Consider the following 57,671-nt stretch of genomic DNA (forward strand, 5'->3'; position numbering starts at 1 on the left):
CGAACAAAAACGCGGGTGAATCCGATAAAGGGAAAGATCGCGAGAAAGTGCAGCAATAGATAAAAATGCGTAAGGGCCTCTCCAAAATTGGAGGGGCCCTGTTTATTTCTATTTTATTTCGAAACCACGGATAACAAAGGCAAAAGAGGTATCACCCAAGGAAACCTGCGAATTTTGAGAGGAAATCCAGCGGGCAAAGGCTCCATAATAATGAGTACCTTTTTCCTGCGCTAACTGGAATGAACCTTCTCGCAAAGAGTTGAGGGTGAGGCAGTTTTGTTTGTACCATGACTTGGAGTAGGATTACAGCCGGATAATATCAGCATAGTTGAAAGAAATACCAATGTGGTCAATGTTCTTATCGTATTGAAGAATTTTATTTGCAAGAGAGGAATGTTGCTAGTGTTACTCTTGCGATGCATATTTACCATGTGATACATATTACCTTTACAGACATAGTAATATGTCTTATAGTATACACAGGACGGAAGAAAGTCGGTGAAACTCGTAGATGGATGTGCAAGTGATTAACAGTGATCTGATTCGGGGCAATATTGACCCCATCATTCTGAGTGTACTTATACCCGCAGATAACTATGGCTACAGCATTATTAAGGAGATCTATCGCAAGAGCGGAGAGCAGTTTGAATTGAAGGAACCTACGCTTTATTCCAGTTTGAAGAGGCTGGAGAAGAGTGGATATGTGGAGTCCTACTGGGGGGAAGAGACGCAGGGAGGACGACGCAAATATTACCGAATTACAACGCAAGGCCTCGAAGCCTATAGAGAGCAGGTTCATGCTTGGCAAGCAGCCAAGGCACTGATTGATTGCATGATTGTCACTGGAGAAAAAGGAGATGAAGACCTATGAGATTGGAAGCTCGCATCACTCGCCATGTGAATCGTTCGTTCGCTCACGCACAAGATACATTAGACAATCGAGAATTAAAAGAAGAGATTCACAGCAATCTCGCTGCGCGGATTGACGATTATATCTCGCAGGGTATGAGTGAAGAGAAGGCGTTCCAGACCGCCATTCAGCATATCGCTGGTATGGATGAAGTGATGAGTGACCATCGAAGGGTACAACGTGTTCCTTACTGGACAGCGTTGTTGCAGTCTGCTCTGATTTATAGCCTCATAGCCTGGATCATTACCATTCCAATGAGAGTGCTGATGCAAGGCTCCGCCATAAACAATCTGCTTATGATCGTGAGTCTCATTGTTGGTGGCATGTATGTATTGTATCTGTTGATCAACAAGACGAACGATTCTGCAACTTCCGTGAAAACCACGGTTATTCGAATCCCTGCCTTAGTGCAGTGGAATCGCAGAATATGGTGGTTGTGGGCGGTATTAATACTCGTACTATGGGGAACGCAGGCAGCGTTACGATTCGGAAGCAACATCTGGTTTAATCGACCCATTCAGGTGGATGGACCCTATCAGTTTGCTGTGATCGTCATTGCCTTTGCCATCCCATTACTGAGTGTTATTATTCCTTTGGTTGTGCATCGGGCGTATCGGATCGTTAGTAAGTATGAAGTGAGTGATGCGTTATGAGAATTAGAAACATATGGATTATAACACTTGTTGTGTTGGGCATCAGTGGCTTAGTGATTGTTGAAGGTTTCGTTAATCCGAAGATCGAGGCGAAACAGGCTCGGTACGAGGAAGAGCAGCAGAATCCGCTGACACATGATTTTGCCACTTTAGCCAAATATCGCAGTCCCTACATGGGTGATAACTCAAACCTTAGTCATCTGAATCAGGCTTTACCTTTACGTGAAAGATTGAATGGTTACCAACTGTATCCGGAGACCTTCACGGTCCAAGTGAATTATAGCTTGGATACGCGTGAGATGGATGCAGAGGAACTTGAGCGGATACTTGTATATAATGCGGTTTCGAACTTTGTTATGATCGATAATCTGGAGCAGATCGTCTACCAGTTTGAGAATACCAGCCATACCTTACGTCGTGAATCTGCCCAACAATGGACAGGTACGGAATTAAAGGAACTTCAGAACCCGGAGCTATGGAATTCGACTGTACGCGAGAAGCTGGTAGAACCGGCACAAGTGAAAGAGGCTTTTTCACAGATTGTTGACAATTAAACTGCATGAAATAGAAGGAAATAGGCAAGAGACTCGACTCTTCTCCCATGCTATGTTATTATAAATCTCTGATAACGTGGTAACGAACTAAAGCGTTTGGGTTTTGGTTATAGACATGGGGGGGTTCGAGAGATGAGAAAAAAAGCGATTCTACTATTATTCATTAGCATATGTGTATTGATTGTGGCTGGTTGTTCCAGTTCCGCAAGCAAAGACGATAACACGATTGTTGTAGGAATTGATGACAAGTTTGCTCCAATGGGTTTCCGGGACGAGCAAAATGAAATTGTTGGTTTTGATATTGATTACGCAAGAGCTGCAGCGGAGAAAATGGGTAAAGAAATCACATTCCAGCCGATCGACTGGTCTTCCAAAGAGTCAGAGCTGAACAGTGGCCGGATCGACATGATCTGGAACGGGTACACCATTACGGATGAGCGTAAAGAGAAAGTGCTCTTCACGAAGCCGTATCTGGAAAACAGTCAAGTAGCTATTACCTTGGCAGACTCGCCAATCACAAAGCTGGATGAACTTGATGGTAAAAATGTGGGATTGCAGGCGCTGTCCTCCGCGGCAGATGCACTGGCAGCAAGTCCTTTGAAGGATAAAGTGAAAGCTTCCGAATTTAAGGATAACGTGCTTGCACTAACGGATCTGAAGACAAAACGTCTGGATGCGGTCATCATTGATGAAGTGGTAGCGAGATACTACATGTCCAAAGAAGAGGGAACATTCAAACTGCTGGATGAATCTCTTGCACCGGAACAATATGGCATTGGTATCAAAAAAGGCAATGAAGAGCTTCTGAATCAGCTGCAAAAAGCGTTGGATGAGCTGAATGCAGACGGAACAGCTGCTAAAATCTCCACCCAATGGTTGGGTGAAGATAAGGTTCTGAAATAGGCAGGTTACACACCTGTTATATAGTTAGAAACAAAACGGACCCCGTATTCCATGCTGGAGCGATTTATGCCCCAGAGGAATGCGGGGTTAACAGATTAGAGGAGACAACACAATGAGTTGGGATTATTTATCGACCATTTTAAAACCTATGCTAGAGGGTGCACAGACCACCATTTTCATGTTCTTGCTAGCGATCGTGTTATCTGTACCGCTTGGATTTGCGGTCACGCTTGCGATGAGAAGCCAGATTAAACTGCTGGCGTGGATTGCCCATACGTATGTATATGTGATGCGAGGAACACCGCTACTGCTCCAAATTCTATTCTTCTGCTTCGGTTTACCGTTGCTTCCGGTGATTGGAGAGTATCTGGTGTTTGATCGTTTTGTTGCAGCGGGGATTGCGTTCATCCTGAACTATGCGGCGTACTTCGCTGAAATCTTCAGGGGCGGACTGCTTTCCATTGATAAAGGGCAACATGAGGCAGCGAAGGTACTGGGGTTAACAAAGTGGCAAACGATGACTAAAGTCATTATTCCTCAGATGATTCGTGTAGTATTGCCCGCAACGGCCAATGAATCCATTACGCTCATCAAGGATACGGCACTGCTCTATGCCGTAGCTGTACCTGAGCTGTTGTATTACGCCCAAGCGGCGGTAAATCGCGACTTACAGCTGACACCTTTCTTCGTGGCGGCGGTTATGTATCTGCTCATGACACTCGTACTCACCGTGCTGTTCAAGGCACTGGAGAAGCGGTTTTCATTTGAATAAATTAAATCTGATCAATCAAAGGACTGTCTGCATATGACACATATAATAGAAGTAAATCAGTTGAGAAAATCATTCGGTGCACTTGATGTACTGAAACAGGTATCTTTTAACGTGGAACCAGGCGAAGTAATTGCCGTCATCGGACCTTCGGGTTCGGGGAAAAGTACGATGCTGCGCAGCCTGATTCATCTGGAGGATATTTCGGGTGGAACGATTCGCATTCAGGATCAAACGTTGGTTGATAATGGCCGTTACGCGGGTGCCGCAGATATTCGCAAGATGACGGATCGTATGGGTATGGTGTTCCAGCATTTCAATTTGTTCCCGCATCTAACTGTACAAGATAATCTGGAACTTGCACCGAAAACTTTGAAAAAAGAAAGCTCCAGCGTCATTCGATATCGTAGTCTGGAATTACTCGGCAAAGTAGGGCTGTCGGACAAGGCCGATGTCTACCCTGGTAATCTGTCCGGTGGACAGAAACAGCGTGTAGCTATTGCCCGGGCACTGATGATGCAACCGGACATTCTCCTGTTTGATGAGCCGACGTCGGCACTCGATCCAGAGCTGACCGGGGAGGTACTACGCGTAATCAAACAACTTGCACAGGAAAACATGACGATGATGATTGTTACGCATGAGATGGGCTTCGCCCGTGACGTTGCGGATCGTGTATTTTTCATGGATAACGGCGAGATCGCAGAGGCAGGTCCGCCAGAGCAGATCTTTGGCAATCCAAAGCTTGCACGTACGCGGACGTTTTTGCAGCGGGTGGAAGTGGAAGGATAGAAGAAACTTCAAATCTAAGAAATGTGGAAAGAACGCAATCCTATAAGTAATAAGGGATTGCGTTCTTTTTTTGAAAAAATAGCTTATGTCCACAGGTATATGTTCCAGATAATCAATACCAGGGTCAACACGATATAAGTTACTACATTCCAACGTGTTCGAATTCGATAAGTGGTGTAACTCATGATTCCAAACAAAACAATGCTAAAACATAATACAGCTACATTATTTTGATAAAAAGCAATAAGTAGAAGCATCACAATCATAAGTATGTTCATTACTTTATCGATTTTCATCGTAGTGATCCCCCAAAGATATTCAGAAAAGTATTACGTCTATAATACTATCTATATGTTAGAGGTATTCTTGATTTATATCATCACACGGATAAATGGTTCTTAAATTCATATCCTTGAAGTACAATCTATAAGATTATGGATTTATATAGTAATTTATAATTAACACAATATGGATATTGTTTTTCCTAATAATCGATTATAATGAACATACTTAATAAACAGGGAGGATTTACCTTGGAACATCGCGAAAATGATGTAGATCGTTATTATAACGACACATTGCCACCACCGCCTTATGTAGTACCAAAGACCAATAGTAAGTCGATTGTATCACTAGTTTTGGGGATTCTGTCCGTCACGATTCCTTACGTGGGAATTTTAATCGGAATCGCCGCGATTATATTTGCATCTTTAGCCTTCAAAGAGATCAGAGTTCGCATGGAGCAGGGGAAAGGGTTAGCGATTGCTGGTCTAGTTTGTGGAATCATCGGTACAGCGATGTATGTATTACTTATTTTGCTCGTGCTATTGTTTAGTTTCGCTATCTCAAGTTCTGAAATTTACTCTACATACTAGAAATATGAAGTTAGCAAACTTAGATTTTATCTCAAACTAAAAAAGCAAAGGCGTACTTTAACTCACACCTCTTGTTATCTAGAAGAGGGTGGGGTTTAGGTACATGCCTTTGCTTTTTAATTTACGAATTTACAGGGGAAGTGCGACTTCACTGCTGACGTCTGCGTTCTCCGTGGTGCGATGCATCAGGAAATAAGTTAAGGTTCCTCCAAGCCCAATCACGGCGAATATGCACAGAATACCAATCTGATCCCAAGTTACACCGAACTGTCCACTTGAGATGACTGCTTTATAACCTGTTACCGAATAGGTCATAGGCAGCCATGGATTAAACACTTTCAGCCAATTTGGAATCAGTTCGAGCGGGAAGGTGCCTGCACTGGTGGTGAGCTGGAAGATCAGCATCAGAATGGCAAGGAAACGACCCGGATTCTCCAGCCAAGTCACCAGTGCCTGAATGATGTACATGAAGCTTAGACTGGTAACAAAGCTGAATAAGAGGAACAATGGAACGCTCTGAACATCCAGACCCAAGCCGTATAAGACCAGCCATGAAGCAAGCAGGGACTGCGCTGCACTCATGAGTGTGAAAGCCAGCGTTTTACTCACAAAACGATTCCAGCCACTTGCTTGGCTAACTGTGCTGCCACGTGTGGGTACAACCAGTGTGGCAATCAATGCGCCGACAAATAGCCCGAGTGACAGGAAGTATGGCGAGAATCCTGTACCGTAGTTAGGTACCTCATTATATTTATGTTCATCGACCTGAACAGGCTCTGCATACATGGTTACCAGCTCATCCGTCTTTTTCACACTGCCCGTCTGCTCAGCCGCTTCATTCAACTTGGTGGCAAGTTCACCAGAGCCATCTGTTAACTTAAGCGTACCTTCTTTTAATTGACCAGCACCGTTATCGAGCTTATGTGAGCCATCTGCAAGGGTTGAGATTCCATCAGTGAACTGGCTTACACCCGCAACCAGCTTGCCTGCACCAGCATCCAATTGACTTGAACCGTCCGCAAGTTTGGCTCCTCCAGCAGCTGCCTCAGATAATTTGGAATTGAACTGTTGTAAACCAGTCGCAAGCTTTTCTTGTCCGACGGATAATTGCGTGGCTCCTTGTACCAGTTGTTGTTCACCCTGTACCAACTGGCTGCTACCTTGATGCAGTTGTTGCTGTGCAGCGTACAGGTTTTGACTGCCTGCGACCAATTGCTGTCCGCCTTGATACAGCTGTTCGCTGCCCGTAGCTACGGCTTGGCTGGCTGCCAGGAGTTGCTGCACAGCAGGACTTGCGGCAAGTTCCGGACTCGCTTCAGCTAATTGGGCAAGACCTTGCGCAACCGCTTTGGCACCCTCGCTAACTTTGCCACTGCCCTCAACAGAACTTTGCAGCCCAGCAGTCAGCTTTGCACTACCTTCCTCGGAAGCTGTCAGTCCTGCATCCAGCTTGGCTGCACCTTCTTGAGCGGATTGAATTCCTGCCTGTAACTGTTTTCCACCCGCTTCAGCCTGGGTTGCTCCATCACCCAGCTTCGTGCCTGCTGCTGCCAATTGGGATAGCCCACTGGACAGGGCGCTTGCGCCAGTATGAAGATCACCTATGCCTTGGGCGAGAGTAGACGTACCTTCTTTTAACGGAACTACGCCCGTTTCCAGCTTGTCGGTGCCTGCCGCCAGTTTGGACAGGTTCTCTTTTAATGTAGCAGCACCCTCATCCAGCGTGATCGCACCAACATGAATCTGACCTGCTCCATCCCCGGCATCTGCCAAACCACCAGAGATTTTTTCGACCTGATCCAATAGCGTTTCAGTGTACGATTCTGTGGCTTTGGCAGCGACTTTGGAACGAATTTGTTTGACCGCCGTGCCGCCAATCTGACCCGCGAGGAAGTTGTATCCTTCATTGGGTTCATAGATCAGACCTGCCGGCTCGGGGTGCTCATCCATCAGGGTTGTTGCTTTGGTGGAAAAGTCCTCCGGAATCACAATTGTCATATAATACGTGTTGTCTTCCATACCTTGTTCTGCTTGTTCACGAGTCACGAATTGCCAATCGAAATCATCACTTTTCTTCAATTCATCGACCAGATTCTGACCGACCTCCAGTGATTTGTCGTTGTAGACTGCACCCTGATCCGTGTTGACCACGGCTACAGGTAACTCGTTCATTTTGCCATAGGGGTCCCAGAATGCGTTCAGGAACAGGCCACTATACAATACCGGAATGAACAGTACAACGAGAATCGGAATAAATACTTTTGGTTTCTTGAAGGCGGACTTCAGATCCTGCCCAAATACGTGGAATGATTTCATCATGTTCTCTCCCTATCCTTACGCTAATCCGTGTGTTCTATCTCTATTATGTGTTGAATCTAGTGGCATACCTATCTCTAGATGGGGGATAAGCCATTCTTGAGAAAGAGGCCCACAAAATCCTTGATCTGATCTTTGTGCAACGTAGGATGCGCTTTGTTCCAATCCGAGGTTAAGGTGACATACAGCTTCAGCAGGACAAAAGAATCCAACTTGGGATCATCCCTGCGAATCTGCTCTAGCTCCATGGCACGGCTCACTTGACGCTCCAAATATTCGAGAATGGCTGTCTCCACTTTTTGCAAACCTTCCTTGGCCTGCGGTGTACCGAACTCGTTAACCTCCTGAAAGAGTTTGATCAACAGCTCATGTTCCTCCCGATACTCCAGCAAAGAATCCATACTCATATGCACGTTATCCAGAAAGGAGTTCTCTTCCTTCACGGTCTGCTCCGTAATCTGTCTCATATCAGCAATGATCGAGCGCAGAATCTCGCTGAACAGTTCTTCTTTATTATCGAAAAAAGTATAGATCGTTCCCTTGCCCACATTGGCAAGTCTCGCAATCTGCTCCATCGTTGTGGCTTTGTAGCCAAACAAGGCAAAGGATTTCTCGGCAGAATCCATCACCTGTTGCCTTCGATCTATCGTTTTCATCGCATATACACCTCCTTATATGTTGAAAGGTAATGGGTAAGGTAACCCTATTTTTTTGACCAATTTACTATTATAGTCAGTTGGTCGTTAACAACTGTAGCACTTGAGCAGGGAAGGTGGATGTGATCTTTGTCATAATGTGGGCTGGGGGATGAAAACAATAAATGAGTAGAGGAAAGTACGGATGAGGAGTTACTATAATATGGAAAAGTGCTATATATATCAGTTATAGAGTTGAATAGCTATAATAGCAAAGGGTGGCGAAGAAACAGTAAATATTAAAATACAGCAAAGAATGAGGAGTACGTATGGAACACGTTTTATGGACGATCTATCTTGGATTGCTTGGCACAGCATCACTCTCGTATCTTATTAAAGGAAAGTATAAGTCTAAACTTAGCAAAATCGATTTTGTCGTATCCGTTATTACATGGATAGGGTTGCTAGGATATGTAACGGAAACAGCTATTTTAAATCCTTCTTTGTGGAAATTTATTACTGTGACAGCTCTGTTATGGGATGTATTATTCGCAATGCTTTTAAAGGATAACGAAGGGGAAGAGATTTTGGATGGATTACCAATTATGACGAGGAGAGTTTGGATGTTGATAACATTAGTTATCGCGATTGGACCTCTATACTATGGGCTGTTTAGATATGCTTTCTCTTAAGTGGAGAACTTCTTATATATTTTATTAATAATGTAACTTAATGGTACAATTCTGCGTCCAAACTTTCAGAGCCAGATTATATATTAGAGTGAGAGGAGGTCTACCTTGAAATATTTCTCCTACCTCCTGATGATGTGTCTTGTCCTAATGGGTTGTTCCGATTCATCATTGGAAAGCAACGATACAGTACCAGACCGAATTCAAAGAGAGGGACAGACGATGACGGCAACCAGACAATTGGGTGATTATGAACTCCGATTAAATGTCCAACAATTTGGTGATCACGACTTCACTTTTAAACCGGGGATAAGGTATAGGGGACAAGATGCCAACCACGAGATTTTCCATTCGAAACAGCTTTTCGATATTGATCTTCAAATGGATGGAAAGACGCTTCTCCCACCGAGGTCAAGTACCAGTGAAGAATTGGCAACCGAATTAAAGAAAGATAGCTGGTATTCAGAAGAAGTTGAAATAATCCTTACACCGGAGCAGGTTCAATATATATCGAATGGTGAGGCCGATCTTATTCTTAATGCTGGATTTCGATCCGAACAATCTGGCTACAATGACGAGAAAAAGATGATTATAAGTGGGGAAGACATACTGTTTAAACAAGTAGATGCTGATCAAAAGGAATAAAACACCTGATAACAACAAAAAACCAAGGCTTCGAGTTAGTCACTCATGAGCCTTGGTTTTTTACTGTGTCGTATTCTTGTTAGCTGTTTCGTATTAATTCTATTCTGCGCGTACTTTAAAGAATGAAATCAGTTCTTGAAGTTGCTCGGATACAACCGAGAGCTCATCGGAGGCACTCACAATGGCTGCCATGGAGGCTTCCTGCTCATCAATTGACTGCTCAATTTGTTTACTGCTGCTTGCTGCTTTGCTGACATTGGCAGACAGTTCATCGGCTGTGGCAGACATTTCTTGTGTGCTTGCTGAGATTTCTTCAGTAGAACTGGAGATATCCTGAATCTGGTTTGCAACTTTATTCGTAGCATTCAGAATATTCTCGAAGAATACACCAGTCTCTTGGGTAACTTCCAAGCCTTTGGTAACTTCCTTGGAACCCAACTGCATCGCTTCGGAAGACTGCATGATATCCCGTTGAATTTCTTCAATTAACTGTCGAATTTGCTTCGCTGATTCCTGCGATTGCTCTGCCAGGTTACGTACCTCACCTGCAACCACCGCAAAACCTCTTCCTTCTTCACCTGCGCGGGCTGCCTCGATTGAAGCGTTAAGTGCAAGCAAGTTGGTTTGTCCGGCAATTTCCGTAATCACGTTAACAATGTTGCTAATCTGGTTCGAGTTATTTTCCAAAGACTGAATCGAGTTTGACGTATTTTGCACCGCACCGGAGATCAGGCGCATCTGTTCAATAACTTGTTGCATCACCACATTACCTGTGCTGGAGCGCTGCTCCATGCTGAGTGCTTCATCTGCCACATCGGCTGAGCTGCTGGCGATCGTCTGCACTACCGTGGACATCTCTGTCATGGCACGTGCGTTCTCCACAGTGGCTTTGTCTTGTGACACCAGTCCAGTAGATATTTCTCGAATATTGGTGCTGATGGATTGAATGTTCACATTATTTTTCTCGGAAATGCCCAGTAGTTGTTTGGAAGATTCCGAGAGGTGATGCGAAGTATTCTGTACTTTATAGATGGTTGTATTGAATCGATGGATCATCGCATTGAACTTCTCGTTGATGATACCCAGATCATCTCGTCCGGTATCGATGGTTACGTCGAGATTACCCGTGCTGACTTCCTCGATCCCTTTCATCAGATTGCGGATCGGAAGCAACGTTCTTTTCAGCAAAATGAATTGCAACACCATGAACAGGATCAGGAAACCGATCAGGAACATCAAGCCGTACGTAAGCAGTTTGTTCAGGCCTTTTGGAACGGCACTTGCATCTACATCGAAGTAAAGAGCAGCGTACATCGAGCCATCTGCGTTATTAATCGGATAGATCAGAGTGGTCCAAGTTCCGTACTCATCCGTGTAGAAATCACTGAAGGCAGGCTTTCCGTCCTTTTTCATCTGTTCCAGCACTACGACGTTATTCTGAGGCAACGGGTACATGGCACCTGCGGGCAGGTTACCTTCCTCGAATGGTTCCAACAGGTTCGTTGGAATCGCGATGATGGACGTTCCGTTTCCTTCCTCAAGTTCTGAACCAAAAATGTACGCTTGCGCGATGTTTGGATAGAATTCATGGATGGAATCGAGATAAGTTTTCATTTCCAGCTGTACAGGACCGGAGTAGCTTTTTTCCTTAGCCGCTTCTGCTACTTTGGCAGTGTCGAGATCATCGTACCATTTCTGGGTGATGACGGTAGCCTGGTCGTGCAACTGTTCAACCAAGATATTTTTTTGCAATTGATACGCGGCAGTAATCAGAATTACACCGATCAACATGATGCTGCCGAATGAAATCACCAAATTTTTGATAAAGAAAGGCATGGTACTCCAGCGAAGCTTATTAAACAAGATGGTTCACTCCTTCTACGATTGTGACGAAGGACTTACCCTGGGTGTTGTACACGCTATGTAATTGTTGACTTAAAAACTGTGAAATCGTCCCTTAATATCCTGTCTGATCAAATTCTCTTTTGTTTCTAAAAGCTTTTCGTAATGGGTTTTGCTATTCACGTATATGAACTCCAGGTAAGTTCTACTCTTCAGATATATCGTTATATAGGCATATTAATATTAGATATTTGCAACAAAATAGGACTTATGAACCGGTTCCAAGGTTATAATTGCGCTTTTTTTCATTATATTTCTTGTATATCCATGAAAATTTCATAGTGATACATATCATTTTTTGATCGTGTTTAAGATTCACTAAAGGTTCGTCCCCTACCATGGTTACATAAGCCTCAGTTGCTTAACAGAGAAACCAAGAAGGAGGATTCATCATTTGAATATTTTATTACGAAAAGTTGCAGTAACGGCATTGTCCGTGACGATGGTAACGTCATCTTTTGGTCTGATTGCAAGTCCGAATGCGGCATTTGCAGCAGAAAGTACAGCGACAACCACGAGTGCAGGCGTGACGCAAGCTTATGAATCGTTGTTCCAGACGGATAACGTTATTGATGTGAATGTAACGATTGATGATGCAGACTGGAAGAGCATGCTCGAAAGTCCGTTGGATAAGGATTATAAGAATGTTAGTGTGGAAGTGGACGGCAACAAGCTGGACAATGTCGGTTTCTCCACCAAGGGCAATCTGACCCTGAAAGCTGTAGCCTCAATGGAAGATTCGGACCGTTACAGCTTCAGACTGAAGTTTGATAAATACGACAAAACACAAACCCTGCTTGGACTGGATAAAATGGTACTAAACAATAACTACGCCGATCCGTCGTATATGCGCGAAGTTCTTCATTATGAAGCACTGCGCAGCATTGGCATGGATGTACCAATGACGAACTATGTTAATTTGTATGTTAACGGCGAGCTGGTGGGTTTCTATACTGGCGTTGAAGCAGTAGATGATAGCTATCTGGAGCGCAACTACGGTGAGGATTACGAAGAAGGTGTCCTCTATGATACGGATGAGAAGAGTTATCTTCAATATGAAGAGGGCAGTGACTACAGTACAATCACCAAGGACTTGGGTACGGATAAGGACAAAGTCAAACTCAAAACCTTCATCCAAACGCTGAACGAGATGCCAGAAGGTGAAAAAGGTGATATTGAAAGTGTACTGGACGTGGATTCAGCGCTTCAATATATTGCAGGCAACATTGTTTTTGGCAACTATGACAGCTATAACGGCGACAAAGGACACAACTACATGCTCTACAGTGATGCCGCTGGCAAGTTCACCGTTGTTCCTTGGGACTTTAACATGTCCTTCAACGGGTACTCGGGTGGAGGTGGACGTGGCACAACAACCGGATCAACCACGACCAACACCAACGCAACGAACGTATCTGTGGACGAGCCGGTACTAGGCATTAACATGGAAAATGTACCGATGATTAACAACCTACTTGCTGTGCCAGAGTATAAGGAAAAATATTTGAGCTACGTCAATGAACTGACGGACTACATGGAAGGCATTCAGGATCGTATCACTGGCCTTGCCGATGAGATTCGTCCTTACGTAGAAGCAGATCCAACGAAATTTTATACGACAGAACAGTTTGAATCCAACATCGCTTATTCTGCAAATGCAGACGCGGCTGGTGGTATGGGCGGTACACCACCAGCAGGATTTGAAGCCATGACCCCACCCGAAGGCATGGAAGGAATGACTCCGCCTGAAGGTTTCGAAGGAATGACACCTCCAACTCAGCCGGGTGCCGCAACTGGAAACGGTACAACAGATGCAACAACGGGTAGAGATAATACCCAGACACGCCCTGGTGGTAACTTTGGCGGCGGTGGGGGCGGAGGCATGGGCTCCATGGCAGCCGGATCACTGACGACATTTGCAATGAACCGTCTTGCGAATCTGCAAGAGCAACTCGGACGTGAAGTAACGCCTTTGCCTGAGACTCCAGAAGAGACAGGTTCGAATACCTCATCCGGAACAACTGACAAAACCATTACCGTAACTCTCGATGGTAAATTGATCACATTCCCGGATCAGGACCCGCTGCAGCAAAGTGGCCGAGTGATGGTGCCTGTGAACGCAATCCTCGAAGCAATGGGTGCAGAAGTGACTTGGGACAAAACGGCGAAGACGGTAACAGCTGTTCTGGATGACCAGACCCTTGTGCTCAAGATCGGGAGCAGCACCGCAACCGTAAATGGAGATACACTCGAAATTGATGCACCAGCGATCATTCAAAACAGTCGCACACTTGTGCCTGTACGCTTCATCTCAGAAGGACTGGGACTTACCGTGGACTGGGATCAAACCGCTGCACAAGTAAGCCTTACATCCAAATAAGAAATATCTCCTGCAGATCAACGTTATTGTATGGGGAACGAGAAAAGGGATTCGATGGTCAGATCGAATCCCTTTTTGTTCTGCTTTTCAGGTTAGACGGAGCGAACATCCAGCAAAATCCGGCCTCGTCCATGTCTGGCCTCACTTTTGGCATGCGCTTGATTCGCTTCACTTAAAGGGAAGATAGAATCAATCTCTGAGCGGAGGGAACCGTTAGCGATTAGCTGAGCGATTGTGTACAGATCCTCTGATGTCGGGAATTTGGAATTAAACTTGGCTGTAACACCATACTGCGCTGCTTTTTCGGCAGAAGGCAGTTGAGTTAATGATACCAGTTTACCCCCAGGTTTCAGAACACCTCATGAACGATCTTCGATCTCTCCACCGACCGATTCAACAACCAGATCTACATTGCTTACCAGATCTTCAAACAAGGCTGTCTTGTAATCAATCACTTGATCAGCACCCAATGAAGCAACAAAATCAACATTGGCACCAGACGCGGTAGCAATAACATGAGCGCCTTTCCATTTTGCCAGTTGCACTGCGAATTGTCCGACACCGCCCGCAGCAGCGTGGATCAGAACGGTTTGCCCAGCTTCCAACTCACCTTCGGTGAACAGTGCTTTCCATGCCGCTTCAGCTCCGCCTTTAATGGTCGCAGCATCCTCAAAACTCAGGTTGTCTGGCATATGCACCAAATCCGTAGCAGGAGCCATACCATACTCGGCATAACTTCCGTTCACATTACCAAAAACGCGATCTCCCGGCTTGAAGGTATCGACGCCTTCTCCCACGGATTCCACGATGCCTGACATGGCCGTTCCGGGTGTATAAGGCAGCTCTTTGACAAACACGTCCTGCAACCAGCCGTTACGAATCTTCCAGTCCAGTGGAATGGCTCCAGCATACTGAATGCGTACCAGAACTTCGCCGGCAGCTGGCTGGGGCTTATGGACTTCCTGTTCGAACTGTAATGTATCGGGTCCTCCGTATTGATGAATCTGAATAGCTTTCATTTTAGATGTATGCATTGTGCACACGCTCCATTCGTTAAGCAAATTTAGGATAGGGATGAATCAATCTGTGCAGCAATTTTCTGTGAAAGAGATAACAGTAAGTTCTTTTCTTCCTCGGAGAGGCCAGCTGTGGTGATCTGCTCCACTTGGCGCCAGGCGTTATTCACTTGATCCTCCAGTGCGCGTCCGGCTTCTGTTAGGGATACAATGGTCACCCGTCCATCTGTTTTGGAACGACTCCGAGTAACGAGACCGGCATCTTCCAGACGGCGAACAGACTTGGCTACGGTTGAGTGATCCAGGCGAAGTGTGCGACCCAATGAGTTTTGGGATTGATGGTCTTGTGCATATAACTGCATCAGCATAATCTCTTGACCGGGAAAAAGCCCGGTATCCCGAATCAACTGCGCAGCAAGACCCTTGTGAGAGCGTGCCAGAGCAAAAATGCTAAAGCTGATGGGATACTGCGCTACTGCACTGAATTCCTCATTATTTAATTCCTGGAGATTATCAGGCTTTTTGAAATCATCTTTGGCTGTCATCATGTACCTCAACTTTCTTAATTGTGTTGTTGGCAACATAAATATAACACTTGAATATGTGGTTGGCAACATAAATTGAACTAAACACTTCTACATGAAACGTAGAGGACAGAAAGAACCTGAAGAAGCGGAACGTTCGCCTAAAAGCTTTCTGAGCAAGCTGCATCGGAAGCATATGTTATCCCCGGATCTACCCCTTTATAAAAGGAATCGAAAAATCTGGGGATAACAGCGATCGGAAGGTTGTTCTGTCATCTGTCATCGGAGTATCCAGGTATATATTCTTTAGTTCAACTTATACAGCTCCTCTAAATTTCCAGACAGCAGAACATTCTTACATGATTACGGATAATGCGTAAAATATTAGATTTTTAATTTTGATTACTGTGATAAAAGTCACTGAAATATTATAAATATTGTGATCACTCCTACCGATAAGACTATAGTGATATTCGAAACGGAATCGAAATTGGCTTGAATATCCCCACAATTACATAGGGAAAAGGGTGGCTCACACACATGCGAAGCATGAGCATCGGTACCAAAATCAGTTTGATCGTTATCAGTATATTTATCGTCTTCTCATCAGCCGTGGCGGTAAGTGTAATCCTGGAGATGAAGCAGGGGATCACGACATTTGCTACAGAGAAGGCAAAGCGAGATTTGGAGATGGCGAATAGTATCATTACATATAAGCATCCAGGAGATTGGGCCATTAAGAACGGACAATTATTCAAGGGAGATACCCCGCTGGAAGGCAATTTCGAACTGGTGGATGAGATTGGACAAGCGTCTGGGGACACAGTGACGATCTTCCGAGGTGACGAACGTGTTGCAACAAATGTCATGGTGGACGGAAAGCGTGCTGTCGGCACGAAGGTATCGGACGAGGTCGCCCAGACCGTTTTGCAGCAAGGGGAAAAATACTTCGGTGAAGCCGTGGTTGTGGGTCAGAAATATCAGACGGCCTATGAACCAATCAAGAACGCATCCGGAGAGATTATCGGAATTTTCTATGTTGGCGCTTCTCAATCGTTAATTGATGTGATTATCTCCTCGTTCCTCAAGACATTCCTGATCGTATTCCTGCTTGCAATGTTAGTCGCAATTACCCTGATCCTGCTGTACGTTCGCAGGGTGAGAGTAAGAATCGAACGGGTATCCGTAGCGATTAAACGTGCGGGTACGGGCGATTTCACACAGCCAGTTGTGGACAACGTCCAAGACGAGATTGGCATGCTGGGCATGGGATACAATGAGATGAGAAGTAATCTCCAGGTCATCATTCAAGGAGGACTTCAAGCTGCGGAGAAAGCAGAGCAATCGACTGGGCTGCTACTGAAGATTGCGGACCAAACGTCCAAAGAATCGGCGCAGATTGCATCCTCCGTTGAACAAGTCGCACAAGGAGCCGAGAGTCAGACAATTAGTACAGAAAAAAATCTGCAGGCCATGGAAGAAGTGGCGATAGCCGTACAACGCATGGCGGACAAGGCCTCCAGCATCTCGGACTCTGCTTTGTATTCACGCAAACAGGCTGAAACCGGAGGTGAAGCGGTGCAACTTACCGTTCAGCAGATGTCTACCATTGAATCTTCCGTTACCACAACGGATGAAGTCATTCGTATGCTGGAAGGGAAGTCGGCACAGATTAGCCAGATGGTTTCCGCCATTCATGAGATTGCAAATCAAACGAATCTGCTTGCCCTCAATGCATCCATTGAAGCAGCAAGAGCAGGGGAGCATGGCAGAGGATTTGCCGTTGTATCTACCGAGGTTCGTAAACTGGCTGAACAAGCCGGAGACTCTTCAGATCGTATTGAAGAACTGGTCGAAGCCATGGAACAAGATATGCAGCAATCGCTATCGGCCATGTCGAGAGTGAAGGACGAAGTACAGGAAGGACTGCGCTTGACCCGGGAAACGGAGCAAAACTTCAGCCTGATCCGGGATACAAACCTGCGTATGGCTACAGAGATTGAGGACATGGCTGCGACAAGTGAAGAGATGTCCGCAGGCGTGGAACAGATCGTGGCTTCTGTGCATGAGATCGCTCGTCATGCGCAAACGGCTAGTACCAATTCACAACAGGCTGCCGATTCTGTCCATGAACAGCTCAAGTCGGTAGAGCAGATCAAGGCATCTGCGGCTATTTTGTCTGATGTGTCCACAGAGCTGCAGACCTCACTTAGTCCGTTTAAGATTTAATATCTGTTACAATAGGGAAAAGGAGGGACTTCATATGGCCCCTGATAAAACAAAACTTTTCCCGAATGAGAATATCCGTACGGTATGTTACATTCAAAACCTGCCGCCGCGTTCCAACGTGGACATCGGTGATTATACGTATTATAGTGACAACACAAATCCGCCAGAGCAATTCTATGACCGGATACAGCATCATTATGACTTTATTGGTGATCGCTTGATCATTGGAAATTTCTGTGCAATTGCGGAAGGTGTGACATTCATTATGAATGGTGCGAATCATCGGATGGAGGGCATGACCACGTATCCGTTCAACATTTTTGGTGGAGGATGGGAGCGTGTGACACCTACACTGGAACAACTTCCATATAAGGGTGACACGGTACTGGGGAACGATGTATGGCTTGGACAAAATGTAACGATCATGCCTGGTATCACGATTGGAGACGGGGCAATTGTTGCCTCCAATTCAACCGTTGTTAAGGACATTGAACCCTATACGATTGTGGGTGGTAATCCAGCCAAGACTGTTAAAAAGCGTTTTGACGAAGAGACGATTGCACTGCTGCTGGAATTGAAGTGGTGGGATCAGGATGAGGAATGGCTGGATACGCATTTGGAACGTCTTGTCTCTACATATGATCTACAGATCTTGCGCGAACTTCTGAACAGCAAATAGGATGGATGTGCATTGTGCTTAAAAGACAAAAAAAGCTGGTTCCTGATGGAGCCGGCTTCCAAGCAAATCAGGCCCTGGACCGTTTTGAGCGGATCAGGGCCTCTTGTTGTCCAAGATGAAATGTTAATTTAACGGGTGGGTGGTCGTAGGGTACAATCAGACTTTGTTGATGGGGGCTTCAAATGAGTGTGATTTTCTGTATGATCCGAGTTTGTCTGTTTGCCTGAATAAAAGTTAATGATATCATCAACGGTAGTAAACACGACATTTAAATCCATATTATCATTGTGTGTTTGAATAAAAACCTCTTTTCAATAAGTTGTTGCGTTGTTTAATTTAAAGCTTCTTTCATGCTTAAACCTGCTGTGAATACAGGAACTTTACCTGCAGGTAGTTGAATTTCTTTGCCTGTTTTCCGGCTTCTTCCCGTTCTTGCCTCACGCTTCTGCACTTCAAATTTCCCGAATCCGACCAGTTGAACTTCTTTGCCTTCTTTGAGAGCTTCGAGAATCGAATCCAATACAACGGTTACAGCTTTTTCAGCATTCTTCTTGGAGAAACCGCCAGCCTTGGCTACTTCTGTGATCAATTGTTCTTTATCCATGGGGAATACCTCGCTTTCATTCTTGGGATGTGGAAACTTTGCTGTGACACATATGTGTAAATAAAAAGCTGCCTTATTAATAAGGCAGCTTTCATATAATTAAAGTTTAGTAACGTTCTCAGCTTGTGGTCCACGGTTACCTTGAGTTACTTCAAATTGAACGCGTTGACCTTCGTCCAAAGATTTGTAACCTTCACCTTGAATTGCACTGAAATGAACGAATACATCTGTTCCTTCTTCAGTTTCGATAAAGCCGAATCCTTTATCCGCGTTGAACCATTTCACTGTACCTGTTTGCATGTGATTCCTCCAAAAAATAAGTTTTTAGCCGATCATTATGACGAGTATAATTTAAAATTGACACTCACCTGGTGCATTTAAACCACGAACTTGATGTCCGCTAATGTATCGATTAATATGATAATACCATGTCCGCTAATATAAGTCAAGATTTGGAGGTATTTTCTAATGAATCAGTCATCAGGGGTTTCGGTGCAGCGGGAACCGACAGTAGAGGAATTCATACATATGCTTGCTAAAGAGGGAGAATTACATCCCAAAACCGTGAAGGAATATGCAAGTGATCTGAAGCACTTTATCGAATGGTACAAGGAAAGCACCATGCTCAGCGAAGAGTTCTCACTGCGAATTGAAGATGTGGATACATCCACGTTAGTCAGTTATCGTGAAGATGCTCACAAAGTTATGTTATTGAAACCAGCCACCATTAACCGGAGATTGATTACGCTGAAGCGTTTTTTCAAATGGGCTGTCTTGGAATCCAGGCTCAGTCATGACCCTTCCAAACCATTAAAATTCATTCCGGAAGACAAAGTAAGTCCACGTCGAATGACATTGGAAGAAGAGCAGGCATTCCTCGCGGCAGTGGAGTACGGTAATTCCCTTCGTGATCAGACCATCCTCACCCTTATGTTTCACACAGGCTTGCGAACGATGGAGGTATGCAACCTCAAGCCTCATGATATCGAAATTGGTAGACGAAGCGGTCACCTGACAGTGAGCGCAGATAAACGCAACGTGCAACGTAAGATCCCTCTGAATATGCAGTGTGTTGTCATGTTGAATCAGTACTTATCTGATCTTGCTACCGATCGTGCGTACCTTTTTCCTTCAGAGAAGACAAATGATCGTTTAACGGAGAGAGCATTGCGTCATCTGATTAAAAAAGTAATGATAACAGCAGGGCTGGAAGGACTGAGTTCACACGACCTGCGTCATCGTTTTGGCTACGCCATGGCTGAGCATACGCCACTGCACCGTTTGGCCGAGATAATGGGACACACCAACCCAGATACAACAATGATTTATTTTAAAGCATTAAGTACGAATCATCGTAAAGAACAAGAATGAAGACTGAATTATAGTCAGAATGAAAACACCTCTTATTAGAAGTACTTCGAAATTTTAAGTGTTTGTATTACTTTAACCTACCTTTAGCATTCATATACGATCCTTCACATTTCACTTAGGCACTGCCCGACAGGGTTGCCTTACCTCTAACAAAGAAAGCGATTACATATCCCTGATAATATTGTATATTATGATGGCAACCTTGGAACAGATCAACATGAGCCTTTGCATTTTGCTTCAATTCGGTGAGCAATAAGAAATCAAATGATTCACAATGCTACATATATATTCGTTGATAGGGCTAAGGCCGGCATCAAAAGGGAGGAATCCAAACGTGTACCGGGTACTGCTGGTGGATGATGAAGAAGATGTGCGTGAAGGACTTGTTGTAGAGGTCGATTGGGAAGCGCTCGATCTGCGGATTGTCGGTTTGGCTGAGAATGGGCGTGAAGCATTGGAGATGTCGGAGCGGGTGGAGCCGGACATTGTGGTGACGGATATCAGCATGCCATTCATGAATGGTCTGGAACTCGCTCAAAGATTGAGGAAACGTAATCCACTCGTGAAGGTGGTCATTTTGACTGGATATGATGAATTTGATTATGCGAGGCAAGCCATCTCGTTAAGTGTGGATGAATATCTGCTGAAGCCGTTCTCGGCAGGACATCTCACCGAACTGCTCACAAGACTGCGCGCTCAGATGGCGGCTGAAGTGGCTGAGCGTGAAGATGTACAGCAGCTGCGTGAGCACTATCATACCAGTTTGCCTTTATTACAGGCAGATCTGATGGCGACCTTGCTCCATCGGCAGAAGTCCTCGACATATATTCATAGTAAAGCCAAACAATGCGGATTGGATCTGACAGGAGAACGTTATGGTGTGTCCGTATTGACACTGCATATGGATGGAGATGTACATAAGGAGAAGTCTGAGGGAGTATTCATCGAGCCCCCACAGCGACATAACCCAACAACATCCGAGGAAGCGGATCAGTCTGAGATATTCGTTCCTGGAGGTTCCTTGCGTCAATCTGAGGATGCTGAGCTGAAACGCTTTGCGGCACTTAACATTGCGGCAGAAGTTTGGGCGGAGCATGGGGCTGGTCATGCTTTTATGCATCAGGAGACGATTGTCCTGCTCTATGTGGATCGCACGGGCGGTACAGATGGAGCGAAACGGCAACAGAAAGCATTGGAAAATGTGATGCGCAGCATCAATCACTACTTACGTATCCCGGCTACAGTAGGCTCTGGTCAGATTGTGGATACACTCGCGGATGTGAATCATGCCTATGAAGATGCCTTGCTGGCGTTGGATTATCGGCTTGTGCCTGGGACAGATTCAATCATATACATTGCAGACGTGGAGCGACAGACGGCGGGCAAGCTGCGGTTCGACGAGTTGAAGCAGCAGACGTTGACACGATGCCTGAAGGCAGGTACACAAGCAGAGCTGGAGGAAGCACTGGCGATCATTTTCCGGGAAATTACAGTGGAACACGGGCGAAGTGATATTCAGCTCTATTTAATTGAAATATTAACAACAGTATGGAAGGCAGCACAGGCATCAGGAGAAGCGATGGAAGACATCTTTGGTGCAGGGTTCCAGTTGTATGCGGATTTGTTCCGACTGCCGGGACTCACTGAGGCACAGAAGAAGGTACAGGAGGTCTGTCTACTCGTGCAACATCGCATTGCGAGCGGACGCCAGCATGTATACAAAGATATTGTCGAGCAGGCGTTAGTCTTCACGAAAGAGCATTATGCCGACCCGGACCTGTCCATTCAGAAGGTGTGCGGGCATTTGCATATCAGCTCCGGTTATTTTTGTGGCATTTTCAAAAAAGAAGTACAACTTACCTTCCTGCAGTACCTGATGCAGATCCGAATGGAGGCAGCGCGTGAACTGCTTCGCTCGACCGAGCTGAAGTCGTTTGAAATTGCGGAGCAGGTTGGCTTTGCCGAACCCAACTACTTCAGTTTTTGTTTCAAAAAACATATTGGTGTCTCGCCCAAAGAATATCGTAAACAGGCTTCCCAGGCGGCAAGTGAAGGTTCAATCCGATGAAGTTGTTGTCCAGATGGGTAAAGTCCATGGGACCTCAATTACGCTCTCGTTTGCGTTCGTCCAGAGTCAGCAGTATCCGGTTTATTATTACGTGGTCCTTTTCCGTTTTCATCGTCTTGGTGCTAACCATCATGGCGATGCTTCTGCATGACAAGTTCACGCAGGCTGCCGAGCGAAGTGCGGAACTCACGACGAGACAGATTGTGGATCAGGTCAGTTATAACCTGGAGGATTACGTCCGCAGTATGTCGCATCTGTACCGTGCCATTGAGGAACACATGTTGCGTGACGGGACATGGGAAGGGGAACTGGTGGACAAACAGCTTGATACACTGCTCAGCAGTCGTGAGGATATCATCTCGATTACTCTGCTTGATTCCACGGGGAAATTGCTCAAGAACCGACCTACAGCCGAATTAAAAACCAGCGCCCATGTGACACAGCAAGGGTGGTTTCAGTCTGCGCTTCGTGTGCCGGATCACCTGAGTTTCTCGTTACCTCATATTCAGAACATATACACAGGCCCATATAAATGGGTCGTTTCCATGAGCAAAGGTATAACGATACGGCAAAATGGTCAGGATCGGCAGGTTATCCTGCTGGTCGATATCAATTTCAAACAGATGGATGAACTGAGCCGTCGGGTCAGTCTGGGGCAACGAGGATACGTGTATATCATCGATGAGAGTGCGGGCAATATCGTGTACCATCCGCAGCAACAATTGATGTATATGGGACTCAAAAGCGAGAATATCGAACAGGCTTTGGTGGCTTCCGGCAGTTACGAAGATGAAGCAGATGGGCAGAAAAGGCTGAATACCGTAAAGTCCGTTGCCAATATCGGGTGGAAAATCGTCGGTGTTGCTTATCTGGATGAGATTATGACAACGCGTCAGGAAGTGAACGGATATCTCATTCGTGTATTGGTCGTTGTACTGGTACTGGTCATTCTCGTATCCCTGTTTCTTTCCTCCAGTCTGACTCGTCCGATCCGGCGAATGGAACGTAAGATGAAGGCCGTGGAGCGCGGGGATTTCAACGTGGAGTTGCCTATTGAAGGGCCGCTGGAGGTGGAACGACTATCCCGTCGCTTCAACCTGATGGTCAATAAAATCCGAACCTTGATGGATGAGATCATCCATGAACAGGAGCAGAAGCGGCGTCTGGAGCTGGAAGCCTTGCAGGCCCAGATCAATCCACATTTTCTATATAATACTCTGAATTCAGTAGTGCGCATGGTAGGCATGAGCCGCAATGAGGAAGTGATTACGATGATCACGTCTCTTTCGCGCCTGTTCCGCATCAGTCTCAGTCAAGGCAAAACGATTATCACGATCAGGGAAGAGCTGGAGCATGCGCAGCATTATTTGACGATTCAGCAGATGAGGTTCAAGCGCAAATTCAACTTTACCATTAAGGCCGATGATACGCTTCTGGATTGCCTGACATTAAAGCTGGTGCTCCAGCCCCTGATTGAGAACGCCATTGTTCATGGCATCGAGTACCACATGGACGAAGGAAGTATTGAGGTTGATGTTTATCGTGAGGACAACAAGCTGGTGTTTCGCATTACAGATAATGGGGTTGGCATGACGGAAGAACAGATGTCGGGATTATTGAGTGGCAGTCCGGTTGTCAAAAGCGGTGCAGGATCAGGCGTAGCTGTACGCAACGTCCATGACCGAATCCGGCTCTATTATGGGGAGGCATATGGCCTTGAATTTGCAAGTGAGTTGGAAGAAGGCACCACGGTCTGGGTTCGGATTCCCATTCAATCGCAGCAGAAGGAGGGCGAGCCTAATGACAGACAATAAGGAGAATAGGGGCGATATCCACAGCCACAGAGTTGTAGGGTCATACATTCGTACGTTTTGGAAAAAGGTTGCTGCGATCTTTCCTGGAATCCGGAAACGTCGGTTAGTAACCCAGACAGCTGCAAGCTGCTGTCTGCTCATATGCAGCGCCTGTGGCTTATCGAGTCCCGATGCTACGGCAGTGCCGCCACGTATCGCGCTGATTACGCCAGCTGGGACAGGGGAACTTGCGGAAGCTATCCGGCTTGGCGCCGAAGCGGCTGCCAAAGAGAACGGAGCCGAACTGATTACTGTGGAAGCATACCCTTCCGATGGTGATGTGTACACGCCTGCCATTCTGGACTCTGCTGGAAGTCAGATGCAGGTTAAGCAGGCCAATGCAGGCCGTGGAACGTTGTCTCGCAGTGCGCGAGAGCAGGCTCAAGTGGAGGCCGCAGCATCGGCTCTGAAGCAGGGGGCATCAGCTCTATTGGTTGATCCCCTAAGTGAGAAGGCCCTTAGTGACATCATTCAGGAGGCACAGACAACAAATTCCGATGGAACCATTGTTCCTGTCATTGTGCTTAACGATGAATTTCCCGTGAAAGGCATCACCAGTTTCATCTCGATGGATAATGTTGAGGCGGGAAGACAGGCCGGCCAGGCTATGGCGGAGCTTCTGGAAGGGAAAGGGCATGTGGCTTTATTGGGCCCCGATCCTCTTAATTCTGGTCTTATTCAGAGAGAGCAGGGAGTTATGGAAGCCTTGGTACAGTATCCTAATATTCAAGCGGAACCCAAATCGATATGTAATACACGGGATGGATGTTGGCAGACTGCGAAGCAATTGCTGGACCAGCAGGAGGTGGATGGCTTCATTACTCTTCAGGAACCTGCTTCTCTGGGAGCAGCCGATGAACTGAATCGACGCAAATCGGCGGAAAAGGTAAGGATTGTTGGGTTTGGCAGTGAACAACAGCAACTGGAGCAATTGCAAGAAGGGGTCTTTGATCATCTCATCGTCCAGAATGGATACAGTGCAGGTTATCTGGGATTGAATCAAGCCGTTGCGCGGCTGAACAATCAACAGGTGCAAGCGAGAGTGTTACTTGAGACCAAGCTGGTTAGTACAGACAATATGTTCTGGATGGATAACCAGAAGCTGTTGTTTCCTTTTGTTCAATGAACCAATGCTGGAACGAGTGCCGGAACGAATACTGAATGACGAAATTAAGGTGTTTGTTAACTTGAGGAAGATTTCGATAGAACAGGTGAAGATATTGTATTCGAATTTAATGTAAACCCTTTCATAATAAAGACATCGGTGAAGCCGAATGAACTTGGGGGAGGTCATTAGGATATGAAGAATATGAAGAAAACGTGGATGACACTGTTGATTACGGCATGTATGGTTGTGGCGGCGGGGTGTAGTAGCGGCGGAGACAGCGCAGGTGGAAATACGGGAACAGATACAGGAGGCCAGACAGCAGCCGGTACGGAAACGCCAAAGATTGGTGTTGCCATCTACAAATTTGACGATACATTCATGACGGGTGTACGTAATGCCATGACCGCAGCAGCGGAAGGCGTTGCGACTCTGGATATCGTGGATAGCCAGAATGCACAGCCGACCCAGAATGAGAAAGTGGATCTGTTTGTGTCTAAGAAATATAATGCAATGGCCGTGAACCCGGTGGACCGGACGGCGGCAGGTGTCATCATTGACAAGGCTAAGGCAGCGAACATTCCAGTGGTATTCCTCAACCGTGAGCCAGTGGCTGAAGATATGAACAAATGGGATAAAGTGTACTACGTAGGAGCAAAAGCGGAGGAGTCCGGTACGATCTCCGGTCAGCTGATTGTGGATTACTGGAAAGCACATCCGGAAGCGGACAAAAACGGCGATGGCAAACTGCAATACGTCATGCTGAAAGGGGAACCGGGTCACCAGGATGCAGAGCTTCGAACCAAATATTCGGTTCAGGCGATTCAGGATGCCGGAATCGAAGTGGAAGCACTGGCGGAAGACACGGCGATGTGGGACCGGGTGAAAGGTCAGGAGAAAATGCAGGCGTTCCTGGCTTCCCATGGTGACAAGATTGAAGCCGTTCTCGCAAACAATGATGACATGGCCTTGGGAGCCATTGAGGCATTGAAAGCAGCCGGATACTTCAAAGATGGCAAATCCATGCCGGTGGTAGGTGTGGATGCAACAGCTCCAGCCATTCAGGCTCTCCAGGATGGTACAATGCTGGGCACGGTGCTTAATGATGCCAAGAATCAGGGTGCAGCCACGGTGGCACTGGCTTCCGTACTTGCCAAAGGTGAGACACCAACAAAGGAAAATACCAAATACGACATTACAGATGGTAAATACGTCTGGATTGCATACAAAAAGATTACAAAAGACAACATCGCCGACGCCCAATAACAGCACGAGACAGGGACGTCCGACATTCGGGTAGCGTCCCTTTTTTGACGGTCATATGGAAGGGAGGAACCAAGATGGAGTCACCTTACCTGCTGGAGATGAATGGAGTTTCCAAAGCATTTCCGGGTGTGCAGGCACTAAGTCAGGTCACATTGAAAGTAAAGCCGGGGACGGTTCACGCCTTGATGGGAGAGAATGGAGCGGGGAAATCCACACTTATGAAATGTCTGTTCGGCATGTATCACCCGGATGAAGGAACGATACGTATCGAAGGAAAGGATGTGGATATTCCGAATTCCAAAGCGGCACTTCAGCAAGGCATATCCATGATTCATCAGGAGCTGAATCCGGTCCCGCATCGTCCGGTGATGGAGAATATATGGCTGGGTCGTTTTCCGATGAGGGGAATACTGGTGGACGAGAAACGGATGTATACCGATACGCTGGCGCTGTTCAAGGACTTGAACCTGGATATTGATCCGAAGGCTCAGGCGGGAACACTGTCTGTCTCCAAGATTCAATCCATGGAAATTGCCAAGGCGGTCTCTTTTCAATCCAAAGTCATCGTCATGGATGAGCCAACTTCTTCCCTGACAGGCAAGGAAGTGGATCAGCTATTTGCCATTATTAATGAACTGCGCAGTCGCGGCGTATCCATTATCTATATTTCACACAAGATGGAGGAGATCCTGACGATCTCGGATGAAGTGACAATCATGCGTGATGGCTTCGTTGTCGGGACATGGGATGCCGCTGATCTAACGACAGATCTGATCATTACGCGTATGGTTGGCCGTGATCTGGACGAACGTTTCCCGGAACGGACGAACGTACCAGGTGAAGTGATATTAAAAGCCGAGGGTCTGACATCAAGCCAGTCCAAATCGTTTTGTGATGTATCCTTTGAGCTGCGAAAAGGTGAAGTGCTTGGCATTGGCGGCCTGGTTGGAGCACAGCGGACAGAACTGATTGAGTCCTTGTTTGGACTGCGCGGACTCGCTTCAGGTACGATTTCGATTCATGGGCGCAAGGTGAAGATTAACTCCCCCGCAGCAGCAAAGCGTCATAACATTGCGTTGCTCACGGAAGAACGAAGGGTCACTGGGATTTTCCCCGTGTTGTCGGTGTATGAGAACACGATCATTGCCAGTCTGGGGCGCTACCGAAATCGTGTGGGCTTGCTGGACGAGAAAAAGGGCCGCGAAGAGGCACGTGAGCAGACGCAGAAGTTCAGAACCAAAACACCTTCAGTTAACACGCTGATTCGAAACCTGTCTGGCGGCAATCAACAGAAAGTTCTGTTAGCGCGCTGGTTGCTGACCGACCCGGAGATTCTGCTACTGGATGAACCGACACGTGGAATTGATGTAGGAGCCAAGTTTGAGATTTACACCATTATTACGGAACTGGCTCGTCAGGGCAAAAGCATTATCATGATTAGCTCAGAGATGCCCGAACTGTTGGGTATGTCGGATCGCATTATGGTGATGAGCGAAGGGCGTCTCACCGGAATCGTGGACGGAGCCGAGGCAACAGAGCAGGATATTATGAGGCTGGCCGCGCAGCAGCGGATGGCTTAGTCAGGAGGGAAACAGATGAACACACAGATGATCAATCAAGTGAAACAATATGTAACACAGCGCGCCATCTTTATCGTACTGATCCTGCTCATTATTGGTATTGCGATTGCTGATCCGAATTTTCTGGCCTTCTCCACACTGCGGGACATCTTACAGCAGTCCTCCACACGGGCCATTATTGCGCTCGGTGCAGCCTTTATCCTTGTCACGGGCGGGGTCGATCTATCCGCTGGACGGGTGGTTGGTCTGACAGCGGTTGTATCAGCATCGATGTTGCAAATTGATGAATATGCCAATCGCTTCTTCCCCGATCTGCCGCAGTTATGGGTGGGTCTGCCGATCCTTGTCGGGATTACCGCAGGTCTATTCGTGGGATTGGTAAATGGACTGATTGTCGCCAAATTACATGTGCCCCCATTTATCGCAACGCTGGGCACAATGGTTGCTGTGTACGGACTGAACTCCATTTATTTTGATACGGAACCCAACCAGTCACAGCCGATCGGAGGATTGAGACCCGATTTTACCGTCATTGGCTCTGGATACATTGATCTGGGCGGAGGTTATTCCATCCCGTATATTGTCCTCATTGCTATTGCGGTGGCATTAATCTGCTGGGTAATCTTTAACAAAACACGTCTCGGCAAAAACATGTACGCAATCGGTGGCAACATTCAGGCAGCGCATGTATCCGGGATTCATGTGGCTCGCAATCTGGTTGCGCTGTATGCCATTGCGGGTGCGTTGTATGGCCTGGGTGGTGTGCTTGAGGCAGCACGCACAGGTGGAGCAACAAACAATTACGGTAACATGTATGAACTGGATGCAATTGCCGCATGTGTGGTAGGCGGCGTATCAACGGCAGGAGGTATTGGAACGGTACCTGGGGTTATGGCGGGTGTGCTGATCTTCGGGGTCATTAACTATGGTCTGACGTTTATCGGTGTAAGTCCATACTGGCAGTTGATTATCAAAGGATTGATCATTGTTGCTGCGGTGGCTTTTGATATCCGTAAGTATATGGCGAAAAAATAAGATGAGCCTCAAGAGGTTACACCAGTCACTCCGATGACAGAACAACCTTCTGATCGCTGTTATCCCCAGATTTTTTAATTCCCTTCTAAAGAAGTGAAAATCCGGGGATAAAGGCGAACGCTCCGCTTCTTCAGGTTATTTCTGTCCTCTACGTTATCGTGTAAACAATTTGTTCATCTTATATGGAAAAGCAGCAAAGAAGCCAGCCCTCGGGATATAGAGAGCTGGCTTTAATTGTTATGCATTTACAAACCAATCTACGACAGTAATTATAGGGCCAATAATGCAAAACACTAGCATAAACGCAGCCACGTTACAGGCAACACTTGAGCCATAATGTGAACGATTTTTTTTGGCTATCCAGATGGTAGGGATCCAGAAGATTGCTGTGGCTACAAAGGGGATATGAAGTCCTTGATCTCCGTTACTATAAATAGGCAAGTTTAATAGTTCGAATAGTCGATAACCTAACCTGAAATTTTCTTCTCCCCACCCGTAGTTAAAAGCGAATCCCATAGCCAGTATGAGCAGAGATAGAGTACCCAGACCGAAAGGTTTTCGTTGTGTTGTCATGTGATATCCTCCATAAGAAAGTATTTATCCTAAATTAATCCATTAATGTATTGTACCACAATATTGATCTATGCGAAGAGGAATTGTTTCACTTTTGTTGATTACAATTACATCATATGTCCTATTGCCTTCATAATTTATACATTCGTGCGAATTTGGCGAGCCTCCACTAATCGACAACATCAGCTAATCATAATCGATATAATACATGTACATAAGTTGTTTGATGTGAGTTTTATGTCAAAGGGGGCGAGGCTGTTTGCTTAGTTACACGATGAAAATGGTGATATTCCCGCTAGGTTGTCTGCTTGTCATTCTGTCCTCTTATGTTCTCAGGCTTACCCCTAATATGGCAATAATGTCACTTTCGGCGACATTATTGGTAGCAAGTATTTATGGGGAGAGACGATATCCTGTGTTGCGAAAATTTCAGTGGATTTTTCTAGGGATATTCCACTATTTCAGTGAACTGAACTGGTGCAACATGCTGTATTATATGCTCATTATTTCAATGATCCAGGACAAACCAAGGTTGGCGCAGACCTTGCCGATTTCGTTGCTGCTTATGTTGCAATATACGTTGATTCGGCTTTCGTATGTGCCTGTAGATACATATGCTTTGCTGGTTTCGTTATTTGACCTGTTAACCTCGGTTGTTATCATTTTTTTGTATCATACCTTAATCAACAGTGAGGTCGAGAAGCGCAGGCTTCGGGAAAAAAATCGGTTCTTGACCCTGCATGATCCGCTTACCGGACTGTTGAATTACGAAGGTTACATGGAGGTGTTACATAAGACAGTAGAAGAGCAACGGTCTTTTTTGCTTGTCCTTTTGAACGTCAATAACTTTAGCGGCTTTAAAAAAGAGTCAGAAGATCCTTGGTGTACGGTAATCACAGGTACAGGCCAGATGATCAGCAATCATTTCACCGAGGCCTATGGCATATCCCGGTATGCAGGAGACCGATTTGCGGTCGTTTTGCCAGAGATACAGGATGTGGAAGAACGAATGTCGTCACTGTTATCCGTGCAGCTTCAAGGACTCCAGGTAAGCTATAGCATCTCCCTGTACCCGGAAATGTCGGATTCGTTGCAGCACTTTATGACGGTTGCCGAAGATAGGCTTCTTCAACAACAGCGTAGCAAATGGCTGAAAAATGAAGAAGAAGTATTTCGTTCCGAAAGACTAAGGGCTGTGGGTGAACTGGCCGCAGGTATGGCTCACGAAATTCGAAATCCGCTTACCGCAATTCGGGGATTCCTGCAGTTGTCACGTGGACAAGCGTTTAATATCGCGCCATGGTATGAAGTGATTATGGGTGAGGTGACGAGAGTAACCGATCTGACAGCTGAATTTTTGCAGTTTTCCAAACCACATGCCAATCACATGAAGCCTGAACATTTGGGTCACTGCCTTGAACGAGTGATGTCTTTGACCGAGTCAGATGCGGCATCCCGAGGGCATCAAATTACGCTTGAAATGACTAATGAGCCAGTTGTGATCATCATGGATCGAGATAAAATTGTGCAGGTATTGATCAATCTGATTCGTAACGCTTTTGAAGCAATGACAGACCCTGGTGAGGTCCATATGGATTTGTTGCAGGACGGAGACGCAGTACTCATTTCAATTACAGATACAGGAAGCGGCATTCCGGAAAATTCGCTATCCACAATCTTTAATCCATTTTATACAACCAAAGAAGAAGGTACGGGACTGGGACTTGCGCTCTGCCAGAAAATCGTTCAGGATCACAATGGTAAAATTACCGTCCATAGTGAAATGGGGGTTGGTTCCACCTTCACGCTTCATCTGCCAATGGAGACATAAATCATATAACTGACCCAGAGATAGCAATTAAATAGTCATTAGACAAAAACATAAAAACGCCGCATGGGTCCAGAAGAACCCCGTGCGGCGTTTAATATTTCGATTAGCTAATGTGTGGAGTCCACATCGGTTCCGATCATTTTAGCTATATAAGAGTGTGACTTCAAATTCAAGTAAGCGATATGATGATAGAGGTCAGCGTATAAAAGTCTGAAGTTCAAGCCGTTTGATCTTGGCGAATGGGTAGTCGATTTTCTAAGGAACATAGGACGTCTTATTTAGCCTTCAAGTCCTTACTTTAATTTGTAAGAAACTTCAGACACGTTATTTCCCCAATCTCATGAAAAAAAACGCTGAAAACGGCTGTTTGTTTGGATATAACGTGTCTCAGGTTCCTCAGATTTCTGAGGGAGCTTTAAAAGCATGAATAAGCCGCCTCAGATTCGTTAGCTTACGCTCTTGCTCTGTTCCAACCGTGAGCTGGACGATGTCCTCAAGCCCGCCCGGCACGGAGTGGAGCTTTTCATTTGGCATAGAGAAAATCTCCTTTTACGGCGTCCTGATCGTTTACTCGCACAAGAAGGAAATGTTCTCCCCACAGTCGGGATACAGCACATTCGCTTGCTCCGTACGCGCTAAGGTCCACTTCGGCATGGAGTAACTTTGCAGAGTCGCTTTAGTTCGACTTATTGAGCTGTCCCTGATGTAACTGATAGTAGAATCCTTGTTGCTGCATCAACTCATCATGGTTGCCCCGTTCAGCGATCTGTCCATCATCAATGACGAGAATCTGATCGGCTTCACGAATCGTGCTCAGTCTGTGGGCGATGACAAAGCTGGTACGGTCTTTCATTAAAGTGCGCATCGCTTCCTGAATGTGCATCTCCGTGCGCGTATCAATGCTGCTTGTTGCTTCATCCAGAATAAGAATGGCCGGATCAGCCAGAATTGCCCGGGCAATGGTCAGCAGTTGTCGTTGTCCCTGACTGAGGTTGCTTCCCCCGGAAATGATGGGGGTGTCGTAACCTTGTGACAGTTTGCGGATGAACGAATGTGCATTCGCCAGCTCAGCCGCTTGCCTGATCTGTTCATCGGTTGCGTCGGGCTTGCCGTAGGCGAGATTGTCGCGAATGGTACCCGAGAACAGGTAGGCATCCTGAAGTACAATGCCGAGTTGCCGACGGAGTTGATCCTTCTCCAGTTCCGAGATGTTACATCCATCGATGGTAATCCGTCCGCCTGTAATCTCGTAGAAACGGGGTAACAGGTTGATAATGGTTGTTTTGCCTGCGCCGGTGGGTCCAACAAGTGCAATCATCTCACCAGGTTTTGCAGTAAAACTGACCTTCTTCAAAATGTCTCGCTCCGCACTGTATCCGAAAGAGACGTCTTCAAATACCACTTTACCTTGAATCTGGTCCAGTTGTTTCTTCTGTTCCTCTACGTATTCGCTAGGCGTATCCATAATGTGAAACACACGTTCAGCACCTGCAATTGCAGCCTGAATCAGATTGTACTGATTGGCAAGATCGTTGAGCGGCCGCTCAATCTGGCGGGAGTAAGCGAGAAAACTGACGATCAGTCCGATGGACGTCAGATCATGATAAGCCATCCATCCACCTACAGAAGCCAGTATGGCAAACCCGATATTATTCATCACGTTCATCGTAGGTCCAACCAAACCCGAAACGGTCTGGGCCTGTGTGCTGGATGTGCGCAGTTTCTCGTTCAAATTCTCAAAATGTTGATGTGCCTGATCCTGACGGTTATAAGCCGCTACGACTTTTTGTCCAGCAATGGTTTCCTGAGCATACCCATTAAGCTCACCAAGCAATTTCTGCTGGGCTGTGAAGTGTTTACGTGTTCTTGACGCGATTAGGCGAGTGGCGATGGTAATCAACGGTACCGTTATCAGACTAAGCAATGTTAGGCGAACATCGAGTGCAAACATGATCGATAAGGAACCAACGAGCAGGATGGCACTGGACATCAATTGGGTTACGCTTTGATTCAGCGTTGTAGATACGTTATCGATATCATTGGTCGCCCGGCTCATCAGATCCCCGCTTTGATTTTTATCAAAAAAGCTGACAGGCAGCTCTTGTAGTCGGGAGAACAACGCATGTCGCAGATCCTTAACGGTCAGTTGGGACACACCAATCATGACATAGGATTGAGCCCACATTAGGAGTGAGCCAAGGACATACACACTCAGCAAAAGAAGACATTCCTTCAGCAAACCCGCTGTTACTTTGGGCACAATATGTTCGTTTACGGCGCGGCCGAGAAAGTAAGGTCCTGCCAGATTGAGCAGTGTTCCAAGAGCCGTCAGCACTAATGCAGCGATAACTCCTTTGCGATGACGTCCCATGTACGACCATACCCGAATCAGGGCGTGGCGAGCATTTTTGGCTCTGACTTTGGGAACAGGTCCTCTGCCCGCTGGTCCGGGTCTTCCGATGGGAGGCACGACCGTTTGTTGTATGGAGGAAGATGCAGGTTTAGCCAAATTGAACATCCTCCTTCCGTTGCTGCGAATAATAGATGGCTTGATAGTGTGATGAATGAGCCATAAGGTCATCATGTGTGCCTCTGGCAACGATCTGTCCTTCATCAATAACATATATACAGTCTGCATCCTTCACGGAGGAGATCCGCTGTGCAATCAAAAAGGTCGTGCTGTCTTTCATCAAAGATTGCAAAGCCTTCTGAATGCTCGCTTCCGTACGCAGATCCACAGCACTGGTGCTATCATCCAGAATCAGCACTTCTGGCCGCATGAGCAGGGCGCGTGCAATGGATATACGTTGTTTCTGTCCACCGGATAGATTGACCCCGCGCTGACCCAGCTCCGTGTCATAGCCATCCTTTAGTTTCATAATAAAATCATCCGCTGCCGCAGCTTGTGCCGCATTACGCAACTCATCATCCGTTGCACCGGGCCGGCCGAAGCAAATGTTATCCCGGATGCTGCCGCTGAACAGGATGGATTCCTGTAGCACAATGGATACACGGCTGCGAAGAGCCTGAAGAGCCCAGTGGCGAACGTTTACTCCATTCACGAGCACTTCACCCTGGGAAGCATCATACAGACGGGGAATCAGCTGCACCAGCGAGGTTTTGCCTGAACCTGTTGAACCGATCAAGGCAACTTTCTCACCTGGGCGAGCCTTCAGGTTAATTCCGGTGAGTGCATGGTCTCCGTCATAACGGAAAGATACGTCTCTGAACTCCACTTGACCGCCTGTGTGCGAGGAAAGAGAAGACGTTTGGTTTCGGGACTGATCACGAGTAGACGGGGATGACTGTACATTCCCGGAGTTATCGGTTCCCGATTGAATATCCGGCTGTGTATGTAACACCTCGTTGATCCGTGCAGCAGATACCTTGGCGCGGGAGAAACTCATCATCATCATGCCGATCGACGTGAGGGAAGAGAGTACAACCGTGACATAGTTGATAAAAGCAATCAGATCTCCGGCAGCAATATCGCCTCCCACTACCTGGAAACCTCCGAACCACAGCACCGCTACAATGGTAGCGTTCAGCATCAGGCTGAGCACGGGTGCATTCAGTGTGACGATCCGCCAAGCTTTGACGGCGGTTGTAGTGTAATCTTCGTTGGATTGCTTGAACCGTTTTTTCTCCAGACGTGCACGTGCAAATGCCTTGACGACACGAATGCCGGCAAGATTCTCCTGAAGCACGGCGTTGACCTGATCAAGTTTGTTCTGCACACTGGCGAACAGCGGATAGGAAGCTTTTATCAGAATAAATAAAATAATAAACAGCACCGGTACAGTCGCAATAAGAATTAAAGCCAGCTTTACACTGATCGTAAACGCCATGATGATACTACCAATGATCAGCATCGGCGAACGGATAAACATCCGCAGCAGCATCTGCACAAAGGTCTGCATCTGGGTAATGTCACTCGTCAGACGAGTGATCAGAGATCCTTCCTGAAACGTATCCAGATTGCGGAAAGAGAAGGTTTGAATATGGTCAAACAGTTCCTGGCGCAGATCCGTGCCGTATCCAACGGCAGCTTTGCTTGAATAGAGTGTACAGCCTGCGCCGCCAACCCAGCCGATTAACGCAACAAGTAGCATGATCAGACCTGTAGTCACGATATGGGGCAGATTCCCTGCAAGTACACCATCATCCACGATGCTGGACATCAGCTTGGGCTGGAGCAGGTCCATGGTAACCTCAAGTACCATGAGCAGCGGAGCGACGATTGCCGCCGACTTATATGGGGTCAAGAATCGTTTTAACGTCCACAATAGGGAATCACCTCAATCTTCATAGCATAAGTGAATCAATTTCATAATACCTTTAGCTGCTTCAATCGCGAATCTGCATCACCTCAGGATTCACGCAGGTTTTGGAGCATACGGTGTGCAAGTGCAGCCATGATCTCGGATTCTTCCGGTGTAAAATCTTTCTGGGCTTGCTGTTCCAACTCCTGAATCACTTCTCTCAATTCTTGTAGCGCAGAGCGCCCTTGATCCGTCAGGTATACCCGCAAACTGCGCATATCTTTCGGGTCTGCTTCACGTCTCACATAACCGGATGATTCCATGCGCTTGAGCATCACGGTTACCGTTGCGGGACTGCGCTGAAGTTGTTCGGCCAGGTTTTTCTGGGATTGGCCATCTTCCCGTTCAAGCTGGAACAACAAAGGGGGCTGCCCCGGGTATAACTCGGGGTGGTTCACAAGTTTCTCATGTACCTTGTAGCGTTTCAGTTTCACCAGTTCGGATAGCTGGCCCATTAACCGATCATTTTGGACTGGGTTCATATCATCTACTCCGTTCATATCCATTTAGTTAGTCGACTAACTAAATTTTAAGTTCAATTTGACATATCGTCAAGTGAATACAGATCATTTATTTTGGATTGGAAATATTGACCTGAGATAAATTAATACTATCTAATAGTTAATAACATAATGTTAATAACAGAATCGAGTTTGTAAATAATGACTTACGAAGGTTCATCTGGGTATCAGGATCAGGTACGTATCAGTGAACAACAGTTTCTGGAAACTTATACTGCTGATCCGGCGAGGTGGCCATCCCTATCTGGGACATTATATGGTGCAGGGCGATAGCAGCGAGCTGGAGCTTCAGGCCGATAGTTGGCAAACAAACGGCATCGTTTCAACTCCAGTAGTGGATGGCTGATTTGTCCTTATACATCAAGGGTTTGTTCGGTAATTTAAGCTGCGAAAGTTGAGTGAATAATAATTTAATTCACAAAAAACCATTGTATTCCCACTAAATTCCAACATAAATACAATTTGACTTGTAAAAGATGATAAAGCTTCAAAAAAACGAATTTGGAAAGGACGGATAATGATGATATTTCAGCAAATTTGGGACGCAGACATGAAGGGGAATGGTTTACTTCCGTTGATTGATGGGCTTAGTGATAACAAAAAGGATGCTAAGCAAGGCTATGTAATTGTGGATATGGATCCAATGCCGAATGAGGTTACAACGTCAGGAAGCGAGAAGGATGAGATTTCCGTGTTTAAAGAATCTCTTATTCCGCAGTCCAAGCAACAATCCTACGACTTATTCATCAAGCTGCACGATAACTATGATTGGAGAAAGAATGGCAAAGAGGATAATACGCCGGAGGAACAGGAAGAGGTTGACACGTTCTTGCGGTTTGCGATTGGAACGAAGCCGATGCAGCTAGCTCGTGAGTATGCCGAGTCTAACGGACATCTGGCCGCAGGCAGCTCCAATGAAGAGTGGATGAATATGCTCAAAGCTCTCTGGTTCAAATTAATTTTAGGCAAAAGCACTTCGTATTTTGAACATGTGTTCCTGGGAGAGCAGGGAGGTCAACGGAGAAAATTGGGTGGACACCATTTCTGGTATCACTATCTGATTAATGACGGTCCATACGTGCAATTGAAAAAGGAAGATTCTATCGTGTTCATCAGACATGTAGAGGTTAATAAAATTGAAGCTAGTCAATTGGCAGAAGTCATCACGATTCAATACTCGTTGGAGGAAGAAGATCAATCCGGAGGGAAAACGAAGCTGAACAAAAAAGTCGGTGGCTTTTTCGTAGGTACGAGCGCGGAAGGCTTGATGGCTCTCGGTACGGTGGCTTTCCTAGATGGAAGACAGGACATTCCTACAGAGCTGAATGGAGAGAAGCTGGATATTACGGTTTTCCGGACGCAAGATCAGGAGAAGCATGCTAGAACATTCTTTCCTAAGATTAAAGAAGCTGTTCCTGCGGGAAGCAGATAACTTTACAATGATAAGTTTTCTGTCCCAACGAAAATTTCTTGTAATTAGAATTAAAGGAGCAGAGGCTGCTGTGAATGTTAACGGAATGCCATATGAGATTAACAGCCGGAGAATATGCATGATAATGACATAGGTATAAGTGTTTTGGGAAGGAGCCGGAACAGATTCGCATTGAAGAGCGTCTGATCCAGCCAAAACTGGATAGATTATTAGAGCTGGTGCCAAGCAAGGGCATGAATCAGCTGTTTGTAGATCACCACCATCAATTTAATCATCAGCTAGGGACGAATGAGGAGTTCGAATACTTGAATGCGGCACTGCTTCAGTCTCTAGGAGATGGAAAGGGCTATAGGTTAGTGCAGGTGGTGAACTTGCTTCAGGAAAGCTTGGTCAGGTATGGTAAAGTGCCCGAGAAAGTGCCTGCTTTGTAGAGGGGTGGCATCAGTTCCTTCGCCTGGGTAAGCATTAGCAGAAATAATCAAATGATTAAAGCAATAAATATAATAAGGGACCGACGGTGTCAAGGTCGGTCCCTTATTTTTTGAAGCTCTCCCTGATAAACAGGCACTTTATGCTCGATGAACATGGCTACAGGGTTGCCGGAGTAGTTAATCCAATCGCTCCAGCTATCGAATACACATTAAAATCGATTTCAGATTTGAAGTCGTGGCGTATTTTTAAAGCGATTCGAATGGTCAGTTTCATTGCATTGCTGCCATCGAATTTTTGCCTTTCTCATTACCGATATTAAGAGCTTGGTTTTGTCGGGTAAAATACTGGGAACGGGCTTAACCGCATCGCGCAAGTCTTTAACCCGACAGACCTCTTAAGTGACCAAGAGCTATTTGAAACTGGGAACCGATTTTCAAGGACGCTCCTTTGACCAACTAATTGTATTCAGGCTTTATTTAGCGATGGAATCTGAATGGCACGAAACCAGTGATGACTTGATACCGGGAGGAGTCTTTTTTCTCTTTTCCGATGAGGTTTGCAACCTGGACTTCCAATTCACGCTTCAGCATCTGATGAGTTTATTTCTCGTTTCTCAAGCGATAACGAAAAAGAGCTAAACGTCTGTTTTTTGTCAACTACAGGAATAGATCTCTGGTTTATCCAGTTATATCAAGGGCTTGTTTGTAGATTTAAGCTGCGAAAGTTGAGTAGATAAGAAAAAAACAAAAACCTCTGCTTTGAGCGGAAGAGAGTATGATAACTAACTCTGTTCCGGTCTCTAAGAGAGGTTTTTTGGTATTGTGACACGTTAAGTGTGGAGTGTAAGGGAAATTATTTTTTGGAGAACATTTCTTTGGCTTCATCCATGGCCATTTTATTACCGATCGATGAGTAATCCAGCCAAGGTTGTGCACCAATCGGGTAGACATGGCCGGCTTTGACTGCTTTCAGGCCTTGCCAGATCGGATTGTTTTGTAGCTCCTTGAACATGGTCTGGGCTTCATCATCCGAATTCACAACCACAAAGATCGCATCTGCATCATAGTCCGGCAATATTTCACGGGAGACGACTTGATACGGTTTAGTCGAATCGATATCAGTGATCCCTTTGGCAGGAGTCAGACCGAGATCCTCATACAAAATGGGGCCCATGGGACGGCGTGTACTGAATACACGTAATTCTTTGGCAGTAACACGGATTGCCATCACAGTACCATCACCAATCGTGTCATGAATCAGAGATTTCACTTCTTCCGTTTCGGTCGCGTAGTCCTGAATGTATTGCTCGGCTTCCTTCTCGCGATTCACGAGTTTGCCAATGTCTTTCAGATGGTCGCGCCATGTACCGTCATCCAGATTGAAGACATGCACCGGAGCAATTTTTTCGAATTTGGCAATATCACCACCGGAGAATTCTTCGTCCAGATAGATCACATCGGGTTTCAGGGCAAGCAAAGCTTCCATATCCGGGTCTTTAACCGGACCAAGTGGCGTTGTATTTTGAAGTTGATCAGCAACATGGGGCAGGAAACCTTTGGCTTCGCCACCGATAACGGAACCAACCGGAGTAATGCCAAGAGACAGCAGATCATTGGTCAGATGGATCGACATGGAGGCAATACGTTGCTCTCCCGAACTTGCACTGTTGTCTTGATTCTTGGTTGAAGTATCCGTAGAAGAACCACCAGAAGCAGATGATGAATTATTGGTCGTTCCACAGGCTGCAAGCACAAGCACCAGACAGATACTCATGACAAGCATAAGATTTTTCTTTAACATGGGTAATCACATTCTCCTTGAACATCTCTTGGATGTCTTTATTGTTTTTTGAAAAAAAGATCACTTGCTTCGTACTAATAGGTACAAAAAGTAAGGTGCACCAATCGCAGCAACCACCACGCCTGCCGGAATGGCATTAGGCTGAAAGATCGTTCGCCCGATTGTATCGGCGCTCACCAGAATAACCATACCGATGAGCCCGGCAGCAGGGATCAGATGCCGATGCATCGGACCGACAAGTCTACGCGCCAGATGTGGTGCCGCCAGACCGATAAAGCCGATCCCACCAGCCATCGATACACTGACGGCAGACAAGGCCACGGCACAGAGCAGCAAAATAACACGCTGGGATCGAACAGGCGTCCCAATACTGGTTGCGGCAGCATCACCAAGGTTGAAGGCATCAAGCGTTTTGGATCGACTCCAGATGTACGAGATACATAACACCACCCAAGGAAGCAACGCTTGCACATGAATCCAATCCCGGCCCCAGACGCTTCCTGCCAACCAGCGAGCGGCAAAGGAATAGGTGTCTTCATCCAGACGCAGGGAAAGGTAGAGTGTCAACGCATGGAACCCGGCCGCTACCGCGATTCCCACCAGAATCAGCTTAATGGGTGATACGCCGTTGTGCCGATCATAAGATAACAGCATGATGATCAGGGCGGCAGCAACACTGCCTGCAAAAGCAAACAACGGGATCAGCAAGGCCACAGAACCATCCATCGTAAAGGAGAGACTAACAAACACCATTAGTCCAAATGCAGCCCCTGCATGTAATCCCAGAATGCCCGGGTCCGCCAATGGATTGCGGGTGATCCCTTGCAAGGCTGCTCCGGCAATACCAAGTCCCGCTCCGGCCAGTACAGTTACCAGGATGCGAGGCAGTCGGTAATCAAACAGTACAATCTGATCATCCGAACTGCCATTACCAAGCAGAGTCTGTAACACAGCCGCTGGGGAGAGACGAATGGTTCCCGTGTTCAGGCTGATCACAATAACGGCAATGGCGATGCAGAGCAGTGTGATACTGACAACTATCGAACGTTTACCTCGTGAAGGTGTATTAAAATTCATCGCTACAAGGCCCTCCTTTCTTTACGGGCCAGATAGAGGAAGAAAGGTACACCGACAAAAGCGACCATAATGCCTACCGCGAGCTCCTCGGGCGGGTTCACGATGCGTGAGCCCAGATCGGCGAGCACCAGTAAAATCGCTCCAAGCAGAGAAGACATCGGAATGATGAGTCGATAATCCACACCCACCAGTTTGCGGGAGATATGAGGGATGACAAGTCCGACAAATCCAATCGAGCCTACTGCCGACACGGACACACCAGCCAGCACAACAACCGCTGCGAGGGCGAGAAACCTCGTCCAGCGCAAGTTGATCCCGAGATTAATCGCTACTTCTTCACCGAGTGACATAAGGGATACACGTCGGGCGAGTGGCATGATCAGCAACAGCGTCACGAGTAGCACGGGAAGAATCAACTTGAGATGCCGCCATTCAATTCCGCCAAAACCACCCGCATACCAGAAGGCCAGATCCTGACTCAGGTCAAAATAAATGGCAACACCTGTGCTGAGCGAGGTTAACATGGCTGCAATAACCGCTCCAGCAACGGTCAGTCTGATGGAATTCAGACCACCAGGTGCAGCCATTCCAAGCAGGAAGATAAGCAGTGTGCCCAGAACAGCCCCCACGAATGATAAAAACATAATCCAGCTGTATGGCAGTCCGGGCCAAAAGGCAAAGCTCAATGCTACGACAAAAGTGGCTCCAGCATTGATGCCCAGAATGCCCGTGTCTGCCAGCGGATTACGCGTAATGCCTTGCATTAAAGCTCCTGCAACGGCAAAAGCAGCGCCGATAATAACCGCGGCAAGGACACGAGGCAGCCGCAGCTCATGAATAATCTGATGTGGTGTCAAAGCTGGGTTGTACTGAAATATGGCAGCCCATACGGTTTCCAGAGTTAGTCCTTTGGCACCTAAAGAGATTGCGACAAACATACTTAGCAGCAGTATGGCTATGGCAGACAAAAACGTCAGCCCAACGGTCACTGCAGATTTTCTTGAATTAGACGGACGATTTGGCAGTCCCGGATGTTGAATACGGGTCACTCCTTTGGTACCAACAACGTATTTCATTGTTATTGATTATCATTATCAATTAGTGATCATTATAGAATCTTAATTCAGGCCCGTACATGGCATAAATTAAGATTTTGGAGATGGACATTTTTTAGATTACAAAAGTGAAGGTTTGTTCGTCAACATAGAGAGCGCTTCATCGAGCTGGATGTTGATGGAATATGGAGCATATACGACCCATGAGTTCCAGTCGATGAGATGTACACGTCCGTTTTTTACCGCAGGATGGCTGTTCCACAGTGGATTCGAAGCCATCTCTTTCAACAGTGTTACCTTTTCATGCATAGAATTAATCGCCAGTACCAGCACATCTGCCTCCAGTCCGTCCCATTCTCCTGGTGTAAAGGGCAGCCAGTTGAATCCAACGCCGGGAGATTTGCCAGCCAGTTCGGTCTGAATGCGCTGAGGAGCGGCAAGTTGCAAGGTTCGATAAAAGACATGTCCAAAGTTCCGATGGCTGTACATCCGTGGACCTTTAGGTGTTAACGTGCCAACGGCAACGGTGATGTCCCCGACGAATTCCTTGATTTTTTTGCGTGCACGCTCTGCCTTGCGTTCATGTCGATCCAGCCAATCTGTGGCTGCTTGGGTACGATCCACAATGGATGCAATCTGATGCAGATGACCAAAGACGTCTGTCTGGTTCCAGGGAATCGTGATGATGGGGGCGACATCGCCAATATGCTCCATCGCTTTGGCAGCTGCATTGTCCTTGGTCAGAATCAATTCAGGATTCACATCCAGGAAAGCCTGACGTCCCTGTTCCCAAGGTTCATAGGCGTGGAAGGGCAGCGTCAGCGATTTGGGCATATGAGGAAGATGGCCTTGAATCTGAGCTGCGCATGGCGTGATACCAAGTGTCATCAGGTGGTCCGTGTATGGATAGGAGAGCGACACGATATTTCGGTGGACCTGCTTCGAATAGGAAGTTGGCGCATAACCGGCATGGTTTCGGAAACGTCGGCTGAAATAAAATTCGTCACGGTAACCCACTTCACGAGCGACATCACGGATACGCAGATCGGAAGTGAGCAGTAATTCCTTGGCCCGGTTCATACGCAGATGAGTAATGTATTCAATCGGATTTTTCTGCATGCGGCTCTTGAATAGCTGTGAGTAATAGGACGGGTGCATGTCAGCCAGTTCAGCCAGCTTTTCCAGTTTGATCTCGTGCATATAGTTTTCACGCATGTATTGCAGGGTGGACCTCAGCCACTGTTCGGGTTCATCCTGCACAGCCCCTATGTCAGTCTGGTATTCTTGAGGCCAGAGCATATGTAACAGTTCGGTCAGGAAGAGCTGTGCCTTCAGGCCTGTTTCCAAGCCTTCGTTGGTCAGTTGTGTAAGCTGTGCGGCAATGCGCTGTATACCATAAAATGGGCCCTGAATCCAGCCTGTAACAGGTGAACTGAGCTCACGTTCGTAGATTCGTCTGGCTTTTGTTTTCTCCGTAGCCCGATACATATCAAAGTGAATGATATACAGTTCAATATCATGGTCTTCATCACTAATCAGTTCAATTGCAGTTCCTGGTAGGGACAGACAAGCTGATTTGCGAACCACGTGAGATTGGATCCCATTCATGATCAGTTGGCCTGTGAATTTGTGCATGTATATGAAAGTATGATGAGCTAGCTCAGTTGTGAACCAGCGCCATTTCCCACGGGTTATAATATGTTCTGCCTGACGAAGTTCGATCAGGGTATCATTCAAGAATGCATCTAGGTCTGCTCGGGTTGAGGATTCCTTTTCTGAATTGGGACTCGTCTGCTGATGTAACGTGTGTGGATTCATGCCGCTGTGGGCGGTACCGGGGATGGTGGTCATGGTGTTATGCGACCTCCTCTCTTTGGAACAGTTTAGGTAATAATTGAATCTGGAACGTACCATATTTTCTCGGACCTGAACGTCTATTGATACGTTTGGCATGATGTAGTGAATACTGGCTGCCTTGTCAAAAGCACGTTTGCAGTATAGCCAGATGTTTTATGAATAGCACAGGGTATATGATCCCGTTATCAGATGTGATCGATAGTTTAACCAGATTGTCGCTAGTTACAAGTATGTTTACGGACAAGACTTCTTGGCCCTAGTCTGCTGATAATCTTAGCAAATCTACTGGAGAATTGAAATGTACACAGATATGTTCGAGGCCCTGATGAGCTTGAAGTCTATTGAAAGCACATAATCGAAATCGTTTTCTGACGTACGCGTTTCTTTTTGGTAAAATAAAGGGGATAACATGTTGGCCTGATCTGAATCATGAACCTTTTCAACTCAAATTGCAGTAGGGAGGCTTTAATATGACAGAAGTAGTGGGACGGGACAAAGTACGCTGGGGCATTATGGGCACGGGATGGATTGCATCCCAGTTTGCAAGGGATTTGGAGCATGCGGGAAACGCTGTGAAAGCAGCGGTAGGTTCACGGACAGCGGGAAGTGCGGAGAAGTTTGCAGATGAATATGGTTTTGCACGCGCTTACGGTTCTTATGATGAAATGCTGCAAGATCCTGAGGTAGATATTATCTATGTGGCAACACCTCACCCTGTGCATAAGGAGAATGTAATGGCTTGTCTGGAGGCAGGCAAGGCGGTGCTATGTGAGAAGCCGTTTACGATGAACGCGCGTCAGTTGGAGCAACTGGTGGAGACGGCACGGGAGCGTAACCTTTTCCTGATGGAAGGGATGTGGACACGCTTTTTGCCGCCGATCGCTCAAGCCAGAGCATGGATTGCAGAAGGACGAATTGGTGAAGTACGTTTGCTCCAGGCAGACTTTGGATTCCGTGTCGGCTGGGAGCCGGAAGGTAGGTTGCTTAATCCGGATCTGGGTGGAGGCGCATTGTTGGATGCAGGGGTGTACCCGATCTCCTTTGCATCGATGATCTTTGGTGAACAGCCCCAGCATGTATGGAGTACGGCCAATATCGGTGAGACGGGTGTGGACGAGCAATTTTCCGTGTTGTTGTCCTATTCTGAGGGACGCTCTGCATCACTGAGTGCTGCCATTCGTCTGAACCTCAGCAATGAAGCGGTCATATACGGTACGGAAGGCAAGATTCGTCTTCCTTTATTCTTGGCGGGTAAAGAAGCCTTTCTGCATGTGAATGGTCAGGACGAGCCGGAGAAGTTCACGGATGATCGAACATGTATTGGTTATGCTTTTGAGGCAGAAGAAGCGGGACGTTGTATCCTCGAAGGTCGGACGGAGAGCAACACCATTAAACTGGACGAATCCTTGGAAATCATGAAGCTGATGGACACGATTCGGGGCCAGTGGGGATTGCGTTACAAATCGGAGTAAACAGACAGGAGCTGACGTGTGATGGTGAAGATTCTGATATCCGGGTTTGAACCTTTTGGCGGGGATGCGGTGAATCCGACGGGGGCGTTAATGGAAGCTCTTGCGAACGAAGTCATCGAGGGCGCTGAGCTAAAAACAGTACTGTTGCCCGTGAACTTTGATGAATGTGCAGACCTGCTGATCGCAGAGATGGAAGCCTATCGGCCAGATGTCGTCATCGCCTGTGGGCTGGCCAAGGGCAGAACATCCATCACACCGGAGCGGATCGCCGTGAATGTCAAAGATATTCCGCCAGGCTCCTACGCGGATAACCAAGGACAGCGTCCTGTGGACGAGCCAATTGTAGACGGCAGCCCGGACGGCTTGTTTGCCACTTTGCCCATACGTGCCATGGTGAAGGACATGTCCGCAGCGGGTATTCCCGCTACCGTGTCCAATACAGCAGGTACATATATCTGCAACAACACGATGTATCGGGTACTGGATCACATTCGTATAGGGCATCTTCCGATCCGTGCAGGATTTGTGCACTTTCCTGCCTCCACAGAGATGGCTGTGTTGCAGCCTTCCGTTCCGTCGCTTCCTATTCCAATGATGCTGGATGCGCTGCGGATCATGATTCGCACGGTTGTGGCTGATTCGTAGGGGATGGTTGCGATCGTTCGGCTGCGGTTGCAGCAGATCGTAGGTGACGGTTGGTTGGATTCATAGACCGCAGTTGTGAGAGGGAGAGCAGTGGGTTGGGACAGGGTAAAGTAGGGTTCAAGATGACGTGGAGAGCTTGGAGTTGCATGGGTTTCCTTCCGCTTCGATCTGGGGTTGAGTAGAGTGATAGATATGAAGTTGAACATAGAGTGAAAAAAAGAGCTGTCCCATCGTCATAAGTCTGACGTTAGGGACAGCTCTTTCTATTTCGTGTGTCATGTGTAGTGTAGTGTAGTCCAACATGGTTAGTGAGGCCACTAGTTTGCAGCAAGTATCTTGTTGCAAGTATCTCGCCTAGTTAAAAATTAGACTCTAAAACAGCAAACCGAAAAACAACAAATCAAGAACCGCAAACCCGAAACCCGAAACCCGAAACCCGAAACCCGAAACCCGAAACCCGGTAAGGCTTATATAACTTTTGCTGGAGAGTAGGGATTCAGCGAAATAGGTGCGGGGGAGTTTAAGGATAGACTCCGATTCGTGAGCCTTCTAAGCTTCTGAATACAACCTATACTAACCCTAAGTAACTAAGCTCTTACAAAACAAGACGCAAGGACACCGCCATCATCCTGGCTAGCTAAGTGGTTTGTATCCACGAAAACCACGAATAGACTTCTCCGAAGCTTACTCCTCAGAACACCTTGGAACGGACTCAAACGAATCGAGCACACGCTATTCGCCGAGAATCCGCACACACCAATTTCTAACGAATCGTAGGATCGTTATTGTGCGAAATTAAGCGAGTTGGTCGACGATATGAACGAATTCTAGCCGAATACGGTGTCTGAGATTCTTTAGAATTCTCATACCACGTTATTCGGCTAAATAAGATGTGCTGTGTTCTTTAGATATAGAGCGAAGAGAAACTAACTCAAATTAAATCAAAGTTAGATTCGCAACAGATCAAGGTCGAACTCGGGAACGAGTCCTTCTTTCATGGCGCGGCCAAGCAGTGCAGTGATTGCACCGTAACCATCATCACCCAGGTTGGCGCTGAACTCGTTAACGTACAGGCCGATATGTTGTGCAGCTACGTCAGGGTCCATTTCTTGGGCATGTTCCATAACGTATGCTCTCGACTCATCGGGGTGCGCCCATGCATATTCAACGGAGGCGCGTGCCCATCCGGCGAGGGCATGAGCATCCATGTTGCGACGTGCGATGATCGCTCCAAGCGGGATCGGAAGGCCTGTGTCGCTTTCCCACCAGTTCCCGAGATCTGTCATTAGTTTGAGATCATAATTCTGGTACGTGAAGCGTGCTTCATGGATGACAAGTCCGGCATCGATCTTGCCGTCACGAACAGCAGGCATGATCTGGTCGAATGGCATGACAACAATCTCGCCTACACCGCCAGGAACATTTTGCGCTGCCCACAGACGGAATAATAGATATGCTGTCGAGCGTTCACTTGGGACAGCAACCCGTCGTCCAGACAGATATGCTGGATCGGTCGTGCCATTTGCGGTCAGAACCAAAGGACCACAGCCTCTGCCAAGTGCGCCTCCAGCAGGAAGCAGAGCATAGTCAGATAACACGTATGGCAGTGCTGCATAAGATATTTTCATCACTTCAGGTGTGTCGGGTCCATCCGGATTTGCTGCCAGACCATTGGTAATATCAATATCAGCATAACGGACATCCAGCTTAGGTGCGCCCGGGATTAACCCGTGCACCCACGCGTGAAAGATAAATGTATCGTTTGGACAAGGGGAAAATGCAATTTTCATGATGTAATAACCTCCCGTAAAATGGAACTTGCGGCCTGGAGCGCATCGAGGGCGTCCTTGATGCGCCAAGCGTCGCGGTCGCGTGGACCGACCGCGTTGGATATGGCCCGCAGTTCGAGTGCTGGCACGCCGAACTGCTGGGCAGCTGTTGCCACGCCGAAGCCTTCCATGCCTTCGGCGGCGGCATCCGGCACGCGGCGCAATAGCTCTGCGGCCGTCTCCGCTGTTCCGGTCGCCGTGGACACGGTGACCGCAGTGCCTCCGCTGACAGCGAGCCCAGCCCGCTGCAGCTCATGGCGCAGGCGAGCGGCAAGCTCAGCGTCCGTCGCCACAATGGACGAGCCGAATCCGAGCTCGTCCACACTAAGGAAGCCGTCTGGCGTCTGCGAGCCCAGATCGGCAGCAACCATGGCGTCGGCTACCACGAGGGAGCCGACGTCTGCCCGGCCGGGGAACCCGCCGCCGATGCCGGCACTGATCACCAGCATGTAGGCTGGTGAAGATCCGGTCCCGGCAAGGGGCCCCGGCCGGGCAGACGTCTGTGCCACATCGGATGGGCTTGGCGCAGTGGAACCCTGCGCCAACGCCCTAGTGCTTGCAGCCGCTACGGCATATGCCAATGTAGCGGCTGTTCCTGCTGCGGCCGAGGCTGGGCCAACACCCGCAGCGATGACGTCAAATCGTTCCGTGGCCGTATTTCCCAAACCACGGAGGACCGCATCTTTCTCCGCATCAACCGCGGTTACAATTAACACACGTTGTGATGAATTTGCTTGTACCGGACTAGTATCTGAAGTCGTTGTTGCCCCGCTTAATTCTCCCTGTTGGTCACTAGTCTCGAATGAGGCGTTCGCTTTATTATTCTGATCTTTATCCTGTCTATGTTCATTCATCTCGGATTCTCCTTATGAGGTATTAGAAGTGTAACATATGCCTCCATAGCATCTTTCTTACAGCAAGCTTCTAGTTACACTTCTTAGGGTTACTACTTACTTCTATATTTTCGTGTAAATGTATAGTTCAGCTTATATAAATGGAATTCGGGCATATATTTGTCCACTACAAAAGGACATTTATCTTTTTTGTCTTTCAAAGAGTGGACACTTTTTCTAAAAAGATACTATATCCATCCATGAATATAAAACACTACATATAGATGTTTTCAGATATAAAATTAAAAATAATCTATATGTAGAATATCAATTCCGAGGTGCTTTCTCATGTCCGTGTCCACTCTTTGAAAGACATATCTACAATATGTATGCTCAGTGCGGACAGCACGAGTTGGCCCTCCAAACGAACAGATAAACGATTGAAAAGGCTGGAGTCTGCCCGACCCATCCAACGCGAATCATATATAGCCTTAGGATTTTAGACCAACAAGCCAAATGAATAACGGTCCAGTCTACACTCGACCACTGCATAGTAGCTTATTTGTGCAAACCCGAATTTAAAGTAAATACACAGTCTTGTTTACTCTAATATAGCTGTCTGCTGTAAGGCCAACCGTTTGTGCAGACAATAGGTCTATAACACAACACATCTAACGCATAACAGACCTAACAATCAATCAGGTTAAACTCGCACAAAATAGTAATCAAGATACAGTGATTGTCGAACACTTCATCTCCATCATAACGGAAGGGGAAAGACCTGAACAACCATTGCATGTAATTCTGTCAAAAGCGGTCAAGCAAAGGTTGCGGGTAGCCGTCTCACTTCGAGTAGCCACATCGCTTCAGATAGCCGTTTTGCCTCACCCCATGTGAACGCCACCCTGATCGAGCCCCGTCATAAGCAAGAATGAACCTGCTTCCAAAAATTATATATGTCATTTAAACCATATAATCTTTCTTTATTAACGTACTCCCAATAAAACAAGAAGTCAAAGTCAACAGTTGACAATCTGATTTAACTGTATTAATAATAGTAGTACAGTTAATACACCTAAGAGTTGAATATGTACGGCACTACAGCTGTACAGCTTAGGTAACGCCTTTTTCACCTAGATAACTACACATACACCTCAGATACAGTCATTTAAAACCCATAGGTTATTTCACACATTTACAGAAAGGAGGTGCGGGATGTTCGAATTAGATGTACGCAGCCGTAAGGCGATCTACGAGCAACTAGTGGACAAAGTCAAAGAAATGATCGTATACGGTATTCTAAAGCCCGACGAGCAGCTTCCTTCCGTTCGTGCGTTATCCACGCAGCTGACCGTGAATCCAAATACGATTCAGAAAGCGTATCGTGAGCTTGAACGTGAAGGTTACATTTATTCTTTGCAGGGAAAAGGGAGCTTCGTATCATCGTCAGTGGAACATCCGAATGAAGCCATGAGAGATGAGATCAGAGAGTCTCTGGTGAAGTTGATTGCAGAAGCTTCGTATTCCGGTTTGACCAAAGCGGATATGACGCTTTTGTTTGAGGAAGCGATGGCCCGTATAGAGAAGGAGGAGCCTCATGATTGAGCTGAATCAAGTCGTCAAAGCATTTGAACAGGAAAAGGCAGTGGATGGCGTAACGATGCACATACATAAGGGGTCGATCTATGGTTTGCTCGGTTCCAACGGGGCAGGCAAGACATCGCTGCTCAAAATGATGGCTGGCATTTACCGTCAGGACAGCGGGACTGTTCGTATCGAAGATAATGAGATTTATGAAAATATGGATCTCAAAGGCCGCACAATTTTTATGGCCGATTCACCCTACTTTTTCCCGCAATCTTCAATAACTCAGATGGCTGCATTTTATCGTTCGGTATATCCGCGCTGGAATGAGGAACGGTTCAAGCAACTGGCTACCGTGTTCAAACTGGATGTAAAACGCAAGCTGCATCGCATGTCCAAAGGCATGCGCCGTCAAGCAGCCGTATGGCTGGGACTTAGCTGTATGCCTGAAGTGCTGCTGATGGATGAGCCGATTGATGGCCTTGACCCGGTCATGCGTCAGCAGATCAAAAACTTGCTGTTCCAGGAAGCAGCTGAGCGTCAAGTAACTATTGTTATCTCGTCTCACAATTTACGTGAGATCGAAGATCTGTGTGACCATGTAGCGATTATGCACAAAGGCCGAATTATTGTAGAGAAGGATCTTGATGATCTGAAGGCCGATACGCATAAAATCCAAGTCGCATTCCGCCACCCGGACCATGCCAAAGCCATGGATGAGCAGATTGATATTTTGCATGAGGAGAAACGGGGAAGTGTATCCCTGTACATTGTCAAAGGCAACCGACAACAGGTAACGGATCAATTCCGTGTACATGATCCGTATCTGCTGGATGTACTGCCTTTGACGCTCGAAGAAATCTTTATTTACGAAATGGAGGACGCAGGGTATGATATTCAACCGATTGTTCTGTAAACGGGGCATCCTGATCCAAAATTTCAGACAGCATGGATGGATAGGCATTTTATTTCTCATCACATTGTTGTTCTCACTTCCGTTATATATCGCTACCGAGTACAGGGACGTGCCACAGCAGATTACAAGTTTGTTTCAGGCCAATGGTGAAGTGCAGATTCTGTTCGCTATCACACTGCCCGTAGCGGCTGGAATCTTTCTTTTTCGGTACATTCAATCTGGTGCACCTTCGGATCTGTTCCATAGTTTGCCGTTACGTCGTAAACATCTATTAACGGTGAATCTGTTGACCGGATTTGCCATGATCCTGATTCCAATCTGGATTACAACTGCGATTACCGGCTGGGTATGGGCGGTACTGGATCAACCTGCGTTTCTGTTTGATGGCAGTACAATCTGGATGTGGGGCTTGAGCATGAGTATATACTCGCTGTTTATGTTCATGCTAACTGTGGCGGTGGGCATGTGTATTGGTCAATCTGTATTGCAGGGACTCACCGTGTACGCACTCGTCTTGTTACCTGTTGTCGTATGGTTCATTATGTCACTTCATCTCCAGCATTATTTGCTCGGATATGCTTTTGAAGAAGTGGGCTTTAATGCGGAGAAACTCTCACTTGTCCTGCGTGTGGGTTCGATCAGTAACCTCCCTGTAATCCGTCAGGAGTTAATTATCTATGCGATATTTGCAATCCTGTTTATTCCTCTAACCTATGTACTTTATGCGAAGAGACAGGTTGAATCTGCTACCCAAGCAGTTACGTTTAAGCTTATAAAACCTATATTTCGCTTTGGATTGATGTTTACATTGGTTCTGATTGGCGGAGGTTACTTTACAATGATTGCTCCAAGAGGATCAGCTGGATGGGGAATCTTCGGATATATCCTCGGCGGAATTGTAGGTTATATCGTTGCCGAGATGATTATTCGCAAAACATGGCTGATCTGGAGCAGCAGGCTGCTACCCAAGCTGATTCTATATGGTATCATCGCTGGTCTGATACTGTACGTACCTATTGCCGACTGGAATGGATACGCCGCTCGAGTGCCTGAAATGAGCAAGGTGAATAGCATCAAGCTTGGTGGGGAGAGTTATACCTACAGTAACGGTGTCAGTCAGAAAAAGGACGATGCTCAACTCTATTCTAATGATCCGGAATACATGGGGGCAGTTATCGCTCTTCATCAAAAAATTGTGAATTCCGATCTTCCTTTACTGGATGATCCGATCAATACAGGTATGCGTAATGATGAGTCTATATTAATTAACTACAAGCTGGATAACGGCAAAGTGATGAAACGTAAATACTACATTCCAGAAGCCGAATTCCATCAGGAATTAAAGGCTCTGAAACAGTCCCAGGATTACAAAAGAGTCGCCTTTGAAACGTATAAGCTGGATGAAGATGCGTTAAGTTTCGGCATTCGTTCTGCCATAAGTTCATACCGGAAGGTTTATATTAGCAATCCGGAGCAAGTCCGTGAGTTCAAAGCATTGTTGAAACAGGACATTTTTGATCAGACCTATGAAGAACAGCGCTCCCCGTGGCAGTCGTTTGCTTACGCGGAGATGAATCAGGACTCTACTTCGAAAGATCCATTTCAACCGAGGGAGATGTGGAATTTTGAGATCAAACCTAGCTATGATCGGGTATTGGCTTGGCTGAAGGAGAACAAGTTATACGACCAGTTACTTGTCCAGGCAGATGAGATTGTCTCCGCTCAGTTTGCGAAGCAGGAGATTAACAGTCCGGGTTCGCTTCAGTGGACTGCTCCGCAGCCAGAATATATCGATGGGAGTCTAAGTGTTAACAAACAGATAGCGACTAAAAACAAAGAAATCATTAGTGATTTGCTCAAACGTCAACGGTCGGGTTATCTAACAGAGAAAGATACCATCTATCAGATCAAGTTGAATGTAACTCGTGGCGAGGACATCTATATGATGCTGAAAGAAGAGGATCTGACCGAGGAAATGAAAGCTATTTTGGTCAATCAATAAAACTGAGCTGTAAGCTGTTAACTATAAGCGGGAAGGGTTCTCCCGTTAATCGAAAGTTTTATTCAACCAGTGAAACCAGATTTACTTGACCAGATACAACGAATGGAATATATTAGAAAAAGGAAAGGTTCGAGCGACTCGTTCAATCGAATCTCATATGGAACGGCTTATGAGGGAAGCACCCGTAAGAGCAGGCAAATGCCTGACTTGCGGGTGCTTTTTTGTCGTTCGCTGATTTCGTTGGCTATTCTGCTAAATATTTTAGAAGAAAGGGTGTAGAGATGGATGCAAACAGAAGCATGGAAGGAAACGATAAATGAACAGGAGGCCATGGCATGTTGTTCCCTATTGGAACGATCAAGCTCTCATAACTTCATAGATCATCATGGCTTGATCAAAGTTGAGAAGGGGCGACAGCATCTCGAAGACTTAGCTTTAGAGGACATAGATCCAATGGAGACAAGAGTAAGTGCATCTCATGTTCTGACAGGATATAGCGGTAGTCACGTAATATGTCAAAGTAAAGGCAAACCTGGTAAATTCCCATCATTCGCTCATCTTATTTTCGGATCACGCCTGCTTATAGGGCTTGTGATTCTGTTCAGCGCAGGCACGATCTATTTTGCTTCTTCAGTGGAGGCTGCGGGCATAGATCTTGGCGTAACAGCGCAGAAAGCCTGGGACTCCGTTTTGAACAAAGGCGATGCACAAACCAAGTTAACGTTGAAGCAAGCGTACGATAAAGTGGGGAACTGGAAGGCTCAAGAGCAGGTTTGGGAACAAAAAATAAAGACACTTCATGCCGCCAATACCGCGGAATTGGAGCGATTACGTGTAGAAATAAGACAAACCGATGATGCGAAGGTCGCAGCTCTAGCTGAAAAGGTAAAGCAAACCCAAGCCCGATATGAACCACTATTCGCCCTCTATAGTTCAGTCAATAGACAGTTGGATGCAGCCAAAGCTATCAAAAATAAGGAATGGAGTGCAACAATCCGCACTCAGGCAGAGAAGTTGAGACCCGTTGTGAAACTTGCCAGAGAAGACATTCGGATCAAGAAAAAGGAACTTGCTGAAGCACGCAAACGGAAGAGCGCTGAAATAAAACGTTTACGAGCTATGCTAGCAGGGGCCGACTCCGCGAAGAAACAGATTCAAACGGCTAAAAAACAGACGAGTCTGGCGAAAGAACGATATGCAAACGCCCTGCAACAGTTCAAACAGAGCACGAAGCAAGGCCAACCGTCACGTGTACTCAGCTCATTGAATACCTTGGCGTCTGCAGCAGAGAAGTGGGCAGGAACAAAACAAAGTATTCATACACTGGAGCAAAACGTATCCACTACGTATGTGAAAGTCAGACAGGAAATCGCCAAGAGACCCAAATAAGAGGAAACCCGGTCCTCTCTGCAACGTACACAACTTTAGATGTAAAGACGCTTCGATGATGATGGAACGAGGTGGAGCTATTGCAGTCCAAGTTGGAAACGAAACGTACGGGGGCAAAAGGTTTTAAACGTAAACGTTACTGGATTCCCAGCGTTGTACTAATTTTGATCATAGGTTTTATTGGGATTGGTACACAATGGACACCCAAAATAACGGTATTTTTATTAAAATCATTAATTGAAACTACTAATACAGACACAAATAGCAAGGACACTATGCTCTCAAATGGGATAACTCGTGTTGCGGATGTACCCTATGCAGACGAAGGGCGTAATGACAGTACGCTGGATATCTATTATCCTTCCGTAACATCGGAACCTTTGCCTGTTGTGTTGTGGGTTCATGGTGGTGGATGGGTCTTGGGTGACAAAAAGGATATCGCAGATTATGCCGTACAATTAGCCAAACAGGGTTACGTTGTGGTCAGTATGAATTATGCGCTCGCACCGGATACGAAATATCCCATTCCCGTGATCCAGACGAATCAGGCTTTGACTTACGTGAAGAACCATGTCAGTGAGTATCACGGTGACCCGGAAAACATATTTCTCGCAGGCAATTCGGCAGGTGCCCAGATTGCAAGTCAGACTGCGGCAGTGGTGACCAATCCATCTCTCGCCAAGCTGATGAACATAACACCAGCCGCCCAGCCGGAAGAGTTGCGTGGGGTTCTGCTATTCTGTGGTCCATACAATCTAAGCACGGTAGCCAATACAGGCTTTCCACTCATACGGACATTTCTCTGGTCATATACGGGAGTCAAAACATTTGAAGACTATCCACGTCTGCATGAAATGTCGACCGTGCTTCAGGCCACAGCAGCGTATCCGCCTGCATTCATTACCTCAGGCAATTATGACCCGTTGACCAGTCAATCGATTGAGCTGGCACAAGTATTGAAGCGCCTTGATGTTGAGGTGGAAACCTTGTTTTTCTCAAACTCATCAGAGAAGCTGGGACATGATTATCAATTTGATCTGGAGAGTGACGCTGGACAACAGGCGATACATTCGGCAGTACGATTCATGCAACAGTATAGTCGATGAGCAGACAAGTCTGTGGTACACTCGAAGCAAATGAGGGCGCAGGAGGAGAAGTATGGCAGATAAAGAAGATTTGACCCGGTTCGGGGTGGCGTTTCCTACACCTCTAATTGAGCAGTTTGACCAGTATATTGAGGAACAGGGATACAAAAACCGATCTGAGGCTTTCCGTGATCTTGTTCGCAAAACATTACTGCAACCTTCTGCATTACAATCCGATCAGGATGTGGCCGGCACTATTGTTATGGTCTACGATCACCATATCAGTGATCTTCCCATTCGTTTGATGGAGCTCCAGCATGAGGTGCATCATGACATCATTTCCAATATGCACGTGCACCTGAACCATGACCAGTGCCTGGAGGTTATTGCCGTACGGGGTAACCTGGGACGATTGCGTCATTTGCATCAACAGATCCAGGTACAAAAAGGGGTATTGTATGCGGAGCTGTCTGTGACTTATGTGGATGAACTTAATAAACTGGCTCATGCTCAGAGTAGCGGTCAGGATGGCAATCTGAATCAAAGTCTGGATTACAATCAAAGTGCAGGTCAGTATGGTCACAGCCATCATTATCATCGCTCTACGGAGTAAGACAAATACGAGTTTGATTAAAAATAAAGCGAACTTAAAAAAACAGACCATTGGTTAGAAGCCGAATGCGTCTGTTTTTTTGTTGTTTGTTATAATACCTGACTTTATAGAGCGCTACGAATGCTCGATTATATAACTTTTTAATTATTAATTCTAAAATATGAAAAAATATGGATTATGAAGTCAACTTTATTGACATGCTTTTTAGTTTTTGTGCTACAATTTCTCTAATAAGTAACACGAAACAAGTGAGTGCAGCACATATTTAGAGGGGGAACGACCAGAATGGGCAGATTTTCATGGAGATGGGGAAAACGAGAAGGTAGAACAGGATTAGGCATTTTGCTTGTATGTTCCATTGGTTTATCTGGTTGTGCACAGAGCACAGCGCCAACAGCTTCATCAGCAGAGAATGGACAATCAGGAACAACCTCAACCAAAGACGAATTGGTGCTGGCCGTAGGCGCCGAGCCGGAAGGTGGGTTTGATCCAACAACCGGATGGGGGCAATATGGGTCACCACTTTTCCAGAGTACCTTGCTGAAGAGGGATGCCAAGTTACAACTGGTTAACGATCTGGCTACCGCATATTCAGTTAGTGAAGATGGGCTGACCTGGACGGTTACGCTTCGGAACGATGTGAAATTCTCTGATGGGGAACCCCTGACGGCTGAGGATGTAAAATTTACGTTTGAAACAGCTGCCAAGAGTGGGTCCGTGATTGATCTGACCAATATGGCTGATGTACAGGCACCTGATGATAGCACGGTTGTATTCACATTGAAGTCGCCGCAGTCTACATTCATCAGTCTGCTGACGACACTTGGCATTGTGCCTGAACACGCCTATGGGGCTGATTATGCAGAACATCCGGTCGGATCAGGACCGTACAAGCTGGTTCAGTGGGACAAAGGACAACAGGCTATCGTTGAGGCCAATGAAGAATATTACGGTAACAAGTCTGTATTCCACAAACTCACCTTCCTCTATCTGGATGAAGATGCGGCCTACGCCGCTGCGCAGGCAGGTACGGTGGATATCGCTGCTATA

General features: G+C 46.6%; 50 protein-coding genes (2 of these 50 only partly in view). 32 read left to right on the plus strand and 18 right to left on the minus strand.

The window, feature by feature from the left end:
- The 8 genes from EL84_RS11700 to EL84_RS11740 form a co-directional block, all read left to right on the plus strand.
- Window positions 1-59, plus strand: the 3' end of a protein-coding gene (locus tag EL84_RS11700; RefSeq protein WP_047841825.1) for an alpha-glucosidase/alpha-galactosidase. 1,447 nt of this gene lie to the left of the window's left edge; the window shows 59 of its 1,506 coding nt (coding positions 1,448-1,506); the start codon falls outside the window, past its left edge; its stop codon occupies window positions 57-59.
- Between the two features lie 452 nt (window positions 60-511).
- The gene (locus EL84_RS11705) at window positions 512-871 is read left to right on the plus strand and encodes a PadR family transcriptional regulator (protein ID WP_047841826.1); all 360 of its coding nucleotides are present in this window, start codon (window positions 512-514) and stop codon (window positions 869-871) included.
- Complete coding sequence (locus EL84_RS11710) at window positions 868-1,563, plus strand: permease prefix domain 1-containing protein (RefSeq protein ID WP_047841827.1); 696 nt, start codon at window positions 868-870, stop codon at window positions 1,561-1,563. Before EL84_RS11705 ends, EL84_RS11710 begins: the two co-directional genes overlap by 4 nt.
- Complete coding sequence (locus EL84_RS11715; protein ID WP_047841828.1) at window positions 1,560-2,117, plus strand: DUF4825 domain-containing protein; 558 nt, start codon at window positions 1,560-1,562, stop codon at window positions 2,115-2,117. Before EL84_RS11710 ends, EL84_RS11715 begins: the two co-directional genes overlap by 4 nt.
- Before the next feature lie 132 nt (window positions 2,118-2,249).
- The gene (locus EL84_RS11720) at window positions 2,250-3,020 is read left to right on the plus strand and encodes an amino acid ABC transporter substrate-binding protein (RefSeq protein ID WP_036672520.1); all 771 of its coding nucleotides are present in this window, start codon (window positions 2,250-2,252) and stop codon (window positions 3,018-3,020) included.
- Window positions 3,021-3,132: 112 nt separating this feature from the next.
- Window positions 3,133-3,792: an amino acid ABC transporter permease gene (locus EL84_RS11725; protein WP_047841829.1), complete on the plus strand. Its 660-nt coding sequence runs from the start codon at window positions 3,133-3,135 to the stop codon at window positions 3,790-3,792.
- A 33-nt stretch (window positions 3,793-3,825) separates the two neighbouring features.
- Complete coding sequence (locus EL84_RS11730; protein WP_047841830.1) at window positions 3,826-4,581, plus strand: amino acid ABC transporter ATP-binding protein; 756 nt, start codon at window positions 3,826-3,828, stop codon at window positions 4,579-4,581.
- A gap of 533 nt (window positions 4,582-5,114) precedes the next feature.
- On the plus strand, window positions 5,115-5,456 hold the full coding sequence (locus tag EL84_RS11740; protein WP_152683004.1) for a DUF4190 domain-containing protein: 342 nt from the start codon (window positions 5,115-5,117) through the stop codon (window positions 5,454-5,456).
- A gap of 129 nt (window positions 5,457-5,585) precedes the next feature.
- Here EL84_RS11740 and EL84_RS11745 read toward each other — a convergent pair whose 3' ends face one another.
- A complete protein-coding gene (locus EL84_RS11745) occupies window positions 5,586-7,772 on the minus strand; it encodes a YhgE/Pip domain-containing protein (protein ID WP_047841833.1) in 2,187 nt (728 codons plus the stop codon).
- A 77-nt stretch (window positions 7,773-7,849) separates the two neighbouring features.
- A complete protein-coding gene (locus EL84_RS11750; RefSeq protein ID WP_047841834.1) occupies window positions 7,850-8,428 on the minus strand; it encodes a TetR/AcrR family transcriptional regulator in 579 nt (192 codons plus the stop codon).
- 308 nt (window positions 8,429-8,736) lie between these two features.
- Between EL84_RS11750 and EL84_RS11755 the strand changes: the two genes are divergently transcribed.
- The gene (locus tag EL84_RS11755; protein ID WP_036606359.1) at window positions 8,737-9,099 is read left to right on the plus strand and encodes a hypothetical protein; all 363 of its coding nucleotides are present in this window, start codon (window positions 8,737-8,739) and stop codon (window positions 9,097-9,099) included.
- 105 nt (window positions 9,100-9,204) lie between these two features.
- Complete coding sequence (locus EL84_RS11760; protein ID WP_036606361.1) at window positions 9,205-9,741, plus strand: hypothetical protein; 537 nt, start codon at window positions 9,205-9,207, stop codon at window positions 9,739-9,741.
- A 99-nt stretch (window positions 9,742-9,840) separates the two neighbouring features.
- Here the strand turns inward: EL84_RS11760 and EL84_RS11765 are convergent, their stop codons facing one another.
- The gene (locus tag EL84_RS11765) at window positions 9,841-11,577 is read right to left on the minus strand and encodes a methyl-accepting chemotaxis protein (protein ID WP_047844120.1); all 1,737 of its coding nucleotides are present in this window, start codon (window positions 11,575-11,577) and stop codon (window positions 9,841-9,843) included.
- 460 nt (window positions 11,578-12,037) lie between these two features.
- Between EL84_RS11765 and EL84_RS11770 the strand changes: the two genes are divergently transcribed.
- Entirely contained in the window at window positions 12,038-14,023 is a 1,986-nt protein-coding gene (locus tag EL84_RS11770; RefSeq protein ID WP_053061458.1) for a CotH kinase family protein, read from the plus strand.
- A gap of 92 nt (window positions 14,024-14,115) precedes the next feature.
- Here the strand turns inward: EL84_RS11770 and EL84_RS33100 are convergent, their stop codons facing one another.
- Genes EL84_RS33100 through EL84_RS11780 form a run of 3 tightly spaced genes read right to left on the minus strand, consistent with a single transcriptional unit; the run spans window position 14,116 to window position 15,587 of the window.
- Window positions 14,116-14,376, minus strand: a complete 261-nt coding sequence (locus EL84_RS33100) for a zinc-binding dehydrogenase (protein ID WP_200904556.1) — start codon at window positions 14,374-14,376, stop codon at window positions 14,116-14,118.
- 6 nt (window positions 14,377-14,382) lie between these two features.
- Window positions 14,383-15,057 carry an NADP-dependent oxidoreductase gene (locus tag EL84_RS11775; protein ID WP_200904526.1) on the minus strand — a complete coding sequence of 225 codons (675 nt, stop codon included), beginning with the start codon at window positions 15,055-15,057 and terminating at the stop codon, window positions 14,383-14,385.
- Window positions 15,058-15,086: 29 nt separating this feature from the next.
- The gene (locus tag EL84_RS11780; protein ID WP_235431522.1) at window positions 15,087-15,587 is read right to left on the minus strand and encodes a MarR family winged helix-turn-helix transcriptional regulator; all 501 of its coding nucleotides are present in this window, start codon (window positions 15,585-15,587) and stop codon (window positions 15,087-15,089) included.
- 516 nt (window positions 15,588-16,103) lie between these two features.
- On the opposite strand from EL84_RS11780, the gene EL84_RS11785 reads away from it, so the two are divergent.
- Together EL84_RS11785 and EL84_RS11790 are read left to right on the plus strand one after the other, a co-directional pair.
- Entirely contained in the window at window positions 16,104-17,792 is a 1,689-nt protein-coding gene (locus EL84_RS11785; RefSeq protein WP_047841835.1) for a methyl-accepting chemotaxis protein, read from the plus strand.
- A gap of 34 nt (window positions 17,793-17,826) precedes the next feature.
- Window positions 17,827-18,471 (plus strand): Vat family streptogramin A O-acetyltransferase, encoded by a 645-nt coding sequence (locus tag EL84_RS11790; RefSeq protein ID WP_036606366.1) that lies wholly within the window; start codon window positions 17,827-17,829, stop codon window positions 18,469-18,471.
- Between the two features lie 331 nt (window positions 18,472-18,802).
- On the opposite strand, the gene EL84_RS11795 is transcribed toward EL84_RS11790, so the two are convergent.
- Both EL84_RS11795 and EL84_RS11800 read right to left on the minus strand, forming a co-directional pair.
- The gene (locus EL84_RS11795) at window positions 18,803-19,075 is read right to left on the minus strand and encodes an HU family DNA-binding protein (RefSeq protein WP_036606368.1); all 273 of its coding nucleotides are present in this window, start codon (window positions 19,073-19,075) and stop codon (window positions 18,803-18,805) included.
- 99 nt (window positions 19,076-19,174) lie between these two features.
- On the minus strand, window positions 19,175-19,375 hold the full coding sequence (locus tag EL84_RS11800) for a cold-shock protein (RefSeq protein WP_017690333.1): 201 nt from the start codon (window positions 19,373-19,375) through the stop codon (window positions 19,175-19,177).
- Window positions 19,376-19,543: 168 nt separating this feature from the next.
- On the opposite strand from EL84_RS11800, the gene EL84_RS11805 reads away from it, so the two are divergent.
- The 7 genes from EL84_RS11805 to mglC all read left to right on the plus strand — a co-directional run bounded on the left by EL84_RS11805 (window position 19,544) and on the right by mglC (window position 29,353).
- Window positions 19,544-20,446, plus strand: a complete 903-nt coding sequence (locus EL84_RS11805) for a tyrosine-type recombinase/integrase (RefSeq protein ID WP_047841836.1) — start codon at window positions 19,544-19,546, stop codon at window positions 20,444-20,446.
- Between the two features lie 334 nt (window positions 20,447-20,780).
- Window positions 20,781-22,514 carry a response regulator gene (locus tag EL84_RS11810; RefSeq protein WP_047841837.1) on the plus strand — a complete coding sequence of 578 codons (1,734 nt, stop codon included), beginning with the start codon at window positions 20,781-20,783 and terminating at the stop codon, window positions 22,512-22,514.
- Between the two features lie 26 nt (window positions 22,515-22,540).
- A complete protein-coding gene (locus EL84_RS11815) occupies window positions 22,541-24,328 on the plus strand; it encodes a sensor histidine kinase (protein WP_047844123.1) in 1,788 nt (595 codons plus the stop codon).
- Entirely contained in the window at window positions 24,315-25,493 is a 1,179-nt protein-coding gene (locus EL84_RS11820) for a substrate-binding domain-containing protein (protein ID WP_053061459.1), read from the plus strand. Before EL84_RS11815 ends, EL84_RS11820 begins: the two co-directional genes overlap by 14 nt.
- A gap of 183 nt (window positions 25,494-25,676) precedes the next feature.
- Window positions 25,677-26,738 (plus strand): galactose ABC transporter substrate-binding protein, encoded by a 1,062-nt coding sequence (locus EL84_RS11825; RefSeq protein ID WP_047844125.1) that lies wholly within the window; start codon window positions 25,677-25,679, stop codon window positions 26,736-26,738.
- A gap of 74 nt (window positions 26,739-26,812) precedes the next feature.
- The gene (locus tag EL84_RS11830; protein WP_047841838.1) at window positions 26,813-28,318 is read left to right on the plus strand and encodes a sugar ABC transporter ATP-binding protein; all 1,506 of its coding nucleotides are present in this window, start codon (window positions 26,813-26,815) and stop codon (window positions 28,316-28,318) included.
- Window positions 28,319-28,333: 15 nt separating this feature from the next.
- Window positions 28,334-29,353: a galactose/methyl galactoside ABC transporter permease MglC gene (mglC, locus tag EL84_RS11835; RefSeq protein ID WP_036606383.1), complete on the plus strand. Its 1,020-nt coding sequence runs from the start codon at window positions 28,334-28,336 to the stop codon at window positions 29,351-29,353.
- A gap of 237 nt (window positions 29,354-29,590) precedes the next feature.
- On the opposite strand, the gene EL84_RS11840 is transcribed toward mglC, so the two are convergent.
- Window positions 29,591-29,926 (minus strand): hypothetical protein, encoded by a 336-nt coding sequence (locus tag EL84_RS11840; RefSeq protein WP_036672474.1) that lies wholly within the window; start codon window positions 29,924-29,926, stop codon window positions 29,591-29,593.
- 415 nt (window positions 29,927-30,341) lie between these two features.
- On the opposite strand from EL84_RS11840, the gene EL84_RS11845 reads away from it, so the two are divergent.
- Window positions 30,342-31,757 carry an ATP-binding protein gene (locus tag EL84_RS11845; RefSeq protein WP_051449843.1) on the plus strand — a complete coding sequence of 472 codons (1,416 nt, stop codon included), beginning with the start codon at window positions 30,342-30,344 and terminating at the stop codon, window positions 31,755-31,757.
- Window positions 31,758-32,433: 676 nt separating this feature from the next.
- On the opposite strand, the gene EL84_RS11850 is transcribed toward EL84_RS11845, so the two are convergent.
- From EL84_RS11850 to EL84_RS11860, 3 genes are all read right to left on the minus strand, one after another.
- On the minus strand, window positions 32,434-34,266 hold the full coding sequence (locus tag EL84_RS11850) for an ABC transporter ATP-binding protein (RefSeq protein WP_152683007.1): 1,833 nt from the start codon (window positions 34,264-34,266) through the stop codon (window positions 32,434-32,436).
- A complete protein-coding gene (locus EL84_RS11855) occupies window positions 34,259-36,043 on the minus strand; it encodes an ABC transporter ATP-binding protein (protein WP_047841840.1) in 1,785 nt (594 codons plus the stop codon). The genes EL84_RS11850 and EL84_RS11855 overlap by 8 nt, the downstream gene beginning before the upstream one ends.
- Window positions 36,044-36,126: 83 nt before the next feature.
- Window positions 36,127-36,561: a MarR family winged helix-turn-helix transcriptional regulator gene (locus EL84_RS11860; RefSeq protein ID WP_047841841.1), complete on the minus strand. Its 435-nt coding sequence runs from the start codon at window positions 36,559-36,561 to the stop codon at window positions 36,127-36,129.
- Between the two features lie 556 nt (window positions 36,562-37,117).
- Between EL84_RS11860 and EL84_RS11865 the strand changes: the two genes are divergently transcribed.
- Window positions 37,118-38,032, plus strand: a complete 915-nt coding sequence (locus EL84_RS11865) for a hypothetical protein (RefSeq protein ID WP_047841842.1) — start codon at window positions 37,118-37,120, stop codon at window positions 38,030-38,032.
- A 233-nt stretch (window positions 38,033-38,265) separates the two neighbouring features.
- Window positions 38,266-38,463 (plus strand): hypothetical protein, encoded by a 198-nt coding sequence (locus EL84_RS11870; protein ID WP_047841843.1) that lies wholly within the window; start codon window positions 38,266-38,268, stop codon window positions 38,461-38,463.
- An 853-nt stretch (window positions 38,464-39,316) separates the two neighbouring features.
- Here EL84_RS11870 and EL84_RS11875 read toward each other — a convergent pair.
- From EL84_RS11875 to EL84_RS11890, 4 genes are all read right to left on the minus strand, one after another.
- A complete protein-coding gene (locus tag EL84_RS11875) occupies window positions 39,317-40,264 on the minus strand; it encodes an iron-hydroxamate ABC transporter substrate-binding protein (RefSeq protein ID WP_047841844.1) in 948 nt (315 codons plus the stop codon).
- Between the two features lie 60 nt (window positions 40,265-40,324).
- Window positions 40,325-41,341, minus strand: coding sequence for a FecCD family ABC transporter permease (locus tag EL84_RS11880; protein WP_047841845.1), 1,017 nt, complete (start codon window positions 41,339-41,341; stop codon window positions 40,325-40,327).
- Window positions 41,342-41,343: 2 nt separating this feature from the next.
- Entirely contained in the window at window positions 41,344-42,417 is a 1,074-nt protein-coding gene (locus EL84_RS11885; protein ID WP_082218987.1) for a FecCD family ABC transporter permease, read from the minus strand.
- Between the two features lie 99 nt (window positions 42,418-42,516).
- Window positions 42,517-44,247 carry an AraC family transcriptional regulator gene (locus tag EL84_RS11890; protein WP_047841846.1) on the minus strand — a complete coding sequence of 577 codons (1,731 nt, stop codon included), beginning with the start codon at window positions 44,245-44,247 and terminating at the stop codon, window positions 42,517-42,519.
- Window positions 44,248-44,723: 476 nt separating this feature from the next.
- Here EL84_RS11890 and EL84_RS11895 point away from each other — a divergent pair, with 476 nt between their 5' ends.
- Window positions 44,724-45,725, plus strand: coding sequence for a Gfo/Idh/MocA family protein (locus EL84_RS11895; RefSeq protein ID WP_047841847.1), 1,002 nt, complete (start codon window positions 44,724-44,726; stop codon window positions 45,723-45,725).
- 21 nt (window positions 45,726-45,746) lie between these two features.
- Window positions 45,747-46,370: a pyroglutamyl-peptidase I gene (pcp, locus tag EL84_RS11900; protein ID WP_047841848.1), complete on the plus strand. Its 624-nt coding sequence runs from the start codon at window positions 45,747-45,749 to the stop codon at window positions 46,368-46,370.
- A 947-nt stretch (window positions 46,371-47,317) separates the two neighbouring features.
- Here pcp and EL84_RS11905 read toward each other — a convergent pair.
- Window positions 47,318-48,160: a 1,4-dihydroxy-6-naphthoate synthase gene (locus EL84_RS11905; protein WP_017690309.1), complete on the minus strand. Its 843-nt coding sequence runs from the start codon at window positions 48,158-48,160 to the stop codon at window positions 47,318-47,320.
- Window positions 48,157-49,053 carry a futalosine hydrolase gene (locus tag EL84_RS11910; protein WP_047841849.1) on the minus strand — a complete coding sequence of 299 codons (897 nt, stop codon included), beginning with the start codon at window positions 49,051-49,053 and terminating at the stop codon, window positions 48,157-48,159. The genes EL84_RS11905 and EL84_RS11910 overlap by 4 nt, the downstream gene beginning before the upstream one ends.
- A 1,194-nt stretch (window positions 49,054-50,247) precedes the next feature.
- Here EL84_RS11910 and EL84_RS11915 point away from each other — a divergent pair.
- The 7 genes from EL84_RS11915 to EL84_RS11945 all read left to right on the plus strand — a co-directional run.
- On the plus strand, window positions 50,248-50,637 hold the full coding sequence (locus EL84_RS11915) for a GntR family transcriptional regulator (RefSeq protein ID WP_036606399.1): 390 nt from the start codon (window positions 50,248-50,250) through the stop codon (window positions 50,635-50,637).
- Entirely contained in the window at window positions 50,630-51,532 is a 903-nt protein-coding gene (locus tag EL84_RS11920; protein ID WP_047841850.1) for an ABC transporter ATP-binding protein, read from the plus strand. The genes EL84_RS11915 and EL84_RS11920 overlap by 8 nt, the downstream gene beginning before the upstream one ends.
- A complete protein-coding gene (locus EL84_RS11925) occupies window positions 51,507-53,534 on the plus strand; it encodes a hypothetical protein (RefSeq protein WP_047841851.1) in 2,028 nt (675 codons plus the stop codon). The genes EL84_RS11920 and EL84_RS11925 overlap by 26 nt, the downstream gene beginning before the upstream one ends.
- Window positions 53,535-53,819: 285 nt before the next feature.
- Window positions 53,820-54,923 (plus strand): hypothetical protein, encoded by a 1,104-nt coding sequence (locus EL84_RS11930; protein WP_047841852.1) that lies wholly within the window; start codon window positions 53,820-53,822, stop codon window positions 54,921-54,923.
- Window positions 54,924-55,003: 80 nt separating this feature from the next.
- The gene (locus tag EL84_RS11935; RefSeq protein ID WP_053061460.1) at window positions 55,004-56,029 is read left to right on the plus strand and encodes an alpha/beta hydrolase; all 1,026 of its coding nucleotides are present in this window, start codon (window positions 55,004-55,006) and stop codon (window positions 56,027-56,029) included.
- Window positions 56,030-56,081: 52 nt separating this feature from the next.
- Window positions 56,082-56,621 carry a nickel-responsive transcriptional regulator NikR gene (gene nikR / locus EL84_RS11940; protein ID WP_047841853.1) on the plus strand — a complete coding sequence of 180 codons (540 nt, stop codon included), beginning with the start codon at window positions 56,082-56,084 and terminating at the stop codon, window positions 56,619-56,621.
- A gap of 285 nt (window positions 56,622-56,906) precedes the next feature.
- Window positions 56,907-57,671, plus strand: partial view of an ABC transporter substrate-binding protein gene (locus EL84_RS11945; protein WP_047841854.1) — the beginning only. The gene runs 894 nt beyond the window's last position; only the first 765 of its 1,659 coding nucleotides appear in the window; its start codon is at window positions 56,907-56,909; the stop codon falls past the right edge of the window.

Source organism: Paenibacillus sp. VT-400 (genome assembly GCF_001029205.1).
Taxonomy (GTDB): domain Bacteria; phylum Bacillota; class Bacilli; order Paenibacillales; family Paenibacillaceae; genus Paenibacillus; species Paenibacillus amylolyticus.

Coding starts and splice junctions, on each gene's coding strand:
- EL84_RS11705 (WP_047841826.1), top strand. CDS start 512: ATGGATGTGCAAGTGATTAACAGTGATCTGATTCGGGGCAATATTGAC.
- EL84_RS11710 (WP_047841827.1), top strand. CDS start 868: ATGAGATTGGAAGCTCGCATCACTCGCCATGTGAATCGTTCGTTCGCT.
- EL84_RS11715 (WP_047841828.1), top strand. CDS start 1,560: ATGAGAATTAGAAACATATGGATTATAACACTTGTTGTGTTGGGCATC.
- EL84_RS11720 (WP_036672520.1), top strand. CDS start 2,250: ATGAGAAAAAAAGCGATTCTACTATTATTCATTAGCATATGTGTATTG.
- EL84_RS11725 (WP_047841829.1), top strand. CDS start 3,133: ATGAGTTGGGATTATTTATCGACCATTTTAAAACCTATGCTAGAGGGT.
- EL84_RS11730 (WP_047841830.1), top strand. CDS start 3,826: ATGACACATATAATAGAAGTAAATCAGTTGAGAAAATCATTCGGTGCA.
- EL84_RS11745 (WP_047841833.1), bottom strand. CDS start 7,772: ATGAAATCATTCCACGTATTTGGGCAGGATCTGAAGTCCGCCTTCAAG.
- EL84_RS11750 (WP_047841834.1), bottom strand. CDS start 8,428: ATGAAAACGATAGATCGAAGGCAACAGGTGATGGATTCTGCCGAGAAA.
- EL84_RS11755 (WP_036606359.1), top strand. CDS start 8,737: ATGGAACACGTTTTATGGACGATCTATCTTGGATTGCTTGGCACAGCA.
- EL84_RS11765 (WP_047844120.1), bottom strand. CDS start 11,577: ATGCCTTTCTTTATCAAAAATTTGGTGATTTCATTCGGCAGCATCATG.
- EL84_RS11775 (WP_200904526.1), bottom strand. CDS start 15,057: ATGCATACATCTAAAATGAAAGCTATTCAGATTCATCAATACGGAGGA.
- EL84_RS11780 (WP_235431522.1), bottom strand. CDS start 15,587: ATGATGACAGCCAAAGATGATTTCAAAAAGCCTGATAATCTCCAGGAA.
- EL84_RS11785 (WP_047841835.1), top strand. CDS start 16,104: ATGCGAAGCATGAGCATCGGTACCAAAATCAGTTTGATCGTTATCAGT.
- EL84_RS11790 (WP_036606366.1), top strand. CDS start 17,827: ATGGCCCCTGATAAAACAAAACTTTTCCCGAATGAGAATATCCGTACG.
- EL84_RS11795 (WP_036606368.1), bottom strand. CDS start 19,075: ATGGATAAAGAACAATTGATCACAGAAGTAGCCAAGGCTGGCGGTTTC.
- EL84_RS11800 (WP_017690333.1), bottom strand. CDS start 19,375: ATGCAAACAGGTACAGTGAAATGGTTCAACGCGGATAAAGGATTCGGC.
- EL84_RS11805 (WP_047841836.1), top strand. CDS start 19,544: ATGAATCAGTCATCAGGGGTTTCGGTGCAGCGGGAACCGACAGTAGAG.
- EL84_RS11815 (WP_047844123.1), top strand. CDS start 22,541: ATGGGACCTCAATTACGCTCTCGTTTGCGTTCGTCCAGAGTCAGCAGT.
- EL84_RS11820 (WP_053061459.1), top strand. CDS start 24,315: ATGACAGACAATAAGGAGAATAGGGGCGATATCCACAGCCACAGAGTT.
- EL84_RS11825 (WP_047844125.1), top strand. CDS start 25,677: ATGAAGAAAACGTGGATGACACTGTTGATTACGGCATGTATGGTTGTG.
- EL84_RS11830 (WP_047841838.1), top strand. CDS start 26,813: ATGGAGTCACCTTACCTGCTGGAGATGAATGGAGTTTCCAAAGCATTT.
- mglC (WP_036606383.1), top strand. CDS start 28,334: ATGAACACACAGATGATCAATCAAGTGAAACAATATGTAACACAGCGC.
- EL84_RS11840 (WP_036672474.1), bottom strand. CDS start 29,926: ATGACAACACAACGAAAACCTTTCGGTCTGGGTACTCTATCTCTGCTC.
- EL84_RS11860 (WP_047841841.1), bottom strand. CDS start 36,561: ATGAACCCAGTCCAAAATGATCGGTTAATGGGCCAGCTATCCGAACTG.
- EL84_RS11865 (WP_047841842.1), top strand. CDS start 37,118: ATGATGATATTTCAGCAAATTTGGGACGCAGACATGAAGGGGAATGGT.
- EL84_RS11870 (WP_047841843.1), top strand. CDS start 38,266: ATGAATCAGCTGTTTGTAGATCACCACCATCAATTTAATCATCAGCTA.
- EL84_RS11875 (WP_047841844.1), bottom strand. CDS start 40,264: ATGTTAAAGAAAAATCTTATGCTTGTCATGAGTATCTGTCTGGTGCTT.
- EL84_RS11880 (WP_047841845.1), bottom strand. CDS start 41,341: ATGAATTTTAATACACCTTCACGAGGTAAACGTTCGATAGTTGTCAGT.
- EL84_RS11885 (WP_082218987.1), bottom strand. CDS start 42,417: ATGAAATACGTTGTTGGTACCAAAGGAGTGACCCGTATTCAACATCCG.
- EL84_RS11890 (WP_047841846.1), bottom strand. CDS start 44,247: ATGACCACCATCCCCGGTACCGCCCACAGCGGCATGAATCCACACACG.
- EL84_RS11895 (WP_047841847.1), top strand. CDS start 44,724: ATGACAGAAGTAGTGGGACGGGACAAAGTACGCTGGGGCATTATGGGC.
- pcp (WP_047841848.1), top strand. CDS start 45,747: ATGGTGAAGATTCTGATATCCGGGTTTGAACCTTTTGGCGGGGATGCG.
- EL84_RS11905 (WP_017690309.1), bottom strand. CDS start 48,160: ATGAAAATTGCATTTTCCCCTTGTCCAAACGATACATTTATCTTTCAC.
- EL84_RS11910 (WP_047841849.1), bottom strand. CDS start 49,053: ATGAATGAACATAGACAGGATAAAGATCAGAATAATAAAGCGAACGCC.
- EL84_RS11915 (WP_036606399.1), top strand. CDS start 50,248: ATGTTCGAATTAGATGTACGCAGCCGTAAGGCGATCTACGAGCAACTA.
- EL84_RS11920 (WP_047841850.1), top strand. CDS start 50,630: ATGATTGAGCTGAATCAAGTCGTCAAAGCATTTGAACAGGAAAAGGCA.
- EL84_RS11925 (WP_047841851.1), top strand. CDS start 51,507: ATGATATTCAACCGATTGTTCTGTAAACGGGGCATCCTGATCCAAAAT.
- EL84_RS11930 (WP_047841852.1), top strand. CDS start 53,820: ATGCAAACAGAAGCATGGAAGGAAACGATAAATGAACAGGAGGCCATG.
- nikR (WP_047841853.1), top strand. CDS start 56,082: ATGGCAGATAAAGAAGATTTGACCCGGTTCGGGGTGGCGTTTCCTACA.